This is a genomic window from Mycobacterium heidelbergense (assembly GCF_010730745.1).
Classification (GTDB): Bacteria; Actinomycetota; Actinomycetes; order Mycobacteriales; family Mycobacteriaceae; genus Mycobacterium; species Mycobacterium heidelbergense.
Map to the genome: position 1 here is coordinate 393138 of NZ_AP022615.1, position 57671 is coordinate 450808.

Genomic DNA, 57671 nt, shown 5'->3' on the forward strand with positions numbered 1-57671 from the left:
CGTCGCGGGCGAGAGCGCGAGCGTGAGCCGGGCCTGGGGCCAGCTGTTGCCGCAGTTGGTGACCGCCGCGCGGACCCGGTCCCGCGACTCCTGCAGGGCCGCATCGGGCAGCCCGACCAGGTGCACACCGGGCAGCCCGGAGGTGATGTCGGCCTCGATTTCCACGATCGCGCCGTCCAGCCCGCGGACCGCGACCGAGAACGCGCGCCCCAGCGCCATCAGCCGATCCCCTGCAGGTGCGTGAGCTCCGGGGTGCGGCCTGAATTTTTAGGCCCGACCCGCACCCCGATCACGTCGATGCGCAGCGCCGCCCACCGCCGGTCTTGTCCCGCCAGCCACAGCGCGGCCAGCCGGCGCAACCGCGCGACCTTGCGGGGCGTCACCGCGTGCGCCAGCCCGCCATAGCCGTCGCCGGTGCGGGTTTTCACCTCGACGAACACCACCGTTCCGGTGGCCTCGTCGGCGGCGATCACGTCCAGCTCGCCGTAGCGGCAGCGCCAGTTGCGGCTCAAGATCCGCAACCCCATCCTCGTCAGGTGGTCCACGGCGAGCGCCTCGCCCATCGCTCCCAGCTGGATCCGGGTCATCGTCGTTTCGGTGGTCATGGCGGCCAGGGTGCCCGGGATCGGCGACATGGCGAGGCTCCGAGGCGCCGAATGGCCACCGATGCGACCAGTTATCCCCAGTCGCGGATCTATCAACAGGGATGCTTACGTGATGCGGTCCGCCCTGGTGTAGATGTTCATCGAGTCCTCCCGCAGGAAGGCCACCAGCGTTATCCCGGATTCCTCGGCCTGGCGGGCCGCGCCGTCCCGAAACCAGGGGTGGCGAAATTCGCGAGTCGATACTCTCGGATAGAAGGGGCGTGAGCGGCCGGCGCCGCCGCTGGCCATACGGCGCGGGCGACACCGCGGGAACGGGGCACAACGTGGCAGACGAATCGAATGCGGACCCGGGCGGCGGGAAGGCCGACCCGGCGACCGTCTTCGCCGCCCTCGCCGAGATCATCTATCGGGGCTCCGACGCCAGGGAGATGTACGCGGCCATCTGCGTCGCGGCGACCCTGAGCATCCGCGGCTGCGATCACGCCAGCCTGCTGGTGCGTGAAGGCGACCGGTACGTCACCGTCGGCGCGAGCGATCGGATCGCGCAGGCGGTCGACGAACTCGAGCGGCGGGCCGGCGACGGCCCGTGCATCGACGCGATCGAGGAAGAGACTCCGCAGATCGACACGGACCTGACGTCGCCGTCCCTGTGGCCCAGGCTGGCGTCCGTCCTGGTCGAGGAGACGCCGGTGCGCGGGGCCATGGGCTTTCGGCTCCTGGTCGACAAACGCAAGGGGGCCGCTCTCAACCTCTTCAGCGACAGCCCCAACCTGTTCGACGCCGAGTCCGCCGGGCGGGCGGCGGTGCTGGCCGCGTTCGCCAGCGTGGCCATCAACGCCGTCGCCAAGGGGGAAGACGCCAGCACCCTGCGCCAGGGGCTGCTCAGCAACCGCGAGATCGGCAAGGCCGTCGGCATGTTGATGCTGCTGCACGAGTTGACCGAGGATCAGGCGTTCGATCTGCTGCGCCGGCACTCCCAGGACGTCAACGTCAAGCTGGCCGAGGTGGCGCGGGCGGTCATCGAGAATCGCGGTCAGCTGCCATCCAACGACGAGAACCAGCCCCTGACGAGCCGGTGACCGGCGCTATTCCGGCAGCCGCAGCTCGGGCTTCTCGACCTCTTCGATGTTGACGTCCTTGAAGGTGACCACCCGCACCTGCTTGACGAACCGCGCCGGACGGTACATGTCCCACACCCAGGCGTCGGACAGCCGCAGCTCGAAGTACACCTCGCCGTCGGCGTTGCGTGGCATCATCTCCACGCTGTTGGCCAGGTAGAAGCGCCGCTCGGTTTCCACGACGTAGCTGAACTGGCCGACGATGTCCTTGTATTCGCGGTACAGCGAGAGCTCCATCTCGGTTTCGTACTTTTCGAGATCTTCTGCACTCATCTGCTCAGACGTCCTTCTCCCTGACTGCTACTGGCCATCTTTCCTCACCGGTATCCGTCGCGCTCAGCCGGAGGGTCGGGTTTACACTCGGCCACCACCCGCGCGCCCGACCCGGTCGCCACCCGCCGGACGTTGATGAACGAATAGCGGTGCTGGGAGCACGGGCCCAGCCGGGTCAGCGCCCTCGAATGCGCCGGGGTGCTGTAGCCCTTGTGGTCGGCGAAGCCGTAGCCGGGATGGTCGGCGTCCATCGCGACCATCAGCCGGTCGCGGCTGACCTTCGCCAGCACGCTGGCCGCGGCGATGCAGGCGGCCACGGCGTCTCCCCCGACCACCGGCAGCGACGGCATCGGCAGGCCGGGCACGCGGAAGCCGTCGCTCAGCACGTAGCCCGGGCGCACGGCCAGGCCGGCCACCGCGCGGCGCATGCCCTCGATGTTGGCCACGTGCACCCCGCGCCGGTCGACCTCGTGCGACGGGATGAACACCACGTGATAGGCCACCGCGTAGCGACGGATCAGCGGGAACAGCTTCTCCCGGGCCTTTTCCGTGAGCTTTTTCGAATCGTCAAGCTCCGCAAGGCTTTCCAGCCGGTTCGGACTCAGCACGCAGGCCGCCACCACCAGCGGGCCCGCGCAGGCGCCGCGGCCCACCTCGTCCACCCCGGCCACCGGCCCCAGGCCACTGCGGTGCAGCGCGGATTCCAGGGTGCGCAATCCGGACGACTTGCGGATCACCGTCCGCGGCGGCCAGGCGGTCGCCATGGCTACTGGCTCTGCTGGGGGTTCACCGATCCCACGCCGCCCCACCGCGACGGCGGCCACACGATGAACCTCGCCTTGCCGATGACGTTGGACACCGGCACGGTCCCCGACGTCGGGTCGCCCGTGCACAGGATGCCCTTGAGCGCGTCGGGCGGGGTGCTGGTGCAGTGGGCCCGCGAGTCCGCGGAATGCGTGCGGTTGTCGCCCATCACCCACAGCCGCCCGGGCGGGACGGCGACCGGCCCGAACTCGCTGCCCAGGCACGGGTACTTCGACGGGTCGGCCATCATGGTGCCCGCGTTCAGGTACGGCTCCTTGAGCGCCCTGCCGTTGACCGTCAACCCGGTATCCGCCCGGCACTGCACCGTCTGTCCGCCGACCGCGATCACCCGCTTGACCAGGTCGTTCTCGTCGGGCGGCACGAAACCGACGAAGGACAGCGTGTTCTGCACCCAGCGCAGCGCGGTGTTGTTCGAGCGGATCGACTTGTATCCGGCGTTCCACGACGGCGGCCCCTTGAAGACGACCACATCGCCGGGCCGCGGCGAGCCGAAGCGGTAGGTGAGCTTGTCCACCATGATCCGGTCGCCGACGCAGCCCGGGCACCCGTGCAGCGTCGGCTCCATGGATTCCGACGGGATCAGGTAGGGGCGCGCGACGAACGTCAGCATCACGTAGTAGAGGACCACCGCGATCACCGCCAGGATCGCGAATTCCCGCAGCGCGGACTTCTTCTTGGGCTCCGGCTCGACCGCTTCGGGGGGCGCGTCGGGGTCGCGGGTGGAGACCTTCGGCTCCGATTCACCGGCGTCGGGCCGGGGCTCGGGTGACTCCGGGGTATCGGTCACGAGATCAGGGTAGCCAGCACAGTTCGCGGCCCCGCCGACCGGGAACGCCGGTCAGCGCTTCTCCTTGATCTTGGCCTTCTTGCCGCGGAGTTCACGCAGGTAGTACAGCTTGGCGCGGCGGACATCGCCACGGGTCACCACCTCGATATGGTCGATGTTCGGCGAATGCACCGGGAAGGTCCGCTCGACGCCAACCCCGTAGCTCTCCTTGCGCACGGTGAACGTCTCGCGGATGCCCCCGCCCTGTCGGCGGATCACCGCACCCTTGAACACCTGGATGCGCTCCTTGGCGCCCTCGATGACCTTGACGTGCACGTTGATGGTGTCGCCCGGGCTGAAGGCCGGGATGTCGTCGCGCAGCGACGCCTGGTCGACGAAGTCCAGCCTGTTCATCTGAGAAGACACTTCCTTGCGGTCGCGGCTTGCGACGGCTGCCCACACGCGGGCGTGGGGCGGTCATCGAGCCGATGGGTTTTCTGGCTTCCGTGGGCGTCTCGCAGCAGGCGAGAACAAGCCCGGCCCGCTGACAGCTTCGAGACAACTGACCAATTGTGCCAGACGGCCCGTGCGCTTTGAAAATCACGTGTAAACGTCGCGGTTCGTCCCGGCCGACGGCGCTGGTGAATGGTACATATGACTCGGGTCGAAACAGGTGCACGTCGGAGCGTCGGAGGTGATCGAGCATGCGCGTCCGCCCGCTCAGCGTGCTCGCCGCGATGGCGGCGGTGACGCTGGTGTTGGCCGGGTGCGACGAGGCGCTGCTCGAGACGCAGGCCCGGGGATCCGGCAAGCCGGTGCGCAGCGCGCCCGCCCGCCTGTTGCCGGCGCAACAGGAGACCATCCAACTGCTGCTCGACACCATCAAGGTCTCCGGGATGTCCGGCGCAGGGATCGGCGGCCTGCAGGCACGCATCCAGCAGGCGGTCGACGAAGCCGCCGCCGGCGGGGCCACCCTCTCGGTGGCCGTCCTCGACCGCAAGACGCGCGAGTTGGTCTCCAGCGGCAACACCCAGATCGTCGGCACCGCATCGGTGGCCAAGCTCTTCATCGCCGACGACCTGCTCCTGCAGGAATCCGAGGGCAAGACCACCCTGTCCCCCGACGACCGCCAGGCCCTGGACGTCATGTTGCAGTCATCCGACGACGGCGCCGCCGAGAGGTTCTGGAGTCAGGGCGGCGGCGACACCATCATCACCCAGGTCGCGGCCCGGTACGGGCTGTCCTCCACCACCCCGCCCAGCGACGGCCGCTGGTGGAACACGACGAGCTCGCTGACCGACCTGGTCCACTACTACGACATGCTGCTCGCCGGGTCGGGCGGGCTGCCCGCGGAGCGGGCCACGATCATCGTCAACGACCTGGCCCAGTCCACCCCGACCGGGGTCGACGGCTATCCGCAGCGGTTCGGCATTCCCGAGGGCCTGTTCGCCGAGCCGGTGGCCGTGAAGCAGGGCTGGATGTGCTGCATCGGCAGCGACTGGATGCACCTGTCGACCGGCGTGATCGGCGCCGACCACCGCTACGTCATGGTGGTCCAGTCGCTTCAGCCCTCCGACGACGCCACCGCGCGCCAGACGATCACCCAGGCCGTCAAGACGATATTCCCCAGCGGCCGAATCTGACGGGGCGCGAGTTCCCCGCGCCAGTTCCCCGCGAGCAGCTATCTGGGGGGCTGAGGCCCCGCCGTGGGGGATGAAAATTTGGTGGTGTCGTTCGGCGTGGCTAGGTGGTTGCTTGGCGTGCTGGCGGGGTTGACGCTGGAGGGGTGTTTCGGTGGATCCCGTTGCGTCTGTGTTGTCGTGAGCACGCCGAGCAGCTTGGGACGAAGGGTACCCCGTGGTTGTGCGGGGGCCGTGGTTTGTTGCCTGTGAGCACGCGAGTGAGACTCCTGTTTGTTTTCACTCTTCCCGGAACACGCTGATTAACAACAGGTTCTAGATGATGAGGTGATTGATCATGGAGGTGGTCCATCGGCGGTGTGCAGGCCTTGATGTTTCCAAGAAGGACGCCAAGGTCTGTGTCCGGGTTCAGGGTCAGGGTCGGCGCGCCACCACGACGACGGTGAGCACGTGGGTTCGACCACCAGCCAGATCCTGGCGTTGCGCGAGCATCTGCTGGCTGAGCAGGTCAGCTGTGTGGTGATCGAATCGACGTCGGATTATTGGAAGCCGTTTTACTACCTGCTTGAAGATGCGCTGCCGGTGATCTTGGCCAACGCTAAGGCGGTGCGTAATGTGCCTGGCCGCAAGACCGATGTCTCGGATGCGATGTGGCTGGCTGACCTGGGCGCACACGGGCTGGTACGCGCCTCGTTCGTGCCGCCGCAGCCGATTCGGGAGTTACGCGATCTGACGCGGGCGCGCACCATGATCACCCGGGCGCGTACCAAGGAGATTCAGCGGCTAGAGAAACTGCTCGAAGACGCCGGGATCAAACTGTCGGCGGTGGCCTCTGACATCGTCGGGGTCTCCGGGCGGGCGATGCTCGAGGCGCTGATCGCCGGGCAGCGCGATCCGGCGGTGCTGGCTGATCTGGCCAAACAACGGCTGCGGGAGAAGATCCCCGCGCTCACCGAGGAGCTGCGCGGGCGGTTTAACGACCATCACGCGTTCATGACGCGGTTGTATCTGGATCGCATCGACGCCCACGACGCCGACGTCGCCCGCCTAGATGAACGCATCGAGGAGGCGATCCAACCCTTTCAAGCCATCCGGGAGTTACTCATGAGCATCCCGGGCTTTTCGACGATCGTGGCCGATGTGTTCATCGCCGAGACCGGCGCGGACATGAGCGTGTTTCCCACTGCGGCGCACCTGGCGTCGTGGGCTGGGGTGGTGCCCGGTTGCAACGAATCAGCGGGCCGGGTCAAATCAGCGGCCACCCGAGCGGGCAACCGCTACCTCAAAGCCGCCCTCGGGGTCGCGGCCCTCTCGGCGGCCCGCAGCAAAGACACCTACTACAACGCCCGCTACCGACGCATCGCCGGCAGCCGCCCACCCCAGCCAAAACGCAGGAACAGAACCAAAGCCCAGCACAGCTCACCAGCGGGCATGATCGCCCTGGTCGCCCTGGAACACAAGATGCTCACCGACGCCTACAACATGCTGATCAACGGCGCTTTCTACCGCGACCCCGGCCCCGGCTACTACACCCGCCACCACCCCAGCAAGACCAAGGCCAACGCCATCAAGCAGCTCGAAGCCCTGGGATACAACGTCATCCTCGAACCACTCACCGAAGTCGCCTAACACCAGGGGCCAGCGACTCACCCGCTTCGGGTCACCACATTTTCGAGTGAGACGCAGAATCGCACGAATCCGCGTAGCGGCGTGCGATTCTGCGTCTGCTCGGCGTCAGTCCGTCAGGTCGGGGCGGCGTTCCCGGGTGCGCCGCAGCGACACCTCCCGGCGCCAGGCGGCGATCCGCGCGTGATCACCGGACAGCAGGACGTCGGGGACGTCGAGCCCACGCCAGCTCGGCGGCCGCGTATAGCTGGGCCCCTCCAGCAGCCGGTCCAGGCCCGGCGAGTGCGAATCATGTTGATGCGACGCGGGATTGCCGAGAACCCCGTCGAGCAGCCGCAGCACCGCTTCGATCATCACCAGCGCGGCCGACTCCCCGCCCGGCAACACGTAGTCGCCGATCGAGACCTCCTCGATCCGCATCCGCCGCGCGGCGTCCTCGACGACCCGCTGGTCGATGCCCTCGTAGCGCCCGCACGCGAACACCAGGTGCGTCTCGGCGGTCCAGCGCTGCGCGGTCGCCTGGGTGAACGGCGCGCCGGCCGGGGTGGGAACGACCAAAAGCGTCTCGCCGGAACAGATCTCATCCAGCGCCTCACCCCATACGGGCGCCTTCATCACCATCCCGGGGCCGCCGCCGTAGGGTGCGTCGTCCACCGAGTGGTGCACGTCGTGGGTCCACCGGCGCAGGTCGTGCACGCGCAGATCGACCAGGCCCGACGCAATCGCCTTGCCCGGCAACGATTGCCGCAGCGGGTCGAGGTAGGCCGGGAAGATCGTGACGACGTCGATTCTCATGCCAGGTCCAGCAGGCCGTCGGGCGGATCGATCTCGATCAGGCCCTCGTCCAGCGACACCGACGTCACGATCGCGCCGACGAAAGGCACCAGCACCTCACTCGAATCACGCCGCACCGCCAACAGCTCACCGGCCGCGGTGTGCAGCACCTCGGCGACGACGCCGATGTCGCACCCCGTCGTCGTCCGGACGCGAAGGCCCTCGAGCTGGTGGTCGTAGTAGGTGTCCGGCTCGTCGATCGGCGGCAGGTCGTCGGAGTCCACGACGAACAGGCTGCCCCGCAGGGCGTCGGCGCTCTCGCGGTCGTTGACCCCGGCCAGTCGCAGCAGCAGCCGCCCACCGTGCTCGCGCGCCTGGTCGACGACGAAGCTGCGTTCCTCACCGCTACGAGAGTTCTTGGCGCGCAACGTGTTACCCGGGGCGAACCGGGCGGCGGGATCGTCGGTGCGGATCTCCACGACCACCTCGCCGCCGATGCCGTGGGCTTTGACGACGCGCCCGACCGTCAACTCCAAGGGAGTTCCCGCTACTGGTCGGTGTCCACCACGTCGACGCGGATGCCCCGGCCACCGATCCCGGCGACCAGCGTGCGCAGCGCGGTCGCAGTGCGTCCGCCCCGACCGATCACCTTGCCCAGGTCGTCGGGGTGGACATGCACCTCCACGGTGCGCCCGCGCCGATTGGTCACCATGTCGACCCGGACATCGTCGGGGTTGTCGACGATCCCGCGGACCAGATGCTCGACGGCGTCAACGACGACGGTGCTCATCGGAGTCAGCCTTCGGTCGTCTGTTCGGGCTGCTCGCCGCCCCCGACCGTCGCGGCCTCACCGGCCGCCTCATCGGCGGCTTCGGCCCCGGCTTCGGCGCTGGCTTCGGCCGCTTTGGCGGCCTTCTTCGCCGGTGCCTTCTTCTTCGGCTTGGCGGCCTCGGTGGTGGGCGCGCCGTCGGCGGCGGCCAGCGCGGCGTTGAACAGCTCCAGCTTGGACGGCTTGGCCGGGGCGACCTTCAGGCTGCCCTCGGCGCCGGGCAGACCCTTGAACTTCTGCCAGTCGCCGGTGATCTTCAGCAGCTTGAGGACGGGCTCGGTGGGCTGAGCCCCCACCGAGAGCCAGTACTGGGCGCGCTCGGAGTTGATCTCGATGAGGCTCGGCTCCTCCTTGGGGTGATAGCGGCCGATGACCTCGATCGAGCGGCCGTCGCGCCGGGTGCGGGCGTCGGCGACGGCGATGCGGTACTGAGGATTGCGGATTTTGCCAAGCCGGGTGAGCTTGATCTTGACAGCCATGGTTAAGCGACTTCTCCTGTGTGTGTCACGCTGCAATTCGGCGGCCAGGGCGGGATGCCCGGACCCGGTTTTGCCTCGCGTGCGCGTCCGCCGCGCGCGGCGGACAGCCGCCCATTGTGCCAGAACGAGGGTCGTGACAAGAAATGCGCCCGGCCGGCGCTCACATCACTTTCTGGAAGACTTTCGATTCGACCCGGCGGGTCATTCGCCAGCCCTCGGGGGTGCGCACGAACTCGTCGTCGTACCACAGGCCGCAAAACAGCACCTGGTCCTTATCGCCGGGCAGCACCATGGGGTTGAAGCAGATCACCCGCGACGACGCGGTGTCCCCGTCGATGCGGACCGAGAAGTTGCCGAGCATGTGGGCATACACCGGGAAGTTCGGCAGCACCTCCGAGAGCCACCGCTTGACGTCCGGGTACCGCCCCTCGATGCCGCCCAGGGCCGTGTAGTCGATGTACGCGTCGTCGGTGAACACCCTGTCCAGATCGTCGAACCGGCGCTGGTCGATGGCGGTGGAATAGTCCACCAGCAGCTGCTGGATCTCTAGGCGGTCGGAAATCTCGGCCAGGCTCAACATGCCTCGATTCAACACCGCCCCTACCGCCCCTCGCCGCGAGCGTGCGCAGAATGCCGCTTACGCGCGGCGTGTCGTGTGCAAACACGCACGCTCGCGGCGGGGGTGGTGGCCGGCGGGGGTGGTGGCGGGCGCGGTTAAACTTTGCGCCCATGCGGAAGCTCATGGCCGCGGTTGCCGCGCTGCTCACGGTCGGTGCCACCACCGCCACGTCGCGGGCCGACAGCGCGCAGCCGGTCGGCTCGGTGCCGATCCCCGACGGCCCGGCGCAGACCTGGATCGTGGCCGACCTCGACAGCGGCCAGGTGCTGGCCGCCCGCGACCAGAACGTGCCGCACCCGCCCGCGAGCACCATCAAGGTGCTGCTCGCGCTGGTCGCCCTGGACCAGCTGAGCCTGGACTCCACCGTCGTCGCCGACGCCGCGGACACGCAGGTCGAGTGCAACTGCGTCGGCATCAAACCGGGCCGCAGCTATACCGCGCGCCAGCTGCTGGACGGCCTGCTGCTGGTCTCGGGCAACGACGCCGCCAACACGCTGGCGCACATGATGGGCGGGCCCGACGCGACGGTGGCCAAGATGAACGCCAAGGCCGCGTCGCTGGGGGCGACCGACACGCACGCGGCGACGCCGTCGGGCCTGGACGGGCCCGGCGGCTCCGGGGCGTCGACGGCGCACGACCTGGCCGTCATCTTCCGCGCCGCGATGGCCAACCCGATGTTCGCGCACATCACCGCCGAGCCGTCGGCGATGTTCCCCGGTGACAACGGCGATCACCCGATCGACAACCAGGACGAGCTGCTGCAGCGCTATCCCGGCGCCATCGGCGGCAAGACCGGCTTCACCAATGCGGCCCGCAAGACCTTCGTCGGCGCCGCCGCGCGCGGTGGCCGCCGGCTGGTGATCGCCATGATGTACGGGCTGGTGAAGGCCGGCGGACCGACGTATTGGGACCAGGCGGGCAACCTGTTCGACTGGGGTTTCGCGCTCAACCCGGAGTCCGGCATCGGCTCGCTGTAGCGGCCCGTCATGGGGCCGCGTTCGGCAGCGCCGCGGTCAGCAGCGCCGTCAGCACCGGGATCCGTTGTTGCGCGACGTGTGGTTGCGGCAGAACGCCTTCCACCACAGCGGCCCCGTCGAACACGTTCGTCAGCAGCGCCACGACGACCGGAAACGTTTCCTCCGGGAAGTTTTCGGCGCCGGGCAGCGCGCGGGCGGCGTCGTGGATCTTCGCGGAGTACTGCCCAAGCTCGTGTTGCAAAGTGTCCCTGAGCTTTTCGTCGGTCCGGGCGGCGATCAACAGTTCGTAGAGCACGGCGTTGGTGGGGCCGCCGGTGATGTCGCGGAGTATCGCCAGCGCCGCCTCCAGCGCCGGCCGGTCGGCCGGTATTTCGGCGACCCGCTTGGTGAACGACTCCAGCTGACGGCGCAACACCTCGGACGCCGTGGCCGCCATGAAGTCGCCCATGGTGTCGAAGTGGCGGAACAGGGCGCCGACGGACACACCCGCGCGCTTGGTGATCACGGCGGCCGACGCGCGGGCGTAGCCGACCTCAACGATGGTGTCGATGCAGGCGTCGAGGAGCCGCCCGACGGTCTCCTCGCGGCGCTGCCGCTGGGTCCTGGCCATGTCAGGCTCCGACCTTCAGGGCGCTCGCGTGCCGCTCGCCCGCGCGCAGGTAGCGGCCCGACTTCACGGTCGTGCCGTAACCCTCACGGAATTGGCCCCTTTCGAAGACGACGGCGCCGCCCACGCCGGTCGCGATCACGGCGTCGTCGTTGCGGTTGACCATGCGGCGCAGGCCGCCGTAGAAGGGCACCGCCTCCTCGTGGTAGCCGTCGACCGAGTCGTCGAGGCCGGCCGGGTCGATCACGACGAAGTCCGCCCGGTCGCCCTCGCGCAGGGTGCCGGCGTCGATGCCGAACCACTCCGCCAGCTCACCGGTCAGGCGATGCACCGCCCGCTGCGTGGACAGGAACGGCGCGCCGGCCCGGTGGGCGTCGCGGGTGCGCTTGAGCAGCCTCAGCGGGAAGTTGTAGAAGGCCATGTTGCGCAGGTGCGCGCCGGCGTCCGAGAAGCCCATGTGGACGCTGGGTTCGGCGGCGAGCTTGTTGAGCTGCCTGGGCCGGTGGTTGGCGACGGTGGTGGTCCACCGCACGTTGCGCTCACCGTTTTCGACGAGCACGTCGAGGAACGCGTCGAGCGGATGCAGCCCGCGCTCGACAGCGATCGCGCCAAAGCTCTTGCCGATCAACGACGTATCGGGACATTCGACGATCACCGCGTCGTGGAAATCGCGGTGCCACAGCGACGGCCCGAGCTTGATGCGGTCGAATTCGCGCCGGAACCTCCGGCGGTAATCCTTGTCGGCCAACAGCTCGTTGCGTTCGAGTTGGTCGCGCAGGTGCAGGGCCGCCGTCCCGGCGCCGAACTCCTCGAAGACGGGCAGGTCGACGCCGTCGGAGTACAGCTCGAACGGGACCGGCAGGTGCTGGAACCGCACGCTGGCCCCCAGGAGCTTGTTCAGCACGCGGGTGCCAAGCCCGAACGTGTGCACGGCCAGCGGCATCGACTTGGCGTCCGCGGACACCAGCATGCTCATCCGAACTCCCTTGCCGCGCCCGAAGATCCGGCTGCCGGTCAGGAAGAACATCAGCGCCGACACCGGGTTTTCGACGTCGGGGGCGCTCTGCAGCAGCCGGCCGCGCTCGCGCAACACCTTGATCAGCCTGCGTCGCTCCCTCCACGTCGCGAAGGTCGACGGCAGCGCGCGCGACCGGAACCGGTCGCCGTCGAGCTTGTCGATGGCGGCGTCCATCCCCGACATGCCGAGCATCCCGGCGTCCAGCGCCGCCTCGAGCAGCGCCGCCATCTTCTCCAGCTCCGCGTCGGTGGGCCGGACCGACACGTCGGTGGCGCGATCGAGCCCCAGCACCGCGGTCCGCAGGTCCGAATGACCAAGCAGCGAACCGACATTCGGCCCGAGCGGCAGGGCGTCGAGCGCCGCGATGTACTCCGCGGCCGTCGACCAGGTTTTGGCGGAATCCAAAGCGCCGTAGACGTATTCGCGCGGCACCGCCTCGACCCGGCTGAACAGGTCGGCGGCGTCCTCGGCCTCCGCGTAGACCGTCGAGAGCGAACAGTTACCCAGCAGCACCGTGGTGACACCGTGGCGCACCGACTCCGACAGCCCGGGATTCAGCAGCACCTCCGCGTCATAGTGGGTGTGCACGTCGATGAACCCGGGCACGATCCACTTGCCGGCGGCGTCGATCACCTCGGGGCAACCGGTCTCGTCCAAGGGCCCCTCGGCCACCGTGGCGACCACGCCGTCGCGAATGCCGAGCGTCCGGGTCCGCGGCGCGCTACCGGTGCCGTCGAACCACAATCCCTCGCGAATGATCACGTCGTAGGCCACGGTTTCCTCCAGGTCGTCGGGTCGCCACGAACCGTAACATAGATAGCAAGCACTCGCAATCTTTTATCGACGGAACATGGCCGGGTCGGGAACCGTCACGTCCGGCGGCACCTCGCCCCCGCGCGTGGCCACCGCGGGCGCGCGCAGCACGGCGCCCCGCTGGCCGCACTCGTCGCTTTGCACCGTGACCGTCATTTCGCCCGCCAACCCGCCCTGTGGCCGGGGACGCAACGACAGCACCTGCGTCGTGGCGTGCGTCGCCGTCACCCCGTTCGACCCGACGCAGGGAAACATCGACCTCTCCGCCCGGGACAGCCAGCGACCGTCGCGGAAGTCCAGGACGACGGGCTCGCCGCCGGGCGACTTCGCCTGGCTGTGGTCGTCGTCGTCCAGCGGCACGCCGACGGCCGTGCACGCGCCCGGCGCGCAGGACGAGCGAAAGGCCCACCACGTGCTCGCGTCGGGCGGTTGGGGGTCGGGCGTGTAGTCGAACGTCTGCTTTGTGCGCTGGACCTCGAGGCGGTACGTGCCGTCGAATGGGACGGGCGCGGCGACCGGGGCGACGGGCGCGGCCGGAGCGCTGGCGGAAGGGTTGGCGGTAGGGCTGGCGGCAGGGCTGGTCGCTGGGGCGACGGTCGTGCCCATCTTGCGCCCGACGACGAAGCCCGCGGCGAGCAGCCCCACGGCGAGCGCCACCGCCGCGGCGGCCCTCGCGACCTTGCGTCGGCGCCCGACCGGGGCGCCCACCGCCGGCTCCCGCCCGTGTGCGGGTTCCGCGGAATGGTCGCCCGGGCGGCGAGCCCGGGTCGCGCGGTGCCGGACCGCGGATTGGACATTGGCGACCGCCGTGCCGCCGTCGGGCCGGGCATAGGCGGGATACTCGGCCACCAGAACGGCTTCGGGGCTGCGGTCGCGGGCGAAGACGCCGGCCTGCCGGTTCGCCGCTTCGGCGAACTCGCGGCAGGTCCCGAACCGGTCGGCGTGTCTTTTCGCGAGTGCCCGGGAGAACACGCCATCGAGACGCGCCAGTTCCGGCCGCTGGTCGCTGAGCCTGGGCGGCGCGGCGTTGAGCGCGTGGTTGACCGCGGTGACCGGATCGGAATACGCCACCGGCGGTGCGCCGGTCAGCAGGTGAAACGCGGTGGCAGCCAACGCGTACTGGTCCGCGCGCCCGTCGGGGTAGGCGCCCGTCAACCGTTCGGGGGCGGTGTAGCCGACCGTCCCGGCCGGAACGTCTCCCCCGGCTATTCCGAGGTCGGACAACAGGATTCGCGGTTCGCCGTCGCCCCGGCCCGTCAACAGGATGTTGGCGGGTTTGACATCGCGATGCTGCAGGCCGCGCTGGTGGGCATGGTCAAGGGCTCCGGCGACGGCGGTCACGATGGCCAGCACCTCGCCCGCCGGCGAGACCGCCGGGAATCGATCGGCGATGAGCCGCGCGGCGTTGATCCCCTCGACGTATTCCGTCACGACGTACAGCTGGCCGTCGAACTCGCCGCGGTCGTGCACCTCGACGAGGTGCGGGTGACGGAGGCTTACCGCGGCCGGGGTCTCCGCCCGAAACCGCTCGCGGAATTCGGCGTCCATCGACAACTCCGGCGAGAGGACCTTCAGCGCGCGCCAGCGCGACGATCGGAGGTCCTGGACAAGGTAGACCGCGCCGGTCGCTCCAGCGCCGAGCCTGCGGGCGACCGTGTATCCGGCGAACGTCGCGCCGCTGGCCAATGCCATTCACAGGATCCTAGTCTTGGGGCCGAAACGTCTTGCCGCGCAGTATGACAAGGTCGGGCCGGTTCAGCACGGCGGGGCCCAGCCGCGGATCCTGTGAATAGCACACCAGGTCCGCCGAGGCCCCGTGATCGAGGCCGGGCCTGCCCAGCCAGCGCCGCGCGTCCCAGCACGCCGCGCCCAGCGCGTCGGTCGGGCTCATCCCGACGCCCTTGAGGGCCTCGACCTCGTCGGCGATCCGCCCGTGCGCGACCATGCTGCCGGCGTCGCTGCCCGCGTACACCGGCACGCCCGCGTCCAGCGCGGCCGCGACCCGCCCGGGGCAGCGGGCGTACAGGTCGCGCATGTGGGCGGCGTAGGACGGGTAGCGCACGGCGGCCTCGGCGATGCCGGGGAAGTTCTCGACGACGTTGATCAGGGTGGGAACCAGCGCGGTGCCGTGCTCGAGCATCAGGGCGATGGTGTCGTCGGTGAGCCCGGTGCCGTGTTCGATGCAGTCGATGCCGGCGTTGATGAGGCCGGGCAGCGCGTCCTCGCCGAAGACGTGGGCGGTGACGCGGGCGCCGTGAGCGTGCGCGGTGTCGATGGCGGCCTTGAGCACGTCGTCGGACCACAGGGGCGCGAGGTCGCCGACGCCGCGGTCGATCCAGTCGCCGACGAGCTTGACCCAGCCGTCGCCGCGGCTGGCCTCCTCGGCCACCGCCGCCGGCAGCTGGGATTCGTCATCGAGTTCGACGGAGAAGCCGGCCTGGTAGCGCTTGGGTCGAGCCAGGTGCTTGCCGGCCCGGATGAGGCGGGGCAGGTCGTCGCGGTCGTCGAGGCTGCGGGTGTCGGTCGGTGCGCCGCAGTCGCGCAGCAGCAGCGCGCCGGCGTCGCGTTCGGTCTCGGCCTGGGCGACGGCCTCGTCGAGTGGGATCTCGCCGTGGTCGCCGAGCCCGACGTGGCAGTGCGCGTCGACCAGGCCGGGCAGGATCCAGCCGCCTCCAGAGGCCCCGAAGACGGTGTCGGCCCCGGCCACCGGTTCGGTGCTGAGGCGGCCGTCGACGATCCACAGCTGCAGCTCGGTCTCGTCGGGCAGCCAGAGACCCCGCACGTGCATGCGCACCCGCGCGGCTACTTTCTTCCCGGGTTGCCCGGGAACTTCAGCTTGGACAGGTCGAAGTCGGCCAGCCCGGGCGGCAGCTCGTTGAGGCCGTCGGGCATCTGCGACAGGTCGGGGAACCCGGCCGGCATGTTCGGCATGCCCGGCATTCCCGCGCCGAGCGGGCTCCTGACCTTCGGCGGCGTGGGGCCGCGCTTCTTGCCCTTCTTGCCCTTGCTGCCCTTGGCCTTTCGCGTCGCCGACCTGCGACCCATGCCCGGGATGCCCATGCCGCCGAGCATCGACGACATCATCTTGCGGGCCTCGAAGAAGCGGTCGACCAGCTGGTTGACCTCCGACACCGTCACCCCCGAGCCGTTGGCGATCCGCAACCGCCGCGAGGCGTTGATGATCTTCGGGTCGGCCCGCTCCGCGGGCGTCATGCCACGGATGATGGCCTGCAGCCGGTCGAGTTGGCTGTCGTCGACCTGGGCCAGCGCCTCCTTCATCTGGCCGGCGCCGGGCAGCATGCCCAGCAGGTTGCCGATCGGGCCCATCTTGCGGATGGCGAGCATCTGCTCCAGGAAGTCCTCCAGCGTCAGCTCGCCGGTGCCGATTTTGGCGGCGGCGGCCTCAGCCTGCTCGGCGTCGAAGACCTGCTCGGCCTGTTCGATCAGGCTCAGCACGTCGCCCATGCCCAGGATGCGGCTGGCCATCCGGTCGGGGTGGAAGACGTCGAAGTCCTCGAGCTTCTCGCCGGTGGAGGCGAAAAGGATGGGGACGCCGGTCACCTCGCGGACCGACAGCGCGGCGCCGCCGCGGGCGTCGCCGTCGAGCTTGGTCAGCACCACGCCGGTGAAGCCGACGCCCTCGCGGAACGCCTCGGCGGTGGTGACGGCGTCCTGGCCGATCATCGCGTCCAGGACGAACAGCACCTCGTCGGGGTCGATGGCGTCCCGGATGGCCGCGGCCTGCGACATCAGCTCGTCGTCGATGCCCAGCCGGCCGGCGGTGTCCACAATGACGACGTCGAAGTGCTTGGCGCGGGCCTCGGCGAGCCCTTGGGCGGCGACGGCGACCGGATCACCGGGGCCGGACTCCGGCGACTCCCCGGGATGCGGCGCGAACGCCGGCACGCCGGCGCGCTCGCCGACGACCTGCAGCTGATTGACGGCGGCCGGCCGCTGCAGGTCGCACGCCACCAGCAGCGGCGTGTGCCCCTGGCCGCGAAGCCATGTCGCCAACTTGCCGGCCAGCGATGTTTTACCGGAACCCTGCAGGCCGGCCAGCATGATCACGGTCGGCGGCGTCTTGGCGAACGCGAGCCGGCGGGTCTGCCCGCCCAGGATGCCGATGAGCTCTTCGTTGACGATCTTGACGACCTGCTGCGCCGGATTGAGGGCGCCGGAGACCTCGGCGCCCCGGGCGCGTTCCTTGATCCGGTGCACAAACGCCCGCACGACGGGAAGCGAAACATCGGCCTCCAGCAGCGCGAGCCGGATTTCGCGGGTGGTGGCCTCGATGTCGGCGTCGGTCAGTCGACCCTTGCCGCGCAGCCCCTGAAGGGCACCGGTCAACCGGTCGGACAGCGATTCAAACACGCCGCCAGCCTAATGGTGATCGGTCGGCCCGCCCTCACCGGCGCGAGCGTCACGCTAGCGTGACGCTCGTTGACGGGAGTTGCCCTGGCGTGACACTCGCCGGGGGCGAGAACGGCTTGACGGCGCGGTCGGATCTCTCCTACGCGTCTATTACGCGTCCTCGGCAAGGCATGAACGCGGCGGGATAAGTGTCAGCCGTCCCCCGGCGCGCCTGATGAGTTCCCGGCTAGCTTCCTGCGCGACGCGGCCGATTTCGCCCCCGTTCGGGATGGATCTCGCGGTCGTCGCTCTCTGCCCAGTCCGCGAGCTTCTCGTAGTGGTTCTGGTCGATGGCCGTTCGTCCTCCTGGTCGAGTCGATCGAGGAACTTCGCGCGGGCCACCACGCCAGTCCTTGAGCCAGTTCCCGTCGCCGCTATACCCCGCCCACCCGATTCACCCCGTAAAATCGGGACGTGAGCAGCACGTATAGCAAGCGAGCGCTGGAGCGTGTGCGCAAGCACAGGAAAGAAATCGGCGACGTGCTCGCCAAATACGGTGCCAGCAACCCGCGGCTGTTCGGATCAGTAGCCCAAGGCACCGCCAGGCCAGGCAGCGACGTTGACATCCTGCTGGACCTCTCCGACGGAGGGCCAGGTAGCCGACTGTCGCGACTGTCCGGCATTCGGCTCGAACTGGAAGAGTTGCTCCAGATGCCAGTCGACGTCGCCTATGACGGCCTGCTTAAACACGGCGTATCCGCGTCGGCACGCACGCAGGTCATCGCCTTGTGACCAGATCAGTGCGAGACCGTTTGATTGACATCCAGACAGCGATTGCCAAGGTCTAGGACTTCCGCACTGACTATGCTGATCCAGTATTTTCTTCCTGAGGGTAATTTCTGGACTTAGACTGTCACCATGTCGACACGGAGCGAGGCTGGGGGCCTGACAGCGTCTGGGCGCCGTGAGCTGGCATCTTTGTTACCTCTAGGAGCGCGAACGGTCAGCGTCGAGCACGCCGCGGTAGCGCTCAACACGTCGCGGCAGCAGGTGGCGAGGCGACTCGCGGGCTGGGCGTCGCGCGGATGGTTACGCCGGGTGAAACGCGGTCTATACCTGGCAGTTCCGGTGGACGCACCTGACCCCGCCGGCTGGTCGGAAGACCCGTGGTATCTGGCCGATCTGGCCTGGGGGCCCTGCTATGTGACGGGTTGGACGGCGGCCAATCATTGGTCACTCACCGACCAAGTTTTCCGCGCCACCGTCATTGCCACGACCCAGCGTGTCCGGCAGGTCGAGCAGGCGCTGGCCGGCAACGCCTATCTCGTACACCACGTTGATGCCGAGCGCCTTACTTGGGGACTGCGTCCAGAGTGGCGTCACGAGCGGCGCGTGTTGGTCACCGACCCTGCGCGCACGGTCGCCGAGCTGCTTGATTCCCCAGCTCTTGGCGGTGGAATCAGGCATGTTGCTGAAATTCTCGATACGTATCTGAGCGATGGCGACTCGTTGGCGCTCACCAATTCCGTCGGCCGACTCTGTAATGGCGCCGCGTTCAAAAGGTTGGGCTACCTGGTCGAGCGACTAGGAATCCATGACGAGCCGCTCATCCGGCAGTGCCAAGAACACGCGACGTCGGGTGTCGTGCGACTCGAACCGGCCCTGCCAGCGTCGGGGCACCGGTCCTCGCGATGGGGACTATCAGTCAACGTTGAGGTCGACGTGTGATCACCAACCGGGAAGTGGCCAACGCCGCCAACCAATGGCGATTGCCCCCATCCACCCCTTCTTCCCGGCAAGCGGAACGCCGCTGCGACTTTCGGCGGGCGGATTCAAGCGGCGGCGTTCCGCTGGCGGGCTGGCGACGTTCAAAACGCTTCTGGGTGTGGAAGCATGATTGAGGCCAAACGCGGGTCGGCGTTGCTAACCGTTGAATAGCGCGCGACTTCTCGGGTTTGTCCGGTTTTTGCACTGGAACTGGAGAACTTCGATGGCGGCCCGGCACATCTACGTCGACGAAACAAAGCACGGCGGTTACCTGGTGGCCGCCACGATCATCGTCGGCGATGAACTCGGTCCGGCGCGGGCTGTGGTCCAGGATCTCCTCAAGCCAGGTCAACAGCACCTCCATATGAAGGACGAGGCCGACGGCCGAAAGGAGAGCATCGCTAAGGTGCTGGTGGCCGCTGGTCTGCGGACAACCGTTTACGATGCGGGGCGTCGGCACCGCACACAACTGCAGGCCCGGGCTGCGTGCCTGCGAGCACTCGTTGCAGACCTCGCTGTCAGTGATGCCGATACCTTGATCGTCCTCGACCAAGACGAAACTCTCGTCCACTTTGATCGCCAGCTGCTCTACCGAGCGGTGCGTGCCGCCGGCCGCGAGGCGACACTGCGCTACGAACACCGTCGCGCTGCGACCGAAGGTCTCCTCGGGATTCCCGACGCGTTTGCTTGGTGTTGGGCCAAAGGGGGCCGCTGGCGCAGCCACATCCGCGCGGTCATCTCGGTCAAAAGTGTCTAAACGCCCTGGACAAGCGCGAAGCCCGAGCGCCGCGGTCGTCCGGCCGGGTCTCGGGCTCACTTCCTGCGGCTACTGCCCCAGGCGAAATCAACTATACAGCAGGCCGATGTCACGGCCCCCTCCTTCCCGGCGAGCGGAGAGCCACCGCGACTTTCGGCGCGGCAGATTTTTCGCGGTGGCGTTACGCTCGCGGACTATAAAGGGCGTCGCGGAGCGGTGGCCACAAATTTTCCACGAGTCTGACCACGAAAGTTGTTGCGGATCAGTGCGAGGACCTGACTCCAACGCCACCACGTCGTTAACAAGTTCGTTTACATAGCTGTACGCTGGCTGGGTGTTACGCGTGAGTGACGAGACCCGTGAAAAGGTGTTGCGGATCGGTCGCGAGGAGTTCGGCGGCGCATCGGCTGATGAGACGATCCGCCGGCTGATCGATGAGCACTGGCAGGCCACTGCCATCGCCGCGGTCCGCCGCTACCGTGAGGACGACCCCCAAGGGTGGGCGGACTACCTCGGCGAGGCTGAGGAATGGGCGGGTGCTGAGACGCCGATTGCCGATGAGTGGATGCGGTGAGGCACCCGCCGCGCATCGAGTCGGGGCAAGTGTGGTTTGTCGACTTCGATCCCGTGCGCGGCCGCGAGCAGGGCAAGGACCGGCCCGCGCTGGTGGTTTCATCCCGTTTCCACCTGGACCTGACGATGCGGCGGCTGATTTGTGTGCTGCCGCTGACCAGCGTGGAGCGCGTCGGCTGGATACACCGGGTCCACGCCGGCTCCGGTGGCGGCTGGGTCATCACCGAGCAGATCCGCACCGTATCCGCCGAGCGGTTTCGCCGCTACGCACCAGAGATCCAGCTCTCCGCCGCCGAACTAAACGACGTGCGACACGTCGTGGCGCAAATGCTGATCATTTAAGCCGTCGTCTCGCTCGCCAGAGCGCACGCGCGACGTCGCCGCCGTAACGCCGCTGCGAATCCAAGCCGGATTTTTCGCGGTGGCGTTACGCTCGCGGACTATAAAGGGCGTCGCGGCAAAGGGGCCCAGCTTATGCTCGAGGTGATCGACAAGGGGTCCTGCACGGACACGCATCCGGTGCCGTTGCTCTTCGTGCACGGGGGCTGGCATGGCGCGTGGTGCTGGGAGCAGTTCCTGGACTTCTTCGCCGATGCGGGATACCGCGCGGTCGCGATCAGCCTGCGCGGGCACGGCACCAGCCCCACGGCCAAGCCGTTGCACAAGGTTTCCATCGCCGACTACCTCGACGACGTCCGTTCGGTCGCCGGCGACCTGGGTGGCGCCCCGGTGCTGATCGGCCATTCCCTGGGCGGCTTTGTGATCCAGCGCTACCTCGAACAGCGCAGCGCACCGGCTGCGGTGTTGGTGGGCTCCGTGCCACCGCAGGGCGTGCTCAGGTTGGCGTTGCGAGTCTGGCGCCGCCGGCCGTCGATGACCATGGAAGCGTGGGCCGACCGCACGCTGCTGAAATTCCTCGCCACCCCGGCGCTGGCCCGCGAATACCTCTTCTGCGCCGACACACCCGAGGCGATCGTCGAATCCTGCATGCAACGCACCGGAGCCGAGAGCATTCGCGCGGCCATGACCGATCCGATGGTCCGCCGCGTCAGAACCCGGCGGGTGAACACCCCGATCCTGGTCCTTGGCGCCGTGCACGACGGCTTCGTCAGCGTCGGCGATGTGCGCGCCACGGCGCGCGCCTACCGGACCAAGCCGGAATTCTTTCCCATGGGCCACAACATGATGCTCGAACCCGGATGGGCCGATGTCGCCAAACGAATCGACGCCTGGCTGGAAACGCGCAACTTGGCAAGCCACGCGTCATAGCCAGACTCGAGTCGCTGCTGCGACGAAAAGCGTTGGCATTTCAGATTTTATAGCCGTCGCGGGCAGGAAGGATCTTGCGTGCCCTTGCGCATTCCGCGCATTTATAGGAAGCCGTGTGGCCAGCGGGTCATGATAAAAACCGTTCGAGTGTCATTTGGAAGCCACCACTAATCGACTCGGCCCCCTTCTTGCGGAAGGGGGCCGAGTGCCGTTAGCGGTCACCGGCTCGCATCGGTAACCACCAACGGAGTCAGAGCAATCTGAGGAGGTTGGAAATCAACAATCCAATATTGCTTGCCAATGCCCCGCCGAAGTTGCTCAATATCAACGGAAGATTCGACACCACAGAGGGGATGCTTTGCAACAGTGACGTCAATCCAGCGCTAACGTCGTTGACGATAGGAGTCAGGGACGGCCAGCCGTTAGTGAACCCGTTCGCGAGGCCCTGGAATGCGGTTTGGAGGGCCGCGAACCCGACATTGCCCTTGGCGGTCATGATGTTCACCGCACCGGGAGCAACGATCTTTGTCGCGAGAGTTGGGGAAATAGTGTTTAATACCTGGTTGAGCAGGCCATTCGTAACCAGCAGCCCACCGGTAGGCGTCCCGTTAAGGAAGCCGTTAGCTACCGCGCCAGGAGTATTAACCAGGTTGATCAGATCGCTAGTGACCAGTGCGGCCGGACTTGGGGGTCATCGTCACAGCCTGTTATGCCGTCACAGCGGTCAGGAGAGTGTCGGTCCTTGCCGGCCGGCGAGCTGTACGTACCTAAGAAGAACCTGAGCCTGCAGGGTTTTCGGTGGACATTTGCCGATCACTTCGGAAACACGCAGCACGGCAATCCCTAAAAAGTTGCGAAAACACTGGTGAGCATGCTGCTACGCGTACGTCAGCAACATCTCTTCGATGCTGCGATAGTTCAGTTTGAAAGTACCTGCCGGTAACAAGCCCGACTCGTGCCTGCTCCTCACTCACGATAGCTGCACCCATTACTATGTGGCCGTTTGGCAAGTCATACAGCGAATAACTGAATTTGCTGTTGCTGGCTTCGCCAGCATGTAGCCGACACATCGTGATGACCTCATGCCACCAGGAGGCAATCTCACTTTTTCTCAGGATTGCCCCGACCGTCGCGACCCTCTGCCCGCCCGACCCCCATGTCACCGTCCAGGTAGACATTCCCGCGTCAAACATGCTGCGCCGGCCCACACAAAGACAAGACACCCACTACCCACGCCGGCCAGTGGGGGACGCCGAGAAGCGGCAGCCACTCACCTGGGCAACAGGGCAAGAACCCTTAATTACGCTGTCACCAAGGACGATCGCCGAATCCCAGCAGGTGATCGCCGAGAAGTATCTTCGTCAACACCGACGAAATCGCCGCACCTCGCCGGCCCGCCGACCCGGCCGCACCCGCCTACCAGACCCGCCCGATCGCGGCCCCCATCCCGATAGCGACGTTTGCTTCCCGCGCCGCGCGCCTCGGCGGGTGACCGACAACACGGCCGCACTGCCCTCGGATCGACATTCCACGATGCCCCCCAGTCGCGGGGTGCGACAGCGCCATCAAGCATTTTCGAAAGGCCAATAATTTTCGGGGCTATTTTGAGTGGATTTTTTGCTGCCAATTTCCTTCCACCACAACCAATTGCCGAGTGTATTGCACGATTTTCTCGACGTAATTCTTAGGTATGTTCACCTCTGTTACCAGCCAGAAGCACAGGGTGAACCAGATCAACAACGGCCAGTACCTGGTTTTTTCTCAAGTACGGGCTCGGACACATCGTTTTATCGGTTATGACAGGAAGGCGCGCAGATGAAGCGTAAGCAGCACAGCATGAGGCGAGACCGTCGCTCGCGCAACGTGAAGGCGGCTCGTCGTGGTCGTGTGGTCGGCCTAGGTACCGCCGCGGGTGCGTTGCTGACCGCCACCATGGCACCGGTGGTTGCGCCTTCCGCGCAGGCGGGGGTGCTGGACATGATCATCAACCCCATCATCCAACCCCTCATCGGCACCGTCAGCACCGCCGCTAACGCGGGCACCACCGCCATGAACGGCCTCGGCGCGGGTGCACTCGCGGGCCTGCAAACCGGTGCCCTCCAAGGCCTCACTAACAGCGTCAACGCCAGCGCGGCGGCCTTCCAGGGTGTGCATTCGGCTGCCCTGGCCAGCATCACCAACAGCCTTAACGCCAGCGCCGCCGCCTTTAACACCGGCGGCCTGAACGCGGCCATCGAAGGCATGCATGCCAGCGCGGCCGCGGCCCTTAGTGGTGGCGGGCTAGACGCGGCGGTCGCTGCGGCGAACTCACCTAAGGCCGCGCTGAACAACCTCGTCTACAACACGTTCGACAGCTTCTATGGCGCGGTCTACACCGCCGGCCAAACCTGGATAGCCAGCCCCACCGGCCAACAAATCGACGGAGTCATCAACACCCCGTTCGTCGCCCTGTTCGGGCGCGACCTGATCGGTAACGGCGTCAACGGATTCACCGGCACCAACACCTCACCATTAGGGCAATGGCTGCCCGTCGGCAACCTCGGCTCTGGCGGGTTCTTGTTCGGCGACGGCGGCGCCGGCGCGGCCGGTACCGCCACCAGCCCCGCCGGCGGTGTGGGCGGTTCGGCCGGGCTGATCGGCAACGGCGGTATAGGCGGCGCCGCTTTCAGCCGCGTCGGCGCCGGCGGCAACGGCGGTAACGGCGGTTTGCTGATGGGCAACGGCGGTGCTGGTGGCGCCGGTTTCAGCGGCAGCATACCCGGCAGTGCCGGTAACGGCGGTTCCGCCGGCCTCCTGTTCGGCAACGGGGGCGCCGGCGGTGTCGGTGGCAACGGAAACAATAAGGGGGGCAACGGCGGCGTTGGCGGTAACGGGGCCTGGCTGGTCGGCAACGGCGGCGCTGGCGGCGCTAGCGGCGCTGGCAGCAGCCCAACCAGCGGGCAGGGCAGCGCGGGTGGCAACGGCGGGTTCGGGGGGGTACTGGCCGGCAACGGGGGTAACGGCGGCAGCTCGTGGAACGGCCCTGAGGTCTACAGCAACCCCATCTTTGGTGGTAAGGGCGGCTACGCCGGGCTTTTGGGCCTAAACGGTGCGGCGGGCAGCACGATCCGCGGGTGATGGCCTCCCCTTACGTCCACGAATACCTAGACCACTAATCAGTAAAGGAGCAACACACATGCAACAGCTAACAGCCCTTCGGCCCCTGGTCGCCGCGGGTGCCGCGGCAGTGGGTGCCAGCCTGATCGCCCTGACACCGGCAGTCTCCAACAATGTCGCCGCCGACCTGCACCGCAGCGCCGCAGACATCCAGCAGCGGGCGGTGCAGCTGCTGAGCACCGACGATCCCGGGGTGGTCAACCCGATCCAAACCTGGATCAACGTCTTCACCGGCGCGGCCGCCAACCTACAAGCCGATTACGCGTCGGCGACCGCTTATGGTCTTGCCCCGGTGCTAGAGCAAGTCCTCGCGAACCAGGCCCACAACTACGGGACCCTGGTAATTCCCGGCTTCCAAGAATCCGCGCTACGCCTAGTTAACCTCTACACCGGAGCGGGAGCTGGAGGTTTCTGGCCGAGGTTGTTTCAGGGAATCTCCCAAGTCGGGCAGGGGGACTTCACGGACGGGTTTTTTAACATAGCCAACGATGGTCTCCCGGCGTTTCTCAATTCGTTTGGTCTCCCGCTACAAGACCTTTTGCCTCTGCTTCCGCAGGAGTTGGAGAATTTGCCGAACGCCGTGAATTTCCTGCTAGGCAACGCTTACGTGTATTTGACCGGGCAAGTCGGTCTCTTCTGGCCGGGGTATCTTGGGTATGCTCTGGGCTCGGATGTCCAGCTCGCTTCTGATGGGTTTGCCTCTGGGGACCTGCTCGCGGGGGTGACCAACTTGCTCAATATTCCGGGCGCATTCGCCGGGCAGTTCCTCAACGGTTTCACATCCTCCTTCACCGACGGTTTTGTTCCCGGTCTCCTCAGCCCGTCCACCAACATCGCCGGGGGTTGGACCGGGGGTGGCTTGTTGTATTTCTTCACCACGTATGTCCCCCAAGGTACGGCGAACTCGATCGTTTATCCCGGTGCGCCCAATATCGTGCAGGGTGGAGATCTCGCGGCGACGGTCCAGCAATTTCTGGCCCAAGCGTCCTCACTTTTCGGTTTTAACAACCCAATTACCAATCCTATCCCCAGTAACGTCGTTTGGGCGTGGCCGACACCGCAGACAGTCCTCAATCAGCTGATTAATCTCTTCCAGGCGTACGCCGGTGTCGGTGGTTTGGCTAGTGCGGCCACTGGCGCAAGCGCGGCGTTTGCCGCTCCGGCCGGGGTCGTGGGGATTGCTCCGTCGATCGCGGCCAACCTCTCCGGTCTGGCTCCGTCGATCGCGGCCGATTTCTCGGGGATTGCTCCGTCGCTCGCGGCTGAGATCGGTGGTATAGCTCCGTCGCTGGCGACGAACCTTGCCGGGACGTTGGCGCCTCAGCTGGGGACACTGGCGGCTCACCTCCTTACGTCGCTGTTCTGAGTTGCAGTGCGGGTCTGCTCGCCCAGCGCCGGTGGCAACCACGCCGGTGCTGGGCGGGTTGACCCGGCCCGCAGGAGATCCGGTAGCGGAGGTACCGATGAGCAATATCACCAGCATGGCGAGCCTGGCACTGGCAGAAGACTGGTGCCCACCAGGTGCGTACGCGGGTGCCGCCCTGGCCCGCGAGCGTCGAGAGGTGCTCGACTGGGCGCAAGCGCGTATCGACGAATTGATCGGTTTAGCCGAAGCCAAAGAACACTTCAGGATGTGGCGCACCGCACTGGAGAGCGACGGCGGCGCAGTCAGGGAAAACCACCTGGTGTTCCTCGGCGCACCCGGCATGGCGAAAAAGACGTTCGCCCGGGTGATCGGTGAGGTGTTGTTCGGCTGGGGCATGATCACCCGCCCCGAGGTCACCGTGATCAGCGCCGCCGACATCGCCACGGACGGTCCCTTGGGCAGCCCGGCCCGCAGGGTGCAGCAGGCCTGCACCCGCGCCCGCGGCGGGGTGCTGTTTATCGACGAGGCCCACCAGCTGGCCCCCGACACCGACGACCCCTCTGTAGGGGTAGAAGCGATCTACGCCCTATTGACCTGCATGGCGGCCTACCGCAACGAACTCGTGGTCATCCTCGCCGGCTACCCCCGCCCCATGCAGGACTTCTTAACCGTCCATGCCGGGCTGGCCGCCCGATTCCCCTTCACCATGACCTTCACCAGCTACACCCCGGAAGACATGGTGGATATTGGGCGTCGCTTCGCCGCTAGAGAACGCCTCGTGGTCCACGACGCGGCCTGGGAGCTGCTGGGCACCGAAGCGGCCCGGTTGCAGTCGATCCCGTACGGCAGTGGCACATTGCTCGATGCCGCCGGCAACGCCCGCTACGTACATGAGGTGGTCGGAGTGTGTCAGCGGGCGTGGGTCCGCAGACTGCACCGGTGTGCACCCAACCGCCGCGACCTCAGACAACTCGTGCGTATCGATCCTGGTGTTCTTCAGGTCAGCACCGCCGACATGGAACGCGCGATCACCGCAGCACACCCCGCCATCGCCGTACCCACCTAAAACAGCGAAACCCTAACAACACCAACACCTTCAACAACCGGACACGTCGACTCACACAACACTGCAACTCGCCCGTAGCCCCAAACAGTCAGGCATGCTAAATTTCACAGCCGCCGCCGAACCGCGCCATGTCGTGAGCGCCGGCGCGATGGAACTAACGCGGCATCAGCATTGCAAGAACCGCTACGCGCGGCAAACCATGTACGGGGGACATGTCGATGCAGCCGGCCAGCCACGCCGACGGCGGCTTGCCGTTGCGGGGCTGGCAGCGCAGGGCGCTGGTCAAGTACCTGGCCGCCCAGCCGCGAGACTTCCTGGCCGTCGCCACCCCGGGTTCTGGGAAGACGACGTTCGCGTTGCGGGTGGCCGCCGAGCTGCTCGCCCACCGCGCCGTCGACCAGGTCACCGTCGTGGTGCCCACCGAGCACCTCAAGGTCCAGTGGGCGCAGGCCGCCCAGCGGCACGGCCTTGCCCTGGACCCGCGATTCTCCAACACCAGCCCGCAGACCTCGCCGGAGTATCACGGCGTGATGGTCACCTACGCCCAGGTCGCCTCGCACCCGACCCTGCACCGGGTGCGCACCGAGCAGCGCAAGACCCTGGTCGTCTTCGACGAGATCCACCACGGCGGCGACGCCAAGACCTGGGGCGAGGCGATCCGCGAGGCCTTCGGCGACGCCACGCGCCGAGTTGCCTTGACGGGCACTCCCTTTCGCAGCGACGACAGCCCCATCCCGTTCGTCACCTACACGGCCGGCGCCGACGGGATACTCCGGTCGCAGGCCGACCACACCTACGGCTACGCCGAAGCCCTCGCCGACGGCGTGGTCCGGCCGGTGGTGTTCCTCGCCTACTCAGGGCAGGCGCGCTGGCGGGACAGCGCCGGCGAAGAGCACGCGGCGCGGCTGGGCGAGCCGCTGTCCGCCGAGCAGACCGCGCGGGCGTGGCGCACCGCGCTGGACCCGGCCGGCGAATGGATGCCCGCGGTGATCGCGGCCGCCGACGAACGGCTGCGCCACAAGCGGGCCCACGTGCCCGACGCCGGCGGCATGATCATCGCGTCGGACCGCACCGCCGCCCGCGCCTACGCCGCCCTGCTGACGAAGATGACCTCGGAGGCGCCCACGGTCGTGCTCTCCGACGACCCGGGATCGTCGGCCCGCATCACCGAATTCGCCGAGGGCACCGGCCGGTGGCTGGTCGCGGTGCGCATGGTCTCCGAAGGCGTCGACGTGCCCCGGCTGTCGGTGGGCATCTACGCCACCAGTGCCTCGACGCCGTTGTTCTTCGCCCAGGCCATCGGTCGGTTCGTGCGGTCGCGGCGGCCGGGCGAGACCGCGAGCATCTTCGTGCCGTCGGTACCCAGCCTGCTGCAGCTGGCCAGCGAATTGGAGGCGCAGCGCAACCACGTGCTCGGCCAGCCGCACCGGGAAGCCGACGATCCCCTCGATGGCGATCCCGCCGTCCGGACGCAGACCGAGAAGAGCGAAACGGACACGGGCTTCACCTCATTGGGAGCCGACGCCGAACTGGATCAGGTCATCTTCGACGGGTCCTCGTTCGGCACCGCCGCCCCGGCCGGCAGCGACGAGGAGGCCGACTACCTCGGCATCCCCGGCTTGCTCGACGCCGAGCAGATGCGCGCCCTGCTGCACCGGCGCCAGGACGAGCAGCTGCAGAGGCGCGCCGCCGCCGCGCAGGGGACGCTTATGCCGCCGGTCTCGATGCATGGCCAGCTCCGCGATCTGCGCCGCGAGCTCAACACCCTCGTCTCGGCAACCCACCACCGCACCGGCAAACCGCACGGCTGGATCCATAGCGAACTTCGCCGTCGCTGCGGAGGCCCACCGATCGCCGCCGCCACCCGCGAGCAGATCCAGGCCCGCATCGAGGCGTTGCGGCAGCTGAATTCCGAGCACTCGTGACCGGGAAGCCGAAAAGCCGTCAACCGCGGCGACTGACACACCCACGTCACCAACGTCAGATCGCTCTGTCGTTATGACGGTGCGTCACTGGCAAAACAGCTGGTAGAAGTCATCGGTTGAGCCAGGGGTGTGGTTTGGAACATGTCAGGTGACTCGCATCGGTGATACCCGATTGGGGTCCGGTGACACTCGAGTTATTGATCGTAAGCAGTACAACATGCGCATGCCATGCGCATGTGATAGTTTATGGCCATGGCAGTTGCGATTCAGATCAAAGATGTCCCCGAAGAAGTTCGCGACGCGCTGGCGGCCCGCGCCGAGGCGCGCGGCCAGTCCACCCAAACGTATCTGCGATCACTGTTGGAACGGGAGTACCAGGCGGGGCGCAACCGACAGCTCTTGGAGGCGTTGGCTGGTCATCGCAGCCTCGCTATGACAGCCGAGGAAGTGGCGACCGTCATCCGCGCCGACCGCGACGGGTGAGGTTCCTGCTGTGATCGTGGTGGACGCAGGCGTGCTGGTGTTGGCGCTCACGAGTGGCACCCCCCAAGGCGACGCGGCACGCGCAGTCCTGAACGGCGACGACGGCTGGCTCGCGCCGGCCCACATGCCGGGCGAGGTGCTACGCACCCTGCACAAGGCCGTATTGCGCCAGCAATTGAAACCAGAGGACGCCGAGGCCGCCGCCGAGGCTGTCGCCGCACTCGCAATCGAGTACGTGCTTCCCGATGCACTGCTCCTGCGCACCGTCTGGGCCTGGCGGCACAACATCTCGATCTACGACGGCCTGTATGTCGCTGTCGCCGCCGAACACTCCGCCGCCGTGATCACCCTCGACAGTCGGTTGGCAAGCGCCACTGATCAACTCGGTATACCTGTTGCGATCACTCTGCTGTAGGTCCGCCGGAGATACAGGGGCAGACGACTCGCATAACCAACAACACCAACCCACCCGAGGGCGACACGAGCTGAGAGACAGGTCGGCGTCAGGGGGCGCCCAATACCGCCAGCAGCTGCTTCTCCACCGCCGCTTGCGCGTCGGGGGCCCCGGCCGGCAACACGACGCAGAACACATCGGCCGCGGTCGACCCGAAGGTGTTGACCTTTGCCCAGACGATGTCGGCTCCCGCATTCTCCAGCGCCCGGGTCAGCAGCGCGAGCAGGCCGGGCCGGTCCATGGCGCGTACCTCCACCACCAGCTGGCCTTCGGCGGCGGTATCGAGCCACACGATGCGGGGCGGGGCGGTCGAGCGCGTGACGGGTACCCCCGCCAGCACCTCCCCCGCCCGCGCGGACGCCGGGCCGGCGGCCTCGACGGCACGCTTCTCCAGCGCGCCGAGCACATCGATGTCGCCGGCGAGGGCGCCCACGAATTGCTGACGCAGCAGTTCGGCCCCGGGCGGGGAACCGAAGTGCGGTGACACCACGAATTCGGTGATCGCGACGCCCTCGTGGCTATTCACGGTCGCCGAATGGACTCCCAGCGAGTTCAGCGCCAGCACGGCGGCGGCTTTCGACATCAATCCCCGCTGGTCCGGGGCCACCATGACCGCGTGATACGTGCGCGCGCTGTCACCCGGCGTGATCTGCACATGCACGCCGCGATCGGCCGCCAGCGAAAGGTATTGCGGCGCAGCGGGATCGACCCGCGACAGCGGCTCACCGGCCATCACCATCCGGCAGCGACGCACCAGGTCCTCGATGAGGGACGCCTTCCATTCGCTCCATACGCCGGGGCCGGTCGCCTTAGAGTCGGCCTCGGTCAGCGCGTGCAGCACCTCCAGCAGCAGCGGATCCCGACCCAGCGTTTCCGATACGGCCTCAATCGTTTTGGGGTCCTTCAGATCGCTCCGGGTGGCCACCACCGGCAGCAGCAGGTGGTGGCGGACCAGCTTCGACACGAACTCGGTGTCCGCGGGCGAAACACCAAGCCTGGCACCGACTTCCAGGGCCATCTCGGCCCCGAGCACGCTGTGATCGACGCCCCTGCCCTTGCCGATGTCGTGCAGCAGCGCGCCCAGCGCAAGCAGATCGGGCCGTGCCACCCGGGTGGCCAGCGGCGCCGCGTTGACGGCCGTCTCGACCACATGACGGTCCACCGTCCACACGTGCGCGACGTCGCGCGGCGGAAGATCGCGAATCGCGGCCCATTCCGGCATCAACCGGCCCCACAGGCCGGTGCGGTCGAGCGCCTCGATCGTCGCCACCGCGGTGGGGCCGGCCGAGAGGACAACCAGAAAGTCGTCCAATGCCTCACGGGGCCAAGGGATTGGCATCTCGGGGGGGCTGGCGGCCAGGCGGCTCAGAGTGGCGGCCCCGATGGGCAATCCGGTGTGGGCCGACGCGGCGGCAACCCGCAGCACCAGACCGGCGTCGGTCTGGGGCGAGGCATCGCGGGCGAGCACGATTTCTCCGGCATACTCCACGACGCCCTCGTCCAGGGGCCGCCGCTTGGGCCGTCGCACCAGGGCCGACACGCCGCGCCGCGGCAGCGCGTTTTCGGCGGTCCGCAGGCCCGTTTCGGCGTGGTAGGCGATGGTCCGGCCGGCGCCGGACAGCATGCGCGCCAGGTCGAACCTGTCGCCGAAATGCAAAGCCGCGCTGATCTCGTCGGCGAACTGGGCCAGCAACAAATCACGCCCGCGGCCAGACACCCGATGCAGCTCGGTGCGCACGTCGAGCAGCGTCACGTACGCCGCGTCCAGCGAGCCCGCCGGCATGTCCGGGTTGGCCATGCCGCGGCGGTCGATGAGCTGAGCGACCGCCAGCGCGTCGAGCAGCTGCACATCGCGAAGGCCGCCGCGCCCCGATTTCAGGTCCGGCTCGGCCCGTTGCGCGATCCGCCCGCAACGCTGCCAGCGGCCATACGTCAGCTGGACAAGCTCGTCCATCCGGGATCGAATCGCGCTGCGCCACTGCCGTCGCGCCCCGTCGATCAACTCGGCCGACAGCTGCGCGCCGCCGGCGATGTGCCGCGCATCCAGCATGCCCAGGGCCACCACCATGTCGGTGTTGGCGACGCCCAGCGCCCCGGACACGGTCCGCACGCTGTGGTCGAGCCGAACGTTGGCGTCCCACAACGGATACCACAGCCGATCCGCGACCCGCTGCAACTCATCCGCGGGCTTGTCGTCGTGCAACAGCATGAGATCCAGATCGGAATACGGCAACAGCTCACGCCGGCCCAGACCGCCGATTCCAACGATCGCGAAGCCGCTGTCGTCGGTGATCCCGATCTCCGCCGCCTTGGCGGTCAGCCACGACTCGTGCAGATCCAGCCAGGCTTGGCGCAGCCCGGCCGCGTCCAGCCCAAGGCCGTCCGACAGCAGCTGGCGCCGTGAGGCGGCCAAATCGCTTGCCGCGCAGCCTATCTTCGATACTCCGGACGGGTCGGGCCGGCTCGGGTTCATGACCTCCCGGCCCGCCCGGGTTGGATCAGCAATGTGCGGTTGGCGTCACAGGGCATCGGTCCCGCGTTCACCGGTGCGCACCCGCACGATGGTTTCCACCGGGCTGACCCAGACCTTGCCGTCACCGATCTTGCCGGTGCGGGCGGCCCGAACGATGCTGTCCACGACCTTGTCGACGATGGAGTCGTCCACGACGACCTCGATCCGAACCTTCGGCACGAAGTCGACCGAGTACTCGGCGCCCCGGTAAACCTCGGTGTGGCCCTTCTGCCGTCCGTAGCCTTGTATTTCGCTGACCGTCATACCCAGGACGCCCGCGTCCTCCAGGCTGGTTTTGACGTCGTCGAGGGTGAACGGCTTCACGATCGCGGTGATCAGCTTCATTTCTGCTCTGCCTCCACTCTCTCGCCAACTAACTCCCCGCCATTACGAGTGTCCTCCACGGTCACCCGGGGAGGAAGCACCGACCCCGTGACCACAGCGAAATCGTATCCGCTCTCGGCGTGCTCGGCCTCATCGATGCCCGAGGCCTCTTCCTCGGCGCCAAGCCGCAGCCCGATGGTGTATTTCAGGACCAAGGCGATGATCAGGGTGACGATGCCGGAGTAGAAGAGAACGGCGAACGCGCCGATCGCTTGGCGTTCCAGCTGCGCCCAACCGCCGCCGTAGAACAATCCCTTGGAGACGCCCGCGACGCCGTTGATGGCCGGGGACTCTGGAGCGGCGAGCAGACCGACCAGCAGCGTGCCCGCCAGACCGCCGACCAGGTGTACCCCGACCACGTCGAGCGAGTCATCGAAGCCGAGCCTGAACTTCAGCCCGACCGCCAGCGCGCACACCACACCGGCCACCGCGCCGACCACCAGGGCGCCCAGCACGTTGACCGACGAGCACGACGGCGTGATCGCGACCAGCCCGGCCACGATGCCCGACGCCGCGCCCAGCGTCGTGGCCTTGCCGTCGCGGATCCGCTCGGTGAGCATCCAGGCGAGCATGGCCATGGCCGTGGCGACGGTGGTCGTCATGAAGGTCGACCCGGCGACACCGTTGGAGCTGGTGGCCGAACCGGCGTTGAACCCGTACCAGCCGAACCACAGCAATCCCGCGCCGAGCATGACGAACGGCAGGTTGTGCGGGCGGAACAACGTCGTGGGCCAGCCGCGGCGCTTGCCGAGGACGATCGCGAGCACCAGGCCGGCCACACCGGAATTGATGTGAACCGCGGTCCCGCCGGCGAAGTCGATCGCGTGCAGCTTGTTGGCGATCCAGCCGCCGTGCTCGGACGCGAACCCGTCGAAGGCGAAAACCCAATGGGCGACGGGGAAGTAGACGAACGTCGCCCACAGCCCGGCGAACACCAGCCAGGCGCTGAACTTCAGCCGGTCGGACACCGCCCCGGAGATCAGCGCCACCGTGATGATCGCGAACATCAGCTGGAATGCCACGAACACCGTCGCGGGGAGGGTGCCCGCCAGCGGGATGTCGGTCGCCGCGGTGCCCTTGCTCGGATCGGCGGCCACGGCGTTGACGCCGATGAGACCCTTTAGGCCCCAGTAGCTTGTGGGCTTGCCCATCACGTTGCCGACGTCGTCGCCGAACGCGATCGAGTAACCGTAGAGCACCCACAGCACGGTGACGACGCCCATCGCGCTGATGCTCATCATGAGCATGTTCAGCACGCTCCTGGCGCGCACCATGCCGCCGTAGAAGAACGCCAGACCCGGCGTCATCAACAGCACCAACGCGGAACTCGCCAGCATCCAGGCGGTATCGCCGGTATTGGGCTGGCCCAGCATCGGGTATGTCACTCGCTCTCTCCTCCGGTCGGCCCGCACTTAGCCGTCAGACACGCGTCTGATGACCTGATCTGTGAACCTTGCGCAATGGTTGTTTCGGCGATGGGGCCGCCGTGTTTCGGTGGGATTAACGTCCCACTCGCCGTGTAAGGGCTTCAGCCGAGCAGGGCGTCCACGAACGCGGCGGGCTCGAACGGCGCCAGATCGTCGGGGCCTTCGCCGAGCCCGACCAACTTCACCGGCACCCCGAGTTCCTGCTGGACGCGGAAAACGATGCCGCCCTTGGCCGTTCCGTCCAGCTTGGTCAGCACCGCGCCGGTGATGTCGACGACGTCCGCGAACACCCGGGCCTGGGCCAGCCCGTTCTGCCCGATGGTGGCGTCGAGCACCAGCAGCACCTCGTCGACCGCGGCGCGGCGGGTCACCACGCGCTTAACCTTGTCGAGTTCGTCCATCAGCCCGACCTTGGTGTGTAGCCGCCCGGCGGTGTCGATGACCACCACGTCGGCCCCCGAGGCGATGCCCTCGTCGACGGCGTCGAACGCGACCGAGGCCGGGTCGGCGCCTTCGGCCCCGCGCACCACCTCCGCACCCACCCGGGAGGCCCAGGTCTGCAGCTGGTCGGCCGCCGCGGCCCGGAAGGTGTCGGCCGCGCCGAGCACGACGCGCCGCCCGTCGGCGACCAACACCCGCGCGAGCTTGCCGACGGTGGTGGTCTTCCCGGTGCCGTTGACGCCGACGACCAGCAGCACCGACGGGTGGTCATCGTGCGGCAGGGCGCGGATCGCGCGGTCCATGTCGGGTCGCAGCTCGTTGATCAGCACGTCGCGGAGCACGGCCTTGGCGTCGGCCTCGGTGCGGACGTTGCCGCCGGCCAGCCGGCTGCGCAGCTGCGAGATCACCGACGCGGTGACGACCGGGCCCAGGTCGGCGACCAGCAGCGTGTCCTCGACGTCCTGCCACGAGTCCTCGTCCAGGTCGCCGCCGCCGAGCAGGCCCAGCACGCTGCGCCCGAACGCGTTCTGCGACCTGGCCAGCCGCCCGCGGAGTCGCTCCAGGCGGCCCTCGGGAGGCGCGATGGCCTCGATTTCGGGGGCCTCCGGTGCGGGCGGTGCGGGTTCCGGGAGTTCGACGTCGGAGATCGTGCGCCGCGGGGCGTCCCGGGGAACGGTCGCGTGGTCGCCCACCGCGGGCAGCCCGCTGGTGTCGACGCCCTGGGTGAACGTGATGCCCGAGGACGCGGTGTAGCCGCCGGAGCGGTCGATGGCGTCGCGTTGCGGCCGGGCCAGGCTGATCTTCCGCCGGCGGTAGCGCACCAGGCCGAAGACCAGCGCGGCGATGACGAGCAGGACGGCTATGACCGCGATGGCGATCCAAAGACCTTGCGACACGCCGACAATCCTTCCAGCCGCGGTTATTCGGCGCGCTCAGGGGGCGCTGGGTGTGCGTCCTGGGCGTCGGGTGTGCGTCCAGGGCGACGAAATCGCCCGCCGAAATCCCGCCGTCAGTTCACAACGAAAGCCGTCAGTTCACATTCGAGCGTTCCCGGACGTCCCGGACGTCTCGGACGTCCCGGGCCTCTAGGTCGAGCTCGAGACCAGCTGCTCCACCTGCTGGCCGCGCATCCGCTGGGAGATCACCGCGGTGATGCCGTCGCCCTGCATGGTCACGCCGTACAGCGCGTCGGCGACCTCCATCGTCGGCTTCTGGTGGGTGATGATGATGATCTGCGACCGGGCCCGCAGCAGTTCGAACAGGCCGATCAGGCGGCGCAGGTTGGTGTCGTCGAGCGCGGCCTCCACCTCGTCCATGATGTAGAACGGCGACGGGCGGGCCCGGAAGATCGCCACCAGCATCGCCACCGCCGTCAGCGCCTTCTCGCCCCCGGACAGCAACGACAGCCGGGTGACCTTCTTGCCCGGCGGCCGGGCCTCCACCTCGATGCCGGTGGCGAGCATGTCGTCGGGGTCGGTCAGCCGCAGCCGGCCCTCCCCGCCGGGGAACAGCACGGTGAACACGTCGGCGAATTCGCGTTCCACATCGGTGAATGCGTCGCTGAACACCTGCAGGATGCGGGCATCGACGTCGGCGACGACGCCGAGCAGATCCTTGCGGGCGGCCTTGACGTCCTCTAGCTGGGTGGACAGGAAGTTGTAGCGCTCCTCCAGCGCGGCGAACTCCTCCAGCGCCAGCGGGTTGACCCTGCCCAGTTCGGCCAGCTCACGCTCGGCCCGTTTGGCCCGGCGCTCCTGGGTGGCCCGGTCGTAGGGAATCGGAGCGGGCGCGAAAACCTGCTCGCCGCGCTCGCGGGCCTGCTCGTATTCGGCCATCTCCAGGTCGGTGGGCGGCAGCTGATTCTCCGGACCGTATTCGGCGATCAGGTCGTCGGGCGACATTCCGAACTGCTCGAGCACCATCTGCTCGAGCTGCTCGATGCGCAGCGCCGCCTGGGCGTTGGCCACCTCGTCGCGGTGCAGCGCATCGGTCAGGGTGGCCACCCGGGCGCCCAGCGCGTTCACCTCCTCGCGCACCGCCGCCATCGCCGCCGAACGCCGCTGGCGTTCGGCGACCAGCGCGTCGCGGATCGCCGACGCCGCGTCCACCACCCGATGCAGCCGCCCCGCCAGCAGCCGGCCGGCGTCGGCCACCGCCGCCGCCACGGCGGCCGCCCGCAGTCGCGCCGCGCGCGCCTGCTCCGCGCGCAACCGCGCCTCGCGTTCGGCGGCGGCGGCGCGGCGCAACGAATCCGCCCGCCCGCGTACCGCGTTGGCTCGTTCCTCGGCGGTGCGCACCGCAAGCCGCGCCTCCACCTCGACGCCGCGGGCGCTTTCGGCGGCGGCGGCGATGCGCTGCCGGACCTCCGCATGGCTGGGCTCCGTCGCGTGCACGTGCTGGGTCTGCTGGGCGTTGCGCAGCCGGGTTTCGAGTTCGGTGACCTCCTCGAGGGTCTGCGCGCGCCCGGCCTCCCACTCCTCGCGCTGGCGCAGCAACCTGGTCCGGTCCTCTTCGGCCGTGCGGGCCTCCTGTCCGAGCCGGCCCAGCTGCTCGTACATCGCCGAGATCGTGGTGTCGGATTCGTTGAGCGCGGCCAGCGCCTGTTCGGCGGAGTCCTGACGGGCGGCCTGCTCGGCCAGCGCGCCGGACAGCGCCGCGGTCAGCTGAGCCACCCGCGCCTCGGCGGCGGCGAGTTCGCTGCCGGCCCGGTCGATTTCGGAGGTGAGCTCCAGCGTGGACAGTTTGCGGTCCGAACCCCCGCTCACCCAGCCGGCGCCCACCAGGTCACCGTCGAGCGTGACCGCGCGCAGCTCGGGACGCGCCGCCACCAGATCCAGCGCCTCGCCGAGGTCGTCGACCACCGCGACGCCCGACAGCATGGCAATCATCGCGCCGCGCAGCCGCGGGGGCGCGTCGATCAGGTCGAGCGCCCACGAAGCGCCATGGGGCAGCGCGGCGGCCGACGCGGGCGGATCGGCCGGCCAGTCGCCCAACACCAGGGCGGCGCGGCCGCCGTCGGCTTCCTTGAGCGCGGCCACCGCGGAACGGGCCGCGCCGAAGCTTTCAGCGGCCAGCGCGTCGGCCGCCGACCCGAGGACCGCGGCCAGCGCCGCCTCGTAGCCGGACCGGACCTTGACCAACTTGGCGATCGGGCCGAATAGGCCTGTGCCGCCGCGGTTTTGGGCAAGCCAGGCCGCGCCGTCCTTGCGCTCGAGCCCCACCGAGAGCGCGTCGATGCGGGCCCGCAGCGAAGCCACTTCCCGTTCGGCGCCCCGCTCGGCCGATTGCAGTTCGGCGACGCGTTCGTCGGCCAGCCGCAGCGCGGTGATGGTCCGCTCGTGGTGCTCGTCAAGGCCCATCTCGCCCTGGTCCAGTTCACCCACGCGCGCCTGCACGGTTTCGTATTCGGCTCGGGTCCGCTGCGCGCGGGTGGCGGCCTGTTCGATGCGGTCGGACAGCCGCGCGACGCTGTCGTCGATCGATTCGATGCGCGTCCGCATCGTCTCCACCTGACCGGCCAGCCGCGCCAGTCCCTCGCGGCGGTCCGCCTCGGCCCGCACCGCCGCCAGATGGGCCCGGTCGGCCTCGGCGGCCTCGCGCTCGCGCTCGGCCAGTTCGGCGCGCGCGGCGTCCAGGCGGGTGCGCGCCGCGGCCAGCTCCGCCAGCAGCTGACGCTCGGCCGCCTCGACCTGTTGCGCCTCGGCTTCCAGCTCCTCGGGTTTCCTGGCGTCCGCATCGCCGGCCGTCGCCGGCTCGACGTCGAGGTGCTGGGCGCGTTCGCTGGCGATGCGCACGGTGGCGGCCACGCGCTCGGCGAGCGCGGACAGCCCGAACCAGGTGTGCTGGACCGACTCCGCCCGGACCGAGAGCTCGGCCAGCGCGGTCTCGTGCGCGGTCAGCTCCTCGGTGGCGACCGCCAGGCGGGAGGCGGCCTCGTCGTGCTCGCGGCGCATGGCGGCCTCGGCCTCGAAGATGGCGCCGCGCTCGGTCTGCCGGCCGACCAGGTCGTCGGCGGCCAGCCGCAGCCGGGCGTCGCGCAGGTCGGCCTGGATTTTCGCGGCCCGCTGGGCCATTTCGGCTTGACGCCCGAGCGGTTTGAGCTGGCGGCGCAGCTCGGTGGTCAGGTCGGTGAGCCGGGCCAGGTTCGCCGACATGGAGTCGAGCTTGCGCAGCGCCTTCTCCTTGCGCTTGCGATGCTTGAGCACGCCCGCCGCCTCTTCGATGAACGCGCGGCGATCCTCGGGTCGCGACTGCAGGATCTGGTCGAGCTTGCCCTGCCCGACGATGACGTGCATCTCGCGGCCGATTCCCGAGTCGCTCAGCAGCTCCTGGACATCCATCAAACGGCAACTGCTGCCGTTGATTTCGTATTCGCTGGCGCCGTCGCGGAACATCCGCCGCGTGATCGACACCTCGGAGTACTCGATCGGCAGCACATTGTCGGAGTTGTCGATGGTGACGGTGACCTCGGCGCGGCCCAGCGGGGCCCGCGACGAGGTGCCGGCGAAGATGACGTCCTCCATCTTTCCGCCGCGCAGCGTCTTTGCCCCCTGCTCGCCCATGACCCACGCCAGGGCGTCGACGACGTTGGACTTGCCGGAACCGTTGGGCCCGACGACCGCGGTGATGCCCGGCTCGAAGCGCAGAGTCGTCGGCGAAGCGAAGGACTTGAAGCCCTTCAGCGTCAGACTCTTGAGGTACACGGCGTGCCAGACTACCGCTCAAATTGCCCGGACCCCGCTCACCGAGGGGTGTCGGATGGCCCCTAAACGGGCCCGCCGCCCGCGGGTCGACGCACTGGCCACAGCGGCCTCACGAGTCACTGAAAGGCGGGGCGGTGGGCGCCGCGGCTCCCGCGCGCCCGCGCGCCCGCGCGCCGCGCTCCGCGGCTCCCGCGAGCGTCACGCCAGCGTGGCAGTGCGCGCCGAGCGCCACGCTGGCGTGACGCTCGGCGCGGCGGGGCCGCCCGGCGCCGCCCGGCCCCGGCGGGCCGCCGCCTTTTCAGCGCTCGACGAACCCGGTGAAGCTCTCCGCTGTCGGCGAAAAGTCGGCGACGACGTTGTCGACGCGGCCCGGCCTGGCAGGCCACGAGGCGCCGCCCCGCAGCAGCTCCAACAGTTTCTCGCCGGCCTCGCGCGGTCCCTGCGCCACCACCAGCACGCGGCCGTCGGGCCGGTTGGCGGCGTACCCGGTGAGGCCAAGCTCGAGCGCCCGGCAGCGGGTCCACCAGCGAAAACCAACGCCTTGGACCGCGCCGTGCACCCAGGCGGTCAGCCGGACGTCAGGCTCCGGCATGGTTTGTCTCGGAGGCGACCTCGAAGTCGACGGTGGTGCCGGACTTCAGCGTGCGCCCTACCGTGCACACGGCGTCGACGGCCCGGTTGACGACGACCAGCACGCGTTGCTTCTCGTCCTCGGACAATCCGGACAGGTCGACCTCGAGGGTCTCCTCGAGCAGTGGATAGCGTTCCTGCTCGCGGTCCGCGGCGCCGGATACCCTGACCACCGCCCCGTAGTCGTCGCCGAGCCGGCGGGCCAGCGGCTCGTCGGTGGACATGCCGCTGCACGCGGCGAGTGCGATCTTGAGCAGCTCGCCGGGGGTGAACACCCCGTCGACGTCCTCGGAGCCGACGAGCACCTGCGCGCCGCGCGAGCTATGCCCCGTGTAGCGGCGCGATCCGGTGCGTTCCACCCACAGTTGCGTCATGCCTTCTTTCTACTTGACCCCCAGACTGACCCTCAGAGACCCCGTGAGCGTGCGCAGAATGTCACGCTGCGCCGGCGTGTCGTGTGCAAACACGCACGCTCGGCGCAAAAAAGTTAGGGCCGCCGCTGGCAGCGCGGGCAGTAGAACGACGAGCGGTTCATGAACTTCTCCCGGCGCATCACCGCGCCGCAGCGCCGACAGCCCTCGCCGTCGCGGCCGTAGGCGTCCAGCGAGCGGTCGAAGTAGCCCGACTCGCCGTTGACGTTGACGTACAGCGAGTCGAACGAGGTGCCGCCCTTGGCCAGGGCGTCGCGCATCACGTCGGCGGCGGCGTCGAGGACGGCGGTCAGCCGACCGCGGCTGAGCGTGGCGGCGATCCGCGCGCCGTGCACCTTGGCCCGCCACAGCGCCTCGTCGGCGTAGATGTTGCCGATGCCGGAGACGACGGTCTGGTCCAGCAGCTGGCGCTTGAGCTCGGAATGCTTGCGCCGCAACACCTTTACCACCGCGTCGGCGTCGAACCTGGGGTCCAGCGGGTCGCGCGCCAAGTGGGCGACGGGCAGAGGCACCACGCTGCCGTCCACGGTCACCAGGTCGGCGAGCATCCACCCGCCGAAGGTGCGCTGGTCGGCGAAGCTCAGCACGGTGCCGTCGTCGAGCAGCGCGGAGATGCGGACGTGGTCGGCGCGCGGCACCGCCCCCAGCAGCATCTGGCCGCTCATGCCGAGGTGCACGACGAGCGCGGTGTCGCCGTCGAGCAGCAGCCACAGGTACTTGCCGCGCCGATCGGTTCCGGTAATCCGCGCGTCGAGCAGCCGGGCGGTGAGGTCGGCGGGCCCGGCCTCATGGCGGCGCACCGCGCGGGGATGATGCACGCGCACCGCGGCGATCGTCTTGCCCACGATGTGGGCCTGCAAGCCGCGGCGCACCACCTCGACTTCGGGCAGCTCGGGCATCTAGTGATGATCGCAAGCGCGGCGAAGCCGGGCGAAGCGGGTCATCACCATCAACTTAGACGGGGGTTTTCCCCGCGGTGTCGAGCACGTCGAGCGCCTTCCAGGTCGCCGCCGCGGCCTTTTGCTCGGCCTCCTTCTTGGAGCGGCCCACGCCCGACCCGTATTCGGTGTCCATGACGACGACGATCGCGGTGAACTCCTTGTCGTGGTCCGGGCCCGTGGAGGTCACCACGTAGGACGGCGCGCCCAGGCCACGGGCGGCGGTCAGCTCCTGCAGGCTGGTCTTCCAGTCCAGCCCGGCGCCGAGCGTGGGCGCGGCGTCCAGCAGCGGGCCGAACAGCCGCAGGATCACCGCACGCGCCGTCTCGATGCCGTGCTGCAGATAGATGGCGCCGAGCAGCGACTCCATGCCGTCGGCCAGGATGCTCGACTTGTCGGCCCCGCCGGTGTTGGCCTCGCCACGGCCCAGGTACAGGTGGGCGCCGAGGCCCTGGTCGGACAGGTTGCGGGCGACGTCGGCCAGCGCCTGGGTGTTGACCACGCTGGCCCGCAGCTTGGCCAGGTCGCCCTCCGACCGGTCGGGGTGGCGATGGTAGAGCTCGTCGGTGATGGTCAGGCCCAGGACGGCGTCGCCGAGGAATTCCAGCCGCTCGTTGGTCGGCAGCCCGCCGTGCTCGTAGGCGTAGCTGCGGTGCGTCAACGCCAGCGACAGCAACTCGTCGGGCAGGTCGACCCCGAGCGCGTCGAGCAGGGCCTGTCGCGCGGTCACCGCTCGTCCCGCGGGGTGTCCGGCGCCAGCATGTCCGCCAACTTGGCCCACCGCGGGTCGACGCGGTCGTGGTGATGCCCGGGCTCGGCCGCGAGCGAAACGCCGCATTCGGGGCACAATCCGGGGCAATCGGGCCTGCACACGGGCGAGAACGGCAGGTCCAGCCCGACGGCGTCGATGATGGACTGCTCCAGGTCGATCGTGTCGTCGACGATGTGGCCCACCTCGTCGTCCTCGGTGGTCGCCTCGGTCGCGCTGTCCGGATAGGCGAAGAGTTCGGTCAGCCCGACGTGGACGCGCCCGTTGACCTCGGTCAGGCAGCGGGCGCATTCGCCGACGGTGGGCGCGGCGACCGTCCCGGTCACCAACACGCCCTCGGAGACGGACTCGACCCGCAAGTCTAGTTCCAGGGGGGCGCCCCGGTCGACCGCGATCATGTCCAAGCCGATGCGCGTGGGGCTGGGCACGGTGTTCCGCAGGGTGACCATGGCGCCCGGGCGCCGCCCGAGTCGGGTGAGGTCGACCGTCGTCGGCGCGGTGGAACGGCGCTGCGCCGTGTTGCTGTGCTGCCGCGTCATAGAAGGAATCCTACGGCGCACGCCGCGTAATGCCAGGGCGTTGACCGGCCGCTCGAAGCTACCGCGTCGCGTAGTCGTGCGTCCCGGCCGCCGTCCGGAGCTGGTGGCGACCGCGCCCGACGGACCGCAGCGTGCCGTTGAGGAACTCCTCGAACTCGGCGAGCTTGTTGTCGACGTAGATGTCGCACTCGCCCCGCAGCCGGTCGGCCTCGGCGTGCGCGGTGTCGATGAGCCGCGTGGATTCCGCGTTGGCCGCCTCCACCACGCTGTTCTGCGACACCAGGCGCTGCTGCTCCTTGATGCCCTCCTGGACGGCCTTCTCGTAGGAGATGTTGCCGTTTTCGATCAGCCGGTCGGCCTCGGCCTGGGCGCGGCCGACGCTGGCCTCATACTCGCGCTTTGCGGCGGTGGCGATCCGGACCGACTCCTCCCGGGCCTCGCCGACCATCCGCTCGCTGTGCTGGCGCGCCTCGGCCACCATCCGGTCCGCCTGCGCTTTCGCGTCCGAGAGGAGCCTGTCGGCCTCCGCGCGGGCGTGGTTGAGCATCGACTCCGACTCGGTGGTCGCCGAGGAGACCATGGATTCGGCGTGGGTCTTGGCGTCCTGCAGCATCGAATCGCGCGCGTCGAGCACGTCCTGGGCGTCGTCCAGCTCGCCGGGGATGGCATCTTTGATGTCGTCGATCAGCTCCAGCACGTCGCCGCGGGGCACGACGCAGCCGGCCGTCATCGGCACGCCGCGGGCCTCTTCGACGATGGCGCCCAATTCGTCCAGCGCTTCAAACACTCGGTACACGGCCATACCCTCCTGGCGTCTGCAAAAATCCTGTTGTTACCAGTGTGCCTGGTGTTACCTTTGTGACGGCGGTGGTACGGCCGGTGTGTCGGGCATTGGGCCACGCATCGTGGCAAACCGCACCCAAACCGCACCACAAATACGCATTCTTCCAGGACTTCCACCGCCGCGCCCGCGCAGGCCGGCCGGGCGGTCGATAACGCCGCGATACCCTGGGTCGGTGAACGGGCCCACGGACCGAGGCAACGACAACGTGACTCCACCGACGCTATATATCTTTCCCCACGCCGGTGGCTCGGCGAGTTTTTACGTCCCCTTTGCCAAGGCGCTTTCCCCGGACATGAAGCGAATTGCCGTCCAATATCCCGGCAAGAGCGATCGCGGCTTGACGCAGCTCAACAGCATTCCCGAACTTGCCGAAGAAATCTTCGACATGATGGCGCCGGCGGTCAAAACCACAGGTCGGGTGGCCTTTTTCGGTCACAGCATGGGCGGGCTGGTGGCCTTCGAAGTGGCGCTGAAATTCCAATCGGCCGGATACCCGGTCGACGCGCTCTTCATCTCGTCGTGCGCGGCGCCGGGCCACATCCGATACAAGGAATTGCGGGGATCCGACCACGAGATATTGAATCTGGTCGCCCGGGTGACCGAGACGAATCCCGAGCGCCTGGCAAATGATGCATTCGCCTCGAACATCCTGCCCACCCTGCAGAGCGTCCGGGCCATCGCGAACTACACCCGCCCGCCGGAGGTGACGGTCTCGTGCCCGATCCACTCGTTCGTCGGGGACAACGACATCATCGTCGCCGAGGAGAACATGGCGGCCTGGGCGGAGCGCACCACCAAGGAGTTCTCCATCCGGGTGTTCCCCGGGGACCACTTCTACCTCAACAGCAATTTGCCAGAGCTGGTGAAGGAGATCGAGGAGATAATCCTCGATCGACGCGGAGATAGTTAGCTGAACCGGACGCGCCCCGGGATCCTGCGGTCCGCCCGGGGTACTGACGCCCGTGACCTGCGGGAACGCGTGACACCGGTCACAGCCGTCCGCATCCGCCGCCATCCGGGGGCCGAACGGCCGCGCGAAACCTGTGGATTTTTCAAATACCACCACGGGACCACCCAAAATTGCATACGTTGCTTCGAGAGACGGGTGGTCCGGGGGTAACAATCGTCGCAGTTTGTGGCCATCCGGCTCCTGTGCGCCGACGTTTCCAACCAGCAGCTGCCCGTGTGCCCGGGGGGGCTCCGATAAAGGCCCGCGAAAGCCGCTCCACGGGGCGGCGGCCAAGCGCGCGCGGATAGCGCCGACGGCGAAACGGGAAGGTAGCGCAATGCGGGTGAGCCCCTCATCGATGCCGGGTTTGCTGCAGAAGCTGGCCGACCGGCGACCCGATGCGGCGGCGTCCACGTACGTCGGCCCCGAGCGGTGCCCGGCGAGGTTTGCTGCGCGGGTCCACCGGCGGGGTGTGGTGGCATGACGTCCAGCATCCGGAGCGAAGCCGACCTTCGTCACTGGCTGGTCGACTATCTGGTGACGAATATCGGCCGCACGCCGGACGAGGTCGACCCCGAACTGTCGCTGTCCGACCTTGGCGTGAGCTCTCGCGAGTCGGTCGTGTTGTCCGGTGAATTGTCGGAGTTGCTGGGGAGGAAGGTGTCTCCGGTCGAATTCTGGGAGCACCCGACGATCAACGCGCTGGCCGCCTACCTCACCGCGCCCACGCCCGACCCCGAGGCCGACGCCGACGGCAAGCGCCCGGCGCAGAACTCGCTCGACGAACCGATCGCCGTCATCGGGATGGGATGCCGCTTCCCCGGGGGCATCTCGGGACCGGAAGCGTTCTGGCGGTTCCTGGTCGGCCGCGGATGCTCGATCTCGGAGGTGCCGGACGAAAGGTGGCGGCCGTTCGAAAACGGCTCGCCCGAGGTGGCGGCGGCCTTGGCCCGCACCACGCGGTGGGGCTCGTTCCTGCCCGACGTCGACGCCTTCGACGCGGAATTCTTCGAGATCTCTCCCAGTGAAGCGAACAAGATGGACCCCCAGCAGCGTCTGCTGCTGGAAGTGGCCTGGGAAGCCTTGGAGCACGCCGGCATTCCGCCGAGCTCGCTGCGCCGGTCGCAGACCGGGGTGTTCGCGGGGGCGTGCTCGAGCGAATACGGCGCCATCGCCTCCGGCGATCTGTGCCAGTTCGACGCCTGGAACAACACCGGCGGCGCGATGAGCATCATCGCCAACCGCCTCTCCTACTTCCTCGACCTGCGGGGCCCGTCGGTGGCGGTGGACACCGCCTGTTCGTCGTCGCTGGTGGCCATCCATCTGGCCTGCCAAAGCCTGCGCACCCAGGATTCGCATCTGGCCATCGCCGCCGGGGTGAACGTGTTGTTGACCCCGGCGGTATTTCACGGGTTCGATCACGCCGGCGCGTTGTCGCCGACCGGCAAGTGCCGGGCGTTCGACGCCGCCGCCGACGGGTTCGTCCGCGGCGAGGGCGCCGGCGTGGTGGTGCTCAAGCGGTTGACCGACGCCCAACGCGACGGCGACCCCGTCCTCGCGGTGATCTGCGGCTCAGCCGTCAATCAGGATGGCCGGTCCAACGGACTGATGGCCCCCAACCCGGCGGCGCAAATGGCGGTGCTGCGCGCCGCCTACACCAACGCGGGGATGCAGCCGAACGAGGTCGACTACGTCGAAACCCACGGCACCGGAACGCTGTTGGGCGATCCGATCGAAGCGCGCGCGCTGGGCACGGTGCTGGGCCGCGGCCGCCCCGCGGACTCTCCCCTGCTTCTCGGCGCGGTCAAGACGAACATCGGCCACACCGAGGCGGCGGCCGGGATCGCGGGCTTCATCAAGACGGTGCTGGCGTTGCAGCGCGGCCAGATTCCGCCGAATCAGCGCTTCGAAAGCCCGAACCCGCACATTCCGTTCGCCGACTTGCGGATGAAAGTTGTTGACAACCAAGCTGACTGGCCGCAGACGCGGCACCCACGCCGGGCCGGGGTGTCCTCATTCGGATTCGGCGGAACCAATGCGCATGTGGTGCTCGAGCAGGGCCAGGAGGTCGCACCGGCGCCGCGGCCGACGCCCGATCCGGGCATCTCGACGTTGATCGTGGCGGGCAAGACCCCGCAACGGGTGGCCGCGACGGCGACGGCGCTGGCCGAGTGGATGGAAGGCGCCGGGGCCGAGGTGGCCCTGGCCGAGGTGGCGCACACGCTCAACCATCACCGGGCGCGGCAGTCCAAGTTCGGCACGGTGGTCGCCCGCGATCGCGCGCAGGCGGTCGCCGGGTTGCGTGCCTTGGCGGCCGGCCAGCACTCCCCCGGGGTGGTCGGCCCGCAGGAAAGCGAGGAAGCGGGACCGGGAACGGTGTTCGTCTACTCGGGCCGCGGCTCGCAGTGGGCCGGCATGGGTCGCCAATTGCTGGCCGACGAGCCCGCTTTCGCCGCGGCCGTCGCCGAGTTGGAGCCGGTCTTCGTCGAGCAGGCCGGGTTCTCGCTGCACGACGTGCTGGCCACCGGCAAGGAACTGGTCGGGATCGAGCAGATCCAGCTCGGCCTGATCGGCATGCAGCTGACGCTGACCGCGTTGTGGCGCTCCTACGGCGTGCAGCCCGACGTGGTGATCGGGCACTCGATGGGCGAGGTGGCCGCCGCGGTGGTGGCCGGGGCACTGACGCCCGCCGAGGGACTGCGGGTGACCGCAACCCGCTCGCGGCTGATGGCGCCGCTGTCCGGGCAGGGCGGAATGGCCCTGCTCGGATTGGACGTGGCCGCGACCGAGGCGTTGATCGCCGAATACCCGCAAGTGACGTTGGGCATCTACAACTCGCCGCGCCAGACCGTGATCTCCGGACCCACCGGGCAGATCGACGAGTTGATCGCCCGGGTGCGTGGCCAGAACCGGTTCGCCAGCCGGGTCAATATCGAAGTGGCACCGCATAATCCGGCGATGGACGCGCTGCAGCCGGCGATGCGCGCGGAGCTGGCCGACCTGGTTCCGCAGCCACCGACCATCCCGATCATCTCCACCACCTACGAAGACCTCGACACCCGCGCGGTGTTCGACGCCGAGCACTGGGCCACCAACATGCGCAACCCGGTTCGCTTCCAGCAGGCCATCGCTCATGCCGGAAGCCCAGCCGGTGGGCCCTATCACACCTTCATCGAAATCAGTGCGCATCCCCTGCTGACCCAGGCCATCAGCGAGACCATGCAGATCGCCCAGCACGGAAGCAAGTACACGAGCGTCGGCACGTTGCAGCGCAACGCCGACGACACCATCGCGTTCCGCACCAGCCTCAACACGGTGCGGACCACCCGGCCGCCGCAGACGCCGCATCCGCCGGAGCCGCACATCCAGATCCCCACCACCCCGTGGCATCACACCCGCCACTGGATCGACACCGCGGCGATCTCCTGGCAAGCGCCAAAGTCCCCACACCACAACGGTTCCGCGCCGGGCCCGCTCGATGACTGGTCATACCAGCTGTCCTGGCCGGCGATGCCTTTCCCGGACGCCACGCCGGACGCCGCGGCCCCGGGCCGCTGGTTGGTGCTCGGCGATTCCGACCTCGCGACCCAACTGGGCGCGGACGCGTTGGCCACGGATGCCGCCCCGGCGGAACTGGCCGAGGCGCTCGGCGGCGTCGACCAGGTGGTGTTCGCGCCGACGGTGGCCGGCGATTGCTTCGATGCCGAGTCGGGCTATCGGCTGTTCCACCAGCTGCGCCGCCTCGCCGCGACCATGGTCACCGGCGACTCGCCGGCCAAGCTGATCGTGGTGACCCGCAACGCCCAACCCGTCTTCGACGGCGATCGCGCCCACCCCACCCACGGCCTGCTGTGGGGCCTGGGCCGCACCCTGGCCCTCGAACATCCCGAAATCTGGGGCGGCATCGTCGATTTCGACGCCTCGGTGCCGGCTCGGCTGGTGGCCGGCCAGCTGCTCGAGGAAGCCAACAACACCGACGGCGAGGACCAGGTCGTCTATCGGCGCGGCACGCGCCGGGTGGCCCGGCTGCACCGGCGTCCGCTGCCGGCCGCGTCGCCGGTCACGCTGGACGCCGACACCAGCCAGCTTGTCATCGGAGCGACCGGAAACATCGGACCGCACCTGATCCGTCAGCTCGCACGCATGGGCGCCAAGACCATCGTCGCGGTGTCCCGCAACCCGGGCTCGCGCCTGCACGAACTGACGCAAAGCCTTGCCGCGGCGGGCACAAACCTCGTCACGGCGGCCGCCGATGCCACCGACGAAGCCGCGATGGGCGCGCTGCTCGACCGGTTCGGTCGCGACCTGCCGCCGCTGCAGGGAATCTACCTGGCGGCCTTTGCCGGCCAGCCGGTCCTGCTCAGCGAGATGACCGACGACGACGTGCGCGCGATGTTCGCACCCAAAGTCGACGCCGCCGCGCTGCTGCACCGGCTGTCGTTGACCACGGCGGCAACCTCGCTGCGCCACTTCGTCTTGTTCTCCTCCATCTCCGGGCTGACCGGTTCACGCTGGCTCGGCCACTACGCCGCCACCAGTGGGTACCTGGACGCGCTGGCGTATGCCCGGCGCGTCATGGGATTGCCGGCCACCACGGTCAACTGGGGATTGTGGAAATCGCTGGCCGACGCCGACGAGGCCAGTCACGTCAGCGTGGGATCCGGGTTGCTGCCCATGGACGACGAGGTCGCCATCGGCGCGCTGCCGTACGTGATGAGCCCGGCGGCCGGAGTGCATTCCGTTGTGGTGCAAGCGGATTGGCCGCTGCTGGCGGATGCCTACCGGGCCCGCGGATCGCTGCACATCGTCGACGACCTGCTGCCGGTGCCCGGCGAGACGACGCTGCCGGAAAGCGAATTCCGCATCGCGTTGCGCGCGTGCCAGCCGGAGCGCAGGCACGCCATGCTGTTCGACCAGGTCGCCAGGCTGGCCGTCAAGGCCATGGGGCTACCCGCGGGCGAGTCGCTGGATCCCTCGACCGGCTTCTTCCAGCTCGGCATGGACTCGCTGATGAGCGCGATGCTGCGGCGGGCGTTGTCGGACGACCTCGGTGAGGCGCTGCCGGTATCCGTGGTGTTCGATTACCCGACCGTCTACGGCCTCACCGACTATCTGGCCACCGTGCTGCCCGAGCTCGTCGAGGCGGGCAGCACCGATACCGAAGCCGTCGCCGACGCCTACGACGACCTCGACGAGGATGCGTTGCTAGAAGAACTTTCGGAAAGACTACGAGGCTCTTGATGACTGCCCCCACACCGGACCGCCGGGCGATCATCACCGAGGCGCTGCACAAAATCGATGATCTCACCGCGCGGCTGGAAATCGCCGAGAAGGCCGGCACCGAGCCGATCGCGGTGGTCGGCATGGGCTGCCGGCTGCCCGGCGGGGTGGACAGCCCCGAGAAGTTCTGGGAGTTGTTGAGCGACGGGCGAAGTGGCATCGTGCCGGTCCCCGCCGAGCGGTGGGACGCCGATGCCCTCTACACCGAGGACCACACCGTTCCGGGAACGATCTGCAACCGCGAGGGCGGCTTCCTCTCGGGCTGGGAGCCGCAGGAGTTCGACGCGGAGTTCTTCGCGATACCGCCGCGCGAGGCGGCGGCGATGGACCCGCAACAGCGGCTGTTCCTCGAGGTGGCCTGGGAGGCGTTGGAGGACGCGGGAATCCCGCCGCACACCCTCGGCGGCACCCAGACCTCCGTCTTCGTCGGGGTCACCGCCTACGACTACATGCTGAACCTGTCCGGCGCGGTGCGGCCCGACGAGCTGGACGCCTATGTGCTGACCGGAAACTCGGCGAACTTCGCCGCCGGCCGCACGGCGTACCTGCTCGGCGCCCGCGGTCCGGCGGTGGTGCTGGACACGGCGTGCTCCTCGTCGCTGGTGGCGATCCACCTGGCCTGCCAGAGCCTGCGCTGGCGCGAAAGCGACACGGCGCTGGTCGGTGGGACCAACCTGCTGCTGTCCCCCGGGACGTCCATCGCGTGCTCGCGGTGGGGAATGCTGTCGCCGGACGGCCAGTGCAAAACCTTCGACGCCGACGCCGACGGCTACGTGCGCAGCGAGGGCGCGGGTGTCGTGGTGCTCAAGCGGCTGTCCGACGCGCAGAAAGACGGCAACCGCATCCTGGCCGTGGTGCGCGGTTCGGCGGTCAACCAGGACGGCGCCAGCAGCGGTGTGACGGTGCCCAACGGCCCGGCGCAGCAGGCGCTGCTTCGCCAGGCGCTGTCGACGGCGAAGCTGACGCCGGCCGACATCGACTACATCGAGGCGCACGGAACGGGCACCCCGCTGGGTGACCCGATCGAACTCGACTCACTGAGCAAGGTTTTCGGCGACCGGGAGGGCCGGGCGCCGCTGGTGCTCGGCGCGGTGAAGACCAACCTCGGCCACCTGGAGGCGGCCGCCGGGATCGCCGGATTCATGAAGACCGTGCTGGCCGTCGGGCGCGGCCGCATCCCGAAGAACCTGAACTTCAACGAGCTCACTCCCCGTGCCGGTGAAGGCGTTTCGCGCCTGAGGATCGCCGCCGAGGACATGGAATGGCCGGCGACCGGGCAGCCGCGCCGCGCCGGGGTGTCGTCGTTCGGTGTGAGCGGGACGAACGCGCATGTGGTGATCGAGCAGGCGCCGCAACCGGAGCCCGCGCCGCGGCGGGAACCCGATCCCGCGGTGTCGACCCTGGTGGTGTCGGGCAAGTCGGCGCGGCGGGTGGCCGCGACGGCGTCGGCACTGGCCGACTGGATGGACGGCCCCGGCGCCGGCGTGCCGCTGGCCGATGTGGCGCACACGCTCAACCACCACCGGGCCCGGCAGCCCAAATTCGCCACCGTGGCCGCCGTCGACCGCGACCAGGCCGTGGCGGGCCTGCGCGCGCTGGCCGCCGGCGAGCCCGCCCCGGGCGTGGTGGGCTGCCCCGAGGCTCCCGTCGGACCCGGCACGGTCTTCGTCTACTCGGGCCGCGGATCGCAGTGGGCCGGCATGGGGCGCCGGCTGCTGGCCGACGAGCCCGCCTTCGCCGCCGCGGTCACCGAACTCGAGCCGACATTCGTTGCCGAGGCCGGGTTTTCGCTGCACGACGTGATCGCCGGCGGCAAGGAACTGGTCGGCATCGAGCAGATCCAGCTGGGTGTGATCGGCATGCAGCTGGCGCTCACCGCGCTGTGGCGCTCCCACGGGATCACCCCCGATCTGGTCATCGGCCATTCCATGGGCGAGGTGGCGGCCGCGGTGGTGGCCGGCGCGCTGACGCCCGCCGAGGGGCTGCGGATCACCGCGATCCGGTCGCGGCTGATGGCCCCGTTGTCGGGGCAGGGCACCATGGCCATGCTCGAACTCGACGCCGCCGCCACCGAGGAGCTGATCGCCGACTACCCACAGGTCACCCTGGGGATCTATGCCTCACCACGCCAGACGGTCATCTCGGGACCCACCGAGCAGATCGACACCATCATCACCAAGGTGCGCGCGCAGGACCGCCTCGCCGGCCGGGTCAACATCGAAGTGGCCCCGCATAACCCGGCCATGGACCCGCTGCAGCCCCTGATGCGCTCGGAACTGGCCGATCTCACCCCGCGGCCGCCGACCATCCCGATCATCTCCACCACCTACGCGGATCTCGACGCTCGCCCGGTCTTCGACGCCGAACACTGGGCCACCAACATGCGCAACCCGGTCCGCTTCCAGCAGGCCATCGCCCATGCCTTCAGCCAAGCCGGTGGGCCCTGCCACACCTTCATCGAAATCAGCCCGCACCCGCTGCTGACCCACGCCATCGGCGAAACGCTGGCCGCCACTGACGGTTCCGGCCACCTCAGCATCGGCACGCTGCAACGCGATGGGCACGACACCCTGACCTTCCGCACCAACCTCAACGCCGCGCACACCATCCGGCCACCCGAAACCCCGCACGCCTGCGGCCCACACCCGGTGCTGCCGACCACCCCCTGGCAGCACGCGCCGCACTGGTTCTCCCCCAGCACCTCCGCTCACCACGCGCCAAACACCCACCCGCTGTTGGGCTCCGGGGTCACCGACCCGACCAGCGGCACCCGGATCTGGGAAGCCGAGCTCAGCCCCGGGCTGCTGTGGCTGGGCGATCACGTGATCGACGATCTGTGCGTGCTGCCCGGTGCGGCCTACGCCGAGGTCGCGCTGGCCGCGGCGGCGGACGCGTTCGGCGGAGCAGAAGGCTCCGAAGACCAGCGGTGGATGATCCGCGAGCTGAGCCTGCATCAGATGCTGCAGGTGGCCGAGGGCACGGTTCTGGTCACGACGCTCAGCGGCAACGAGCGGACCTGTCAGATCGAAATGCGCACGCACAGCGCTGCTTCCGGATGGGTCAAGCATGCCACCGCCACGGTGGCGCGCGAGACGTCACCGGGCGCTCAGGCGGCCGAGGACACCAATGGTGTTGGGGCCGAGCTCAACCCGGACGATCTGTATCAGCGGCTGCGCGACGCCGGACAACAGCACGGACCGGCGTTCCGCGGGATCACCGGCCTGCGCGTCACGCAGTCCGGTGCCGCCCGCGCGGAGGTGTGCCTCCCCTCGTCGGCCAAGGCGGGTTCCCGCAACTTCGCGCTGCATCCGGTGATGATGGACATCGCGGTGCAGGCACTCGGCGCCACCCGGGCCGCGACCGACCTGGCCGGCGGCCAGAGCGCCCGCCAGACTCTGGTGCTGCCAATACGTTTCGCGGGCGTCCACGTGTACGGCGACGCGGCCGAGGGCGTTTGTTCGATCGGCACGCTGACCGCGACCGACAGCCCGGACCGGATGCTGGGCCACGTCGTGCTGACCGATGCGCAGGGCCAGCCGCTGCTCGTCATCGATGAGGTCGAGATGGCGGTACTCGGGGCGGCACGCGGCGCATCCGAACTCGACGGCCGGCTGTTCGCCCTCGCGTGGGAGCCCGCACCGCTAGACACACCGGCCGCGAGCGTCGGCGGCGTGTTGGTGATCGGCGAGCCCGACGCGGGCGACCCGCTGCTCCCCGCGCTGCAATCGTCGCTGAGCGACGGCGCCGCAGCGGTCGAGGTGGTGTCGCCGACCGACACGGCGAGGCTGCGCGCGTCGATCGCCCGGACCGATATCGGGTGGGACAGCATCGTGGTGCTCTGCCCGCCGCAGGCCGTCGACGAGTCGCTGCCCGAATCGGCCCAACTCGATCTGGCGCTGTCGCGCACGCTGCTGATCGCGGAGATCGCCAAGGCGGTGACGCGCAGGGGCGCCCGCAACAGCCCGCGGCTGTGGATCGTCACCCGCGGCGCCCAGCAGGTCGAGGCCGGCGAACGAGTCACGTTGGCCCAGAACGGGCTTCGCGGCATCGCGCGGGTGCTGACATTCGAGCATCCGGAGCTGAAGGCCACGACCGTCGACATCGACGCCGACGGCGCCGGCTCGCTTGCCGCGCTGACGAGCGAGTTGCTGGCCGGCGCCGACGCCGACGAGATCGCGTTGCGCGACGGGCGGCGGTACCTGAGCCGGCTGTTGCCGGCGCCCACCACGCCGGCCGGTGAGCTCGCCGGGGAATCCCGTCACACCGTCGTGGATCTCGACGCCGGCGGGGCGGTGCGGCTGCGGATCGACGAGCCCGGACGCCTGGACGCGCTGCGCGTGCACGCGGTGAAGCGGACCCCGCCGGGGGCCGATCAGGTCGAGGTTCGCATCGCCGCCGCGGGCCTCAACTTCAGCGACGTGCTCAAGGCGATGGGCATCTACCCCACCCTCGACGGCGCCCCGCCCATCATCGGTGGCGAATGCGCCGGCGTCGTCACGGCCGTCGGCAGCGACGTGGATTCCGTTCAGGTCGGGCAGCGCGTGATCGCCATCGGCCCGGGCGCTTTCGGCACCCACATGACGACGGTGGCCGACCTGGTCACCCCGATCCCCGGCACACTGCCGGACGCCGAGGCCGCCGCGTTCGGCATCGCGTACCTGACCGCCTGGCACTCGCTGTGCGAGGTCGGACGGCTGGCCCCCGGCGAACGGGTGCTCATCCATTCCGCGACCGGCGGCGTCGGCATGGCAGCGATGGCGATCGCCACGATGATCGGCGCCCGCATCTACACCACGGCCGGTTCGGACGCCAAGCGCGAGATGCTCGCCGGGCTCGGCGTCGAGTACGTCGGCGATTCGCGAACCGTGGACTTCGCCGACGAAATCCTCGAGGCCACCGACGGTTACGGCGTGGACGTCATCCTCAATTCGCTTCCCGACGAGGCTATTCAGCGTGGAGTCAAGATCCTCGCCCCCGGCGGCCGGTTCATCGAGCTGGGCAAGAAGGACGTCTACGCCAACGCCAACCTGGGATTGGCCGCACTGACCAAAAGCGCGTCCTTCTCGGTCGTCGACCTCGACCTGAATCTGAAGCTGCAGCCGGCCCGGTACCGCACGATGCTGACCGAGATCCTCGGGCACGTCGCCGACGGCACCCTGCGGGTGCTTCCCGTCACCACGTTCACCCTCGAGAACGCGGCGGACGCCTTTGCCCTGATGGCATCCGGCCGGCACACCGGCAAGATCGCCGTGTCGATACCGGCGCACGGCACCATCGAAGCGCTGGCGGCGCCGCCGCCGCAGCCACTGGTGAGCCCGGACGGCGGCTACCTCATCGTCGGCGGCATGGGCGGCCTCGGCTTCGTCGTCGCGCAGTGGCTCGTGCGGCAGGGTGCGGGATTGGTTGTCCTGAACGGGCGTTCGGCTCCCGGCGCTGACGTGGCCGCGGAAGTGGCGGAACTGAATGCCGCGGGCCACCGGGTCGAGGTGGTCACCGGCGACATCGCCGAGCCCGGCACGGCCGATCGGCTCGTCCACGCGGTCGAAGACGCGGGCTTCCGGGTGGCCGGGGTTCTGCACAGCGCGATGGTTCTCGACGACGAGACCGTGCTCAACATCTCGGATTCGGCCGCGCGGCGCGTGTTCGCCCCGAAAGTCACCGGCGGCTGGCGGCTGCATAAGGCCACCGCGCACCTGGACGTCGACTGGTGGCTCACCTTCTCGTCGGCCTCCTCGCTGCTCGGTACGCCCGGGCAGGGAACCTACGCCGCCGCCAACTCGTGGGTCGACGGCCTGGTCGCCCACCGACGCTCCCGTGGGCTTCCCGCCGTCGGAATCAACTGGGGCCCATGGGCGGAGGTGGGCCGCGCCCAGTTCTTCGCCGACCTCGGCGTCTCGCTGATCACCGTCGAGCAGGGTCTGGCGGCGATGCAGCTGGTGCTCTCGGCCGACCGGGGCCGCACCGGTGTGATACACCTCGACGCCCGGCAGTGGTTCCAATCCTTCCCCGCCGCCGGGGGTTCGTCGTTGTTCGCGAAGCTGCATGACTCGACGAAACTGGAGCGGCGCGGCGGCGGCGCGATCCGGGCGGAACTGGACGCCTTGGAAGGTGAAGCCGCCGCCGAGCGCCCGGGCCGGCTGGCGGCCGCGATCGCCGACGAAATCCGGGCGGTGCTGCGCTCGACCGAACCGATCGACCACGATCGGCCCATGGAGTCGCTCGGCCTGGACTCGCTGATGGCGCTCGAACTGCGGAACAGGCTGGAAGCGAGCCTGGGCACGACGCTGCCGGCCGCGCTGGTCTGGGCATACCCGACGATCCACGATCTCGCCGCTGCCATGTGTGAACGCCTGGGCTATGCAACGCTTTCCGAGGCCGGGCAGGCGCCCGACGCGGAGGCCGAGCTATCCGACGAGGAAATGGAATTGCTGTCCGACCTCGTTGCGGCGAGCGAACTGGAGACGGCAACTGGGGGCAGTGAGTAATGACGAGTCTTGCCGAACGCGCGGCACAGATGTCACCCAAGGCGCGCGAGGTGCTCGCGCGTGAGCTCGTCCGCGCGGGCACGGTTTTCCCGACCGAGGTCGCCGAACCCATAGCGGTGATCGGGATCGGCTGCCGGCTGCCCGGGAAAGTGACCGGGCCGGAAAGCTTTTGGCAGCTGCTGGTCGACGGCCGCGACGCCGTCGGCGACGTGCCACCCGACCGGTGGGACGGGGACGCGTTCTACGACCCCGATCCACAGGCACCGGGGCGGATGACGACCAAGTGGGGGGGTTTTCTCGACGACGTCGCCGGGTTCGATGCCGACTTCTTCGGCATCACCCCGCGCGAAGCGGTGGCGATGGACCCCCAGCAGCGGATCCTGCTCGAGGTCGCCTGGGAGGCGCTCGAACACGCCGGCGTCGCGCCGGATTCGCTGAGCGGCAGCCGGACCTCCGCGATCATGGGGGTGTCGGCGTGGGACTACACGATCCTCAACCTCGAACGCAACACCGAGATCGACGCCTACATGAGCACCGGAAATCCGCACAGCGCCGCGGTGGGGCGCATCTCCTACCTGTTGGGCCTTCGTGGCCCGGCGGTGGCCGTGGACACCGCGTGTTCGTCGTCGTTGGTGGCCATCCATCTGGCCTGCCAAAACCTGAGGCTGCGGGAAAGCGACGTGGCCCTGGCCGGTGGCGTGCACCTCTCGCTGTCACCGTTCACCAGCATCGCGTTGTCCAAGTGGTCGGCCCTGTCGCCGACGGGCCGGTGCAAGACCTTCGACGCCCTGGCCGACGGGTTCGTGCGCGGCGAGGGCTGCGGGGTGGTGGTGCTCAAGCGGTTGGCCGACGCCCTGGCCGACGGCGATCGGGTGCTGGGTGTGGTCCGCGGTTCGGCGATCAATCAGGACGGCCGGTCCAACGGCATGACCGCCCCGAACGCGGCCGCGCAGCGTGACGTCATCGCCGCCGCGCTGCGGATGGCCGACGCCCCCGCGGACAGCGTGCACTACATCGAAACCCACGGCACCGGAACCATTCTGGGCGACCCGATCGAGTTCGAGGCGCTCGCGGCCACCTACGGCGGCGGTGCGGGCCGCTGCGCGCTGGGCTCGGTCAAGACCAACATCGGGCACCTGGAGGCTTCGGCCGGCGTCACCGGATTCATCAAGGCGATCCTGTCGGTGAATCGGTCCTACATCCC

Annotated in this window: 46 protein-coding genes and 3 pseudogenes (2 of these 49 cut by a window edge); 20 read left to right on the top strand and 29 right to left on the bottom strand. The window is 68.7% G+C overall.

Annotation, left to right across the window (positions count from 1 at the left end):
* The 3 genes and pseudogenes from G6N25_RS01960 to G6N25_RS01970 form a co-directional block, all read right to left on the bottom strand.
* Nucleotides 1–219 carry the start of a YifB family Mg chelatase-like AAA ATPase gene (locus tag G6N25_RS01960; RefSeq protein ID WP_083077590.1) on the bottom strand. Its footprint begins 1293 nt before the window's first position, so 219 of the gene's 1512 nt are visible here — the first part of the coding sequence; its start codon is at nt 217–219; its stop codon lies beyond the left edge, outside the window.
* Nucleotides 219–605: a YraN family protein gene (locus G6N25_RS01965; RefSeq protein WP_083077598.1), complete on the bottom strand. Its 387-nt coding sequence runs from the start codon at nt 603–605 to the stop codon at nt 219–221. Before G6N25_RS01965 ends, G6N25_RS01960 begins: the two co-directional genes overlap by 1 nt.
* A gap of 105 nt (nt 606–710) precedes the next feature.
* Nucleotides 711–794, bottom strand: a pseudogene (locus G6N25_RS01970) (formate dehydrogenase accessory sulfurtransferase FdhD); the annotation flags it as partial.
* Nucleotides 795–928: 134 nt separating this feature from the next.
* Between G6N25_RS01970 and G6N25_RS01975 the strand changes: the two are divergent.
* Complete coding sequence (locus tag G6N25_RS01975; RefSeq protein WP_083077599.1) at nt 929–1684, top strand: GAF and ANTAR domain-containing protein; 756 nt, start codon at nt 929–931, stop codon at nt 1682–1684.
* Between the two features lie 6 nt (nt 1685–1690).
* Here the strand turns inward: G6N25_RS01975 and G6N25_RS01980 are convergent, their stop codons facing one another.
* The 4 genes and pseudogenes from G6N25_RS01980 to rplS form a co-directional block, all read right to left on the bottom strand.
* Entirely contained in the window at nt 1691–1996 is a 306-nt protein-coding gene (locus G6N25_RS01980; protein ID WP_076122808.1) for a DUF2469 domain-containing protein, read from the bottom strand.
* Between the two features lie 4 nt (nt 1997–2000).
* Nucleotides 2001–2760, bottom strand: a pseudogene (locus tag G6N25_RS01985) (ribonuclease HII).
* A 2-nt stretch (nt 2761–2762) separates the two neighbouring features.
* Entirely contained in the window at nt 2763–3608 is an 846-nt protein-coding gene (gene lepB, locus G6N25_RS01990; protein ID WP_083077593.1) for a signal peptidase I, read from the bottom strand.
* Between the two features lie 51 nt (nt 3609–3659).
* Complete coding sequence (rplS, locus tag G6N25_RS01995) at nt 3660–4001, bottom strand: 50S ribosomal protein L19 (RefSeq protein ID WP_083077594.1); 342 nt, start codon at nt 3999–4001, stop codon at nt 3660–3662.
* 290 nt (nt 4002–4291) lie between these two features.
* Here rplS and G6N25_RS02000 point away from each other — a divergent pair, with 290 nt between their 5' ends.
* Together G6N25_RS02000 and G6N25_RS02005 are read left to right on the top strand one after the other, a co-directional pair.
* Nucleotides 4292–5230 carry a serine hydrolase gene (locus G6N25_RS02000; RefSeq protein ID WP_083077596.1) on the top strand — a complete coding sequence of 313 codons (939 nt, stop codon included), beginning with the start codon at nt 4292–4294 and terminating at the stop codon, nt 5228–5230.
* Nucleotides 5231–5564: 334 nt separating this feature from the next.
* A pseudogene (locus tag G6N25_RS02005) lies at nt 5565–6856 on the top strand (IS110 family RNA-guided transposase).
* Between the two features lie 105 nt (nt 6857–6961).
* On the opposite strand, the gene trmD reads toward G6N25_RS02005, so the two are convergent.
* The 5 genes from trmD to G6N25_RS02030 all read right to left on the bottom strand — a co-directional run bounded on the left by trmD (nt 6962) and on the right by G6N25_RS02030 (nt 9515).
* Nucleotides 6962–7648, bottom strand: coding sequence for a tRNA (guanosine(37)-N1)-methyltransferase TrmD (trmD, locus tag G6N25_RS02010; RefSeq protein WP_083077646.1), 687 nt, complete (start codon nt 7646–7648; stop codon nt 6962–6964).
* Complete coding sequence (gene rimM, locus G6N25_RS02015; RefSeq protein WP_083077648.1) at nt 7645–8163, bottom strand: ribosome maturation factor RimM; 519 nt, start codon at nt 8161–8163, stop codon at nt 7645–7647. The genes trmD and rimM overlap by 4 nt, the downstream gene beginning before the upstream one ends.
* 11 nt (nt 8164–8174) lie before the next feature.
* On the bottom strand, nt 8175–8417 hold the full coding sequence (locus G6N25_RS02020; protein WP_029114920.1) for an RNA-binding protein: 243 nt from the start codon (nt 8415–8417) through the stop codon (nt 8175–8177).
* A gap of 5 nt (nt 8418–8422) precedes the next feature.
* Nucleotides 8423–8935: a 30S ribosomal protein S16 gene (gene rpsP, locus G6N25_RS02025; protein ID WP_083077650.1), complete on the bottom strand. Its 513-nt coding sequence runs from the start codon at nt 8933–8935 to the stop codon at nt 8423–8425.
* 160 nt (nt 8936–9095) lie between these two features.
* Nucleotides 9096–9515: a nuclear transport factor 2 family protein gene (locus G6N25_RS02030; RefSeq protein ID WP_083077651.1), complete on the bottom strand. Its 420-nt coding sequence runs from the start codon at nt 9513–9515 to the stop codon at nt 9096–9098.
* 149 nt (nt 9516–9664) lie between these two features.
* On the opposite strand from G6N25_RS02030, the gene G6N25_RS02035 reads away from it, so the two are divergent.
* Complete coding sequence (locus G6N25_RS02035) at nt 9665–10531, top strand: D-alanyl-D-alanine carboxypeptidase family protein (protein ID WP_083074625.1); 867 nt, start codon at nt 9665–9667, stop codon at nt 10529–10531.
* A gap of 7 nt (nt 10532–10538) precedes the next feature.
* Here G6N25_RS02035 and G6N25_RS02040 read toward each other — a convergent pair whose 3' ends face one another.
* The 5 genes from G6N25_RS02040 to ffh are packed head-to-tail and all read right to left on the bottom strand — an operon-like array spanning nt 10539 to nt 17340.
* A complete protein-coding gene (locus tag G6N25_RS02040) occupies nt 10539–11141 on the bottom strand; it encodes a TetR/AcrR family transcriptional regulator (RefSeq protein ID WP_083074624.1) in 603 nt (200 codons plus the stop codon).
* A 1-nt stretch (nt 11142) separates the two neighbouring features.
* On the bottom strand, nt 11143–12990 hold the full coding sequence (locus G6N25_RS02045) for an N-acyl-D-amino-acid deacylase family protein (RefSeq protein ID WP_142272688.1): 1848 nt from the start codon (nt 12988–12990) through the stop codon (nt 11143–11145).
* Between the two features lie 3 nt (nt 12991–12993).
* A complete protein-coding gene (locus G6N25_RS02050; protein WP_083074622.1) occupies nt 12994–14661 on the bottom strand; it encodes a serine/threonine-protein kinase in 1668 nt (555 codons plus the stop codon).
* Between the two features lie 10 nt (nt 14662–14671).
* Complete coding sequence (locus G6N25_RS02055) at nt 14672–15757, bottom strand: metal-dependent hydrolase family protein (RefSeq protein WP_142272689.1); 1086 nt, start codon at nt 15755–15757, stop codon at nt 14672–14674.
* 14 nt (nt 15758–15771) lie between these two features.
* The gene (gene ffh / locus G6N25_RS02060; RefSeq protein ID WP_083074620.1) at nt 15772–17340 is read right to left on the bottom strand and encodes a signal recognition particle protein; all 1569 of its coding nucleotides are present in this window, start codon (nt 17338–17340) and stop codon (nt 15772–15774) included.
* Nucleotides 17341–17793: 453 nt separating this feature from the next.
* On the opposite strand from ffh, the gene G6N25_RS02065 reads away from it, so the two are divergent.
* From G6N25_RS02065 to G6N25_RS02090, 6 genes are all read left to right on the top strand, one after another.
* On the top strand, nt 17794–18111 hold the full coding sequence (locus G6N25_RS02065; protein WP_083074619.1) for a nucleotidyltransferase family protein: 318 nt from the start codon (nt 17794–17796) through the stop codon (nt 18109–18111).
* 336 nt (nt 18112–18447) lie between these two features.
* On the top strand, nt 18448–19047 hold the full coding sequence (locus G6N25_RS02070; protein ID WP_142272687.1) for a type IV toxin-antitoxin system AbiEi family antitoxin domain-containing protein: 600 nt from the start codon (nt 18448–18450) through the stop codon (nt 19045–19047).
* Between the two features lie 262 nt (nt 19048–19309).
* Nucleotides 19310–19843 carry a hypothetical protein gene (locus G6N25_RS02075; protein ID WP_083074617.1) on the top strand — a complete coding sequence of 178 codons (534 nt, stop codon included), beginning with the start codon at nt 19310–19312 and terminating at the stop codon, nt 19841–19843.
* Between the two features lie 343 nt (nt 19844–20186).
* A complete protein-coding gene (locus G6N25_RS02080) occupies nt 20187–20417 on the top strand; it encodes a hypothetical protein (protein WP_083074616.1) in 231 nt (76 codons plus the stop codon).
* A complete protein-coding gene (locus tag G6N25_RS02085) occupies nt 20414–20758 on the top strand; it encodes a type II toxin-antitoxin system PemK/MazF family toxin (protein ID WP_158084891.1) in 345 nt (114 codons plus the stop codon). The genes G6N25_RS02080 and G6N25_RS02085 overlap by 4 nt, the downstream gene beginning before the upstream one ends.
* Nucleotides 20759–20890: 132 nt before the next feature.
* Complete coding sequence (locus G6N25_RS02090; protein ID WP_083074614.1) at nt 20891–21685, top strand: alpha/beta hydrolase; 795 nt, start codon at nt 20891–20893, stop codon at nt 21683–21685.
* 250 nt (nt 21686–21935) lie between these two features.
* On the opposite strand, the gene G6N25_RS02095 is transcribed toward G6N25_RS02090, so the two are convergent.
* Nucleotides 21936–22181: a hypothetical protein gene (locus G6N25_RS02095; protein ID WP_142272686.1), complete on the bottom strand. Its 246-nt coding sequence runs from the start codon at nt 22179–22181 to the stop codon at nt 21936–21938.
* 1319 nt (nt 22182–23500) lie between these two features.
* Between G6N25_RS02095 and G6N25_RS24070 the strand changes: the two genes are divergently transcribed.
* The 6 genes from G6N25_RS24070 (at nt 23501) to G6N25_RS02125 (ending at nt 30096) form a co-directional block, all read left to right on the top strand.
* Entirely contained in the window at nt 23501–24802 is a 1302-nt protein-coding gene (locus tag G6N25_RS24070) for a PGRS repeat-containing protein (protein ID WP_158084890.1), read from the top strand.
* A 58-nt stretch (nt 24803–24860) separates the two neighbouring features.
* A complete protein-coding gene (locus G6N25_RS02105) occupies nt 24861–26207 on the top strand; it encodes a hypothetical protein (protein WP_142272685.1) in 1347 nt (448 codons plus the stop codon).
* Nucleotides 26208–26304: 97 nt separating this feature from the next.
* Nucleotides 26305–27273 (top strand): AAA family ATPase, encoded by a 969-nt coding sequence (locus G6N25_RS02110; protein ID WP_083074611.1) that lies wholly within the window; start codon nt 26305–26307, stop codon nt 27271–27273.
* Between the two features lie 218 nt (nt 27274–27491).
* Nucleotides 27492–29198 carry a DEAD/DEAH box helicase gene (locus G6N25_RS02115; RefSeq protein WP_083074628.1) on the top strand — a complete coding sequence of 569 codons (1707 nt, stop codon included), beginning with the start codon at nt 27492–27494 and terminating at the stop codon, nt 29196–29198.
* 252 nt (nt 29199–29450) lie between these two features.
* Nucleotides 29451–29681 (top strand): FitA-like ribbon-helix-helix domain-containing protein, encoded by a 231-nt coding sequence (locus tag G6N25_RS02120; RefSeq protein WP_071508895.1) that lies wholly within the window; start codon nt 29451–29453, stop codon nt 29679–29681.
* Nucleotides 29682–29691: 10 nt separating this feature from the next.
* Complete coding sequence (locus tag G6N25_RS02125) at nt 29692–30096, top strand: type II toxin-antitoxin system VapC family toxin (RefSeq protein ID WP_071508861.1); 405 nt, start codon at nt 29692–29694, stop codon at nt 30094–30096.
* An 88-nt stretch (nt 30097–30184) separates the two neighbouring features.
* Here G6N25_RS02125 and G6N25_RS02130 read toward each other — a convergent pair whose 3' ends face one another.
* The 11 genes from G6N25_RS02130 to sepIVA form a co-directional block, all read right to left on the bottom strand.
* Nucleotides 30185–32608, bottom strand: coding sequence for a [protein-PII] uridylyltransferase (locus tag G6N25_RS02130; RefSeq protein ID WP_083074610.1), 2424 nt, complete (start codon nt 32606–32608; stop codon nt 30185–30187).
* A gap of 45 nt (nt 32609–32653) precedes the next feature.
* Nucleotides 32654–32992: a nitrogen regulatory protein P-II gene (gene glnB / locus G6N25_RS02135; RefSeq protein ID WP_003878721.1), complete on the bottom strand. Its 339-nt coding sequence runs from the start codon at nt 32990–32992 to the stop codon at nt 32654–32656.
* Nucleotides 32989–34404, bottom strand: coding sequence for an ammonium transporter (locus G6N25_RS02140; protein WP_083074609.1), 1416 nt, complete (start codon nt 34402–34404; stop codon nt 32989–32991). Before G6N25_RS02140 ends, glnB begins: the two co-directional genes overlap by 4 nt.
* A 155-nt stretch (nt 34405–34559) precedes the next feature.
* On the bottom strand, nt 34560–35795 hold the full coding sequence (gene ftsY / locus G6N25_RS02145; protein WP_083074608.1) for a signal recognition particle-docking protein FtsY: 1236 nt from the start codon (nt 35793–35795) through the stop codon (nt 34560–34562).
* Between the two features lie 189 nt (nt 35796–35984).
* Complete coding sequence (smc, locus tag G6N25_RS02150; protein ID WP_083074607.1) at nt 35985–39602, bottom strand: chromosome segregation protein SMC; 3618 nt, start codon at nt 39600–39602, stop codon at nt 35985–35987.
* Between the two features lie 298 nt (nt 39603–39900).
* On the bottom strand, nt 39901–40194 hold the full coding sequence (locus G6N25_RS02155) for an acylphosphatase (protein ID WP_083074605.1): 294 nt from the start codon (nt 40192–40194) through the stop codon (nt 39901–39903).
* Nucleotides 40181–40606: an OsmC family protein gene (locus G6N25_RS02160; protein WP_083074604.1), complete on the bottom strand. Its 426-nt coding sequence runs from the start codon at nt 40604–40606 to the stop codon at nt 40181–40183. The genes G6N25_RS02155 and G6N25_RS02160 overlap by 14 nt, the downstream gene beginning before the upstream one ends.
* A 113-nt stretch (nt 40607–40719) precedes the next feature.
* A complete protein-coding gene (gene mutM / locus G6N25_RS02165; protein ID WP_083074603.1) occupies nt 40720–41562 on the bottom strand; it encodes a DNA-formamidopyrimidine glycosylase in 843 nt (280 codons plus the stop codon).
* Between the two features lie 55 nt (nt 41563–41617).
* On the bottom strand, nt 41618–42331 hold the full coding sequence (rnc, locus tag G6N25_RS02170) for a ribonuclease III (protein WP_083074602.1): 714 nt from the start codon (nt 42329–42331) through the stop codon (nt 41618–41620).
* Nucleotides 42328–42909, bottom strand: a complete 582-nt coding sequence (locus G6N25_RS02175) for a YceD family protein (RefSeq protein ID WP_083074601.1) — start codon at nt 42907–42909, stop codon at nt 42328–42330. The genes rnc and G6N25_RS02175 overlap by 4 nt, the downstream gene beginning before the upstream one ends.
* Nucleotides 42910–42967: 58 nt before the next feature.
* The gene (gene sepIVA, locus G6N25_RS02180) at nt 42968–43705 is read right to left on the bottom strand and encodes a cell division protein SepIVA (protein ID WP_083074627.1); all 738 of its coding nucleotides are present in this window, start codon (nt 43703–43705) and stop codon (nt 42968–42970) included.
* Between the two features lie 196 nt (nt 43706–43901).
* Here sepIVA and G6N25_RS02185 point away from each other — a divergent pair, with 196 nt between their 5' ends.
* From G6N25_RS02185 to G6N25_RS02200, 4 genes are all read left to right on the top strand, one after another.
* Nucleotides 43902–44663 (top strand): thioesterase II family protein, encoded by a 762-nt coding sequence (locus tag G6N25_RS02185; RefSeq protein WP_232065905.1) that lies wholly within the window; start codon nt 43902–43904, stop codon nt 44661–44663.
* Nucleotides 44664–45182: 519 nt separating this feature from the next.
* Nucleotides 45183–49943 carry a type I polyketide synthase gene (locus G6N25_RS02190; RefSeq protein WP_083074600.1) on the top strand — a complete coding sequence of 1587 codons (4761 nt, stop codon included), beginning with the start codon at nt 45183–45185 and terminating at the stop codon, nt 49941–49943.
* A complete protein-coding gene (locus G6N25_RS02195) occupies nt 49943–56467 on the top strand; it encodes a type I polyketide synthase (RefSeq protein WP_083074599.1) in 6525 nt (2174 codons plus the stop codon). The genes G6N25_RS02190 and G6N25_RS02195 overlap by 1 nt, the downstream gene beginning before the upstream one ends.
* Nucleotides 56467–57671: the beginning of a type I polyketide synthase gene (locus G6N25_RS02200; RefSeq protein ID WP_083074598.1), read on the top strand. Its footprint extends 4204 nt past the window's final position; the window shows 1205 of its 5409 coding nt (coding positions 1–1205); it begins with the start codon at nt 56467–56469; its stop codon lies off the right edge, out of view. The genes G6N25_RS02195 and G6N25_RS02200 overlap by 1 nt, the downstream gene beginning before the upstream one ends.

Bases quoted from the DNA above. Each gene is read 5' to 3' on its own strand.
- G6N25_RS02020 (WP_029114920.1), bottom strand. From the start codon at position 8,417: ATGAGCACCGTCGTCGTTGACGCCGTCGAGCATCTGGTCCGCGGGATC.
- G6N25_RS02175 (WP_083074601.1), bottom strand. From the start codon at position 42,909: ATGACGCGGCAGCACAGCAACACGGCGCAGCGCCGTTCCACCGCGCCG.
- G6N25_RS24070 (WP_158084890.1), top strand. From the start codon at position 23,501: ATGAAGCGTAAGCAGCACAGCATGAGGCGAGACCGTCGCTCGCGCAAC.
- G6N25_RS02160 (WP_083074604.1), bottom strand. From the start codon at position 40,606: ATGACGCAACTGTGGGTGGAACGCACCGGATCGCGCCGCTACACGGGG.
- G6N25_RS02130 (WP_083074610.1), bottom strand. From the start codon at position 32,608: ATGAACCCGAGCCGGCCCGACCCGTCCGGAGTATCGAAGATAGGCTGC.
- G6N25_RS02040 (WP_083074624.1), bottom strand. From the start codon at position 11,141: ATGGCCAGGACCCAGCGGCAGCGCCGCGAGGAGACCGTCGGGCGGCTC.
- rpsP (WP_083077650.1), bottom strand. From the start codon at position 8,935: ATGGCTGTCAAGATCAAGCTCACCCGGCTTGGCAAAATCCGCAATCCT.
- G6N25_RS02095 (WP_142272686.1), bottom strand. From the start codon at position 22,181: ATGACCGCCAAGGGCAATGTCGGGTTCGCGGCCCTCCAAACCGCATTC.
- G6N25_RS02110 (WP_083074611.1), top strand. From the start codon at position 26,305: ATGAGCAATATCACCAGCATGGCGAGCCTGGCACTGGCAGAAGACTGG.
- G6N25_RS02120 (WP_071508895.1), top strand. From the start codon at position 29,451: ATGGCAGTTGCGATTCAGATCAAAGATGTCCCCGAAGAAGTTCGCGAC.
- G6N25_RS02055 (WP_142272689.1), bottom strand. From the start codon at position 15,757: ATGCACGTGCGGGGTCTCTGGCTGCCCGACGAGACCGAGCTGCAGCTG.
- G6N25_RS02115 (WP_083074628.1), top strand. From the start codon at position 27,492: ATGCAGCCGGCCAGCCACGCCGACGGCGGCTTGCCGTTGCGGGGCTGG.
- G6N25_RS02105 (WP_142272685.1), top strand. From the start codon at position 24,861: ATGCAACAGCTAACAGCCCTTCGGCCCCTGGTCGCCGCGGGTGCCGCG.
- mutM (WP_083074603.1), bottom strand. From the start codon at position 41,562: ATGCCCGAGCTGCCCGAAGTCGAGGTGGTGCGCCGCGGCTTGCAGGCC.
- G6N25_RS02190 (WP_083074600.1), top strand. From the start codon at position 45,183: ATGACGTCCAGCATCCGGAGCGAAGCCGACCTTCGTCACTGGCTGGTC.
- G6N25_RS02195 (WP_083074599.1), top strand. From the start codon at position 49,943: ATGACTGCCCCCACACCGGACCGCCGGGCGATCATCACCGAGGCGCTG.
- G6N25_RS01965 (WP_083077598.1), bottom strand. From the start codon at position 605: ATGACCACCGAAACGACGATGACCCGGATCCAGCTGGGAGCGATGGGC.
- G6N25_RS02035 (WP_083074625.1), top strand. From the start codon at position 9,665: ATGCGGAAGCTCATGGCCGCGGTTGCCGCGCTGCTCACGGTCGGTGCC.
- glnB (WP_003878721.1), bottom strand. From the start codon at position 32,992: ATGAAGCTGATCACCGCGATCGTGAAGCCGTTCACCCTCGACGACGTC.
- G6N25_RS02030 (WP_083077651.1), bottom strand. From the start codon at position 9,515: ATGTTGAGCCTGGCCGAGATTTCCGACCGCCTAGAGATCCAGCAGCTG.
- G6N25_RS02140 (WP_083074609.1), bottom strand. From the start codon at position 34,404: ATGCTGGGCCAGCCCAATACCGGCGATACCGCCTGGATGCTGGCGAGT.
- G6N25_RS02155 (WP_083074605.1), bottom strand. From the start codon at position 40,194: ATGCCGGAGCCTGACGTCCGGCTGACCGCCTGGGTGCACGGCGCGGTC.
- trmD (WP_083077646.1), bottom strand. From the start codon at position 7,648: ATGAGAATCGACGTCGTCACGATCTTCCCGGCCTACCTCGACCCGCTG.
- G6N25_RS02075 (WP_083074617.1), top strand. From the start codon at position 19,310: ATGGCGGCCCGGCACATCTACGTCGACGAAACAAAGCACGGCGGTTAC.
- G6N25_RS02050 (WP_083074622.1), bottom strand. From the start codon at position 14,661: ATGGCATTGGCCAGCGGCGCGACGTTCGCCGGATACACGGTCGCCCGC.
- G6N25_RS02090 (WP_083074614.1), top strand. From the start codon at position 20,891: ATGCTCGAGGTGATCGACAAGGGGTCCTGCACGGACACGCATCCGGTG.
- rplS (WP_083077594.1), bottom strand. From the start codon at position 4,001: ATGAACAGGCTGGACTTCGTCGACCAGGCGTCGCTGCGCGACGACATC.
- G6N25_RS02000 (WP_083077596.1), top strand. From the start codon at position 4,292: ATGCGCGTCCGCCCGCTCAGCGTGCTCGCCGCGATGGCGGCGGTGACG.
- G6N25_RS01980 (WP_076122808.1), bottom strand. From the start codon at position 1,996: ATGAGTGCAGAAGATCTCGAAAAGTACGAAACCGAGATGGAGCTCTCG.